Raw genomic sequence first — 56,734 nt, 5'->3', positions numbered from 1 at the left:
ATCCTTTGGAAATCCAAATTTCTTCAAGGCTTCCAGGTTCCGTCCATCATCATGGACAAAATCAAGGCCTATCCCGTGAACAGGGAGGGAGACTACTTCTCTAAAAAATTCCACTGAATCAAAATAAGTCTGAAGAATCAGCTTGATGCCCGGGACTGCTTCGCTTAATAGCCCGTACACATCTTTAAAAAGCTGGTTGTCTTCATGGGTGAGCGTGCTGCATAGAATCGGCTCATCCATCTGCACCCATTCAGCACCGGCTTCCTCAAGTTCTTTGAGTATCTGGGCATACAAAGGCACAAACAGGTGCACCATTTGAGCGAGTTCGGCCTTTTTATAGCCTTTCGCTAATTTGACAAAGGTGATGGGGCCGATGATGACCGGTTTGCCTGTGATGCCGAGCTTTTGCTTCGCTTCTTTAAAGAACTGGAGCGGCCGGTTTTCAGACAGGAAAGGAGTATGCTGGTCCAGCTCGGGAACGATATAATGGTAGTTGGTGTTAAACCATTTTGTCATTTCACACGCAACAGCAGAAGCGCTTCCCCGGGCCATATCAAAATAGGTCTCCAGTGTGACCTTGCCGCCGGTATAGTCGAAACGTTTTGGCACCAGCCCAAACATAACAGCCGTATCCAGCATGTGATCGTACATGCTCCAATCGCCGACAGGAACCAGATCAATGCCCTGGTCCAGCTGTTTTTTCAGATGATTCAGGCGCAGCTCCTCCATGTGCTTTAAAAAATCTTCTTTTTCAGTAGCGCCCTTCCAAAACTGCTCCAGCGCCTTTTTCCATTCTCTCTGTTCTCCAATACGAGGATATCCTAAGCTCGAACTCTTCACTTTACTCAATCTGACAACACTCCCGTCCTTTTTCTCTGTAAAATAAAAAATCTCTCTTTTCATTGAAAAGAGAGATAGTTGTGCATAGTTAAATAGAGTCGGGGCTTCCCCAACTTGCTTATCTCACTCCTCTCTATATACCCGTAGAGTACAAGTGCATACAACAGGCAGGTCTCCTGGCTCTGGTTCACCGCAGCTTAACCCTTCCCATTTCAGATGAAACAGTGGTTTGATATAAGCCGCTCCCCAATACAGTGGCGGGACCGCGCCGGCTTTTAACCGGTCTTCCCTTTTAACTGAACAAGATCGTTCAGCACCTGAAGCATTCGTTATGAAATTGTCTGGTTGTGCGCGGGTTTCGGAAACCCTCGCGAAAATTTAAAAAATTTAAATTTAAAGAAAATACTAGCATGGGATACTGATGCTGTCAAAAGATTTTTAGTACAGAACTCTCCACAAATAAAAAGCAGCGTATGCTTCCCATTTCTCCCAGCGGGCTGAATATTTCAGAATTTCCTCTCTCGCAGGCTTCCTTTCAGAGCCTGAGATCACTTTAATCGCATTATGCAGGCCGACATCATCGATAGGAAAAGCGTTCGGGAAGCGCAGGCACCGCATGAGGACATAATGGGCGGTCCAGGGTCCGATGCCGCGTATTTTCGTTAGCTTTTTTTCGGCAGCTTTTACATCTCCCTCCTTAAGCAGGTCCTCTTTCGATAGCTCGCCATTTGCCATTAAGCGAGCCACATCAATGAGATATTCACACTTTTTCACGGTCATTTTTAAGTCGGCCAGATCCTCCATGGTTAACCCCGCTATTGTTTCAGCAGAAGGAAAAAGCCAGTATCTGCTCCCGTCGTAATTCAGGCACTCCCCAAATTTTTCAACGAGCCGCCGCTTTAGTGTATATGCATATGTAAGGTTAATCTGCTGGCCAAGGATTCCCCAGGCAAGAGCCTCGAATAAATCGGGAATGCCCATCACCCGCAGTCCGAAAAATTGCTCAGCAGGCATTTTCAGCAAGGGGTCTGTTTGTGCCATCTCATAAAATGGGGTCAGGCTGGTCCCCAGGTCGAACCAATCATGAATAAATGCGGCAATTTCTCCTTTCATTTGATGAGGGACAGGCTTATGAATCCTGACAGATAGAAAATGATCTGCAGCGCTGCTTATTTCAAGCAGCAGCTTTTCATCTCTGATGGAAAGGGCGTGTCTAATTGTCTCCCCAGAAATCTCATAAAGGCATTCATTTGCCGATCGTGACAAATATCGCAGGTTTTCGGAAAAGCTGAAGTCAGGCGGGGTGAAAAGGACCAGGCCATTTTCAGCCTCTTTCCAGTTAACAAAATGAGAGTTCATTTGCATTCCTCCTTTTCTTTATTGTAAGTTTTCAGGATTACGTTATCTTGCGTTTATATTAAGGATTTCGCTGTTTTAGCCTCTTTTTTGTGTATACTTTTTAGCAGAGGTGAGTGCATGTGGCTTATGAACAGATTCCGGAAGAATATTGGAACGCAATAAAGGATTGCGACAAATCCTATGATGAGCTCTTTCTTTATGGCGTTAAAACGACAGGAATTTTCTGCAGGCCGTCGTGCCGGTCGAGAGTTCCCAATATTGGAAATGTCACTATTTTTAAAAATGCCGCTCAAGCACTGGCGCAAAATTTCAGGCCATGCAAGCGCTGCAAACCGGATGGCCTCAGCCTGCCTGCAGAAGTATGGATTAAGCAAATAACCGGGTGGATCGATCAGCATTATAAGGATCCGATTACATTACAGCAACTGGGGGACCTCTTTCATGGAAGTCCCTATCATTTGCAGCGGGTGTTCAAACGTGTCACCGGGAAGTCGCCCGCAGAATATATTCAGGATCTCCGGCTCGAAAAAGCCATCCATCTGCTGGAGGCAGGGGAGCAATCGATAGCCGATGTCGGTGCATCAGCAGGATTCCCCAGCACCCCTTATTTTATCTCTTTATTTAAAAAGAAGCTGGGTACAACACCTGCTGCATATAGAAACAAAACAAGGGAGGAGCGGAAGAATGAACATTGAATGGGCGAAGCTTGAGGAAGGAGAATGGAGCCTGTATCTGGCCAGAACAGAAAAGGGCCTCTGCTATATAGGATGTGACTCGGAGTTTAAGGATTTTGAAAGGTCGCTGGGAATATATTTTCCAGCTGCAGTGCTGGTGGAAAATAATAAAGCATTGCAGCCATACATGACCGAAATACAGGAATTTCTTCTGGGAAAAAGACAAGCATTTTCAATGGACCTGGATGTGAAAGGCACTCCGTTTCAAGAGGAAGTCTGGGAGGCACTGGCACATATCCCTTATGGACAAACAGTCACTTATTCTGACATCGCAGAGAAAATAAACAGGCCGCAGGCAGTGAGGGCAGCAGGGAAAGCAATCGGTGCCAATCCACTGTTAATCGCGGTTCCATGCCATCGGGTCATCGGCAAAAATGGTGCGATCACCGGCTATCGCGGGGGCATTAAAATGAAGCAGACTCTGCTTAAATTAGAGAAACAAGGCTGAAGAGATGGTCCTCTTCAGCCTTGTTTTTTCTGCAGCTCATTAAGGGAACTTTTCCCACTCTCATGCGTAGATATAGATAAGAATAAGGAGAAAGGGGAGGAAGGTATGTATGGAGCGGATCCGATGTTTGGGCCAAAGCTTCTCCTTATTGTAACGATTGCAGGAGTATTGATGTATTCATTCGAGCTGGGATTGAGAAAATGGCTCAAGGTTGAGAAGAGAAAGTTTTTTTCTTATAGCCATGTTAATGACAAACATAAAAAAATAGATTGGACGATTCGGATTTCCTTCATCGTGCTCCTCTTTATTGGATTTGGAATTAATATTGAAAGAGACTTCGAGGAATCGCTCTGGTATTGGGAGCCTTGGTTTTTGCTAATGTTATTAATCGTTGTTACGGAGACGGTTCAAGCGATTATGGAGTGGAAATTTGCCGAAAACCGCAGGGCTTTTATTGTAACTCTAGGCTGTTTGTTTTTTTCCATCATTTTGTTCATTACTGCCATTAAGACTGATTTTTTCTGGATGCTATAGAATGTAGCAGCTTGGTTAAAAAAAGCGGATATGCATATGGACTGACCCGCGGTTTTGAGACTTAGAAAAAACACCTATGCTGCCTGTCCTCTATATTCAATAGGGGACAGGTAGTTTAATTTTGCCTGAATGCGTATTTCGTTATAATAACTCATATATTGATTTACGATATTTACTAACTTACAATGAGAAAGAGAAGATCTTTTTTGATCTTTGAATCCTTCCGACTTTAGCGAGGAGTGAAAGGATTCGATGACGGCATTATCATGGCAGTTTCCCTTTCGGGACATGCTTGTGATCATGCCGTTTTCTTTTGCCATATTCTGAAACGCATAGGAGGTATACACAGCCCCCTGATCCGTATGAATCATGATTCCTTCAGCTGGTTTTCTTTTTTCTAGAGCTTCCCGAAGGGTGCTTAAAACCAATTGAGTTTCCTGGCTTGTGCTCACCTTAAACGCTACAATTTCATTGTTGTACAAATCCATAATTGTCGACAGATAGACCATTGATGGACCATAAGGCAGATATGTAATATCTGTGACCCACTTCTCATTCGGCTTATCTGCTCTAAATTGCCGATTTAATAAGTTTTCAACAATAATATTGGTTTCTCCATTTAAGTATTTAGGTCGCTTCACCTTTATCTGGCATTGCACTTTGTATTTTTGCATAATTCTTTGGACTGTCTTCCGATTAACATCAACCCGATGATTTCGTTTGAGAAGAGCTTTAATTTTCCGGTGACCATAACGAAAATGATTTTCCTCGCAAAGATGTACTATAAGCTCTTCTAATGGACTCATTATGGTGTGAATATACTTTTTCTTCCACCGATAATAAGTAGCTTTTGGTACTTCCAAGGTACCTAAAATACTGATTATAGAATACACAGAAGACAGCTCCTCTACGACTTTTAACACGACTTGCGGCTCCAGCTCCTTTCTATCTCTTGGTACTTTTTTAAAATATCCAGCTGCATCTCCAATTGTTTATTCTTCCTTCTTAATTCATCTACTTCACTTAATTCGTCTGGCCCCTTACCATACGTGTATTGTTTGCCTACGGGCTGAGAAAACCGGTGAACCTGACCTTCTCTATGCCATTTCATCCAAGTTTTGATTTGTGAAACATTTCTAATTCCGAGCTGTTCCATAATTGCCTGATTGCTTAATCCCTTTTGCTTTAACTTAATCGCTTCCCACTTTATTTCTTCTGGATAATGAACTCTTGTCCCCATAAGAAAAACACCTCCAAAAATCGTATAGATATTAAATACGATTCAGGGGGTGTTTTTTCCTTGTCTCATTTTACTGGGTCACTCTACATACTGATGGGCTTTTTACTGAGGCGGTTAATCTCCTTTTCGAAAATCATTTGAAATCCGTAATTTTAATGCGAAAGCATAGTACATTATAAATAAGCCCATTGAGTTTATTATTTAATTTATAATGACCAATTTTTGAACCAGTGCACTCAAGGGAAAAGCAAATAATAGGTCCATGATGAGGTTGGTTAAGGCATAAATTGAGAATCTGCAATGTAAAATGAAAGATCCACAAGTTAAAAAATGGCTCGTATATGAAAGCAGGGGCATCAAATATAAGAAATTTAGTGCCGCCTTTAAGAAGAGAAAGTGTAAGTAATTACCTGCGAAGAACAGTGTGACCGGCAAATATCTTTTTAAAGATTCTTTGGAAGAAACTTAATGACGAGGGCTCATAAGATAATCGCATTGACTATTCTAAAGAAATTTGCCATCCGGATGCCACCCCCATTTTATCCCCATCATGTGACATTTGGCTTTTTATTAAGTATAGATTTCATTACCCAATCTTTCATCCCTCTTAGTTTCGGATTATAATAAATTAAAGACTAGGAGGGAGTTTAATGCAAAGCATCACCTGCGAAAAAAGATCCTATCCCAGTGAGTTTCATTCGCATCAGCATGAATTTGGCCAGTTTCTTTTCCCGTTACAGGGATCCTTGGATATCAAGACGAAATGGCAGGAAATCAAGCTTAGCCCGGACTATTGCTTTTTCCTTCCGCAAGGGGTTGATCATAACTATAGGTCGATGGACCGGAATGAGTTTTTGATCCTGGATATCCCGATAGCTTATTTGCCGGAAGATTCCAGCAGCATGTACATTCAGCTGGATCAGCAATGGGCTTCGATCCGTTATTTGCTGCTTGAAGAGGCGGGGAATCAGGGGAGTGCATCCTCCCTGGCAGATTTGACCAGATATGTGGCCAGCAAACTGCAAATCGCCAAGCCCCCGTCGGTTGACTATATTCATAGGCATTTTAAGGAGTCCATCCGGCTTGAGACTTTAGCGAAAATCGAACATTATCATCCGGCCTATTATTCCGCATGGTTTAAGAAGAAAACCGGGAGAAGTCCCAAAGCCTATATATCTGATCTCCGTTTGAAAGAGGCGAAGCATTTATTAATGTCAACCTCCTGGTCCATGTCGGTGATCAGCGGGGAATTAGGCTTCGAAAATTCTTCCTCCTTTACCCGGTGGTTCACCCGCTGTGAAGGAATAGCACCACAAAAATACAGGATCCTTAAGAATGGATAAAAGGGATATTAAACTTGGTAAAGAAAATTCTCAGGAATTTTTCTAAGATAAGTTTAATGATTCCTTTTATCTTTTTTTATTGAGGTGATAACATGAACGGGAAAGCAGCTCCATTTTTTATATTGCTTGCCGGAGTGCTCTGGGGGACTACGGGTACCACACAGGCATTTGCTCCGGAAAGCGCACACCCGATTGCCATCGGGGCTGCCCGTCTGGCGGCAGGTGGTTTATTTTTATTATTCATGGTTCTGATGGCAGGGAAACTGGACCTGAAAAATTGGCCAATTAAGAATACCCTGATGGCATCACTTTGTATGGCCCTGTACCAGCCATTGTTCTTTTCAGCGGTCACCCTTACAGGAGTGGCCATTGGTACCGTAACAGCGATCGGGAGTGCGCCGGTCTTATCGGGATTTCTTGAATGGCTCTATTTAAAAAAACGCCCGTCTGCCATTTGGTGGTGTTCTACCTTCTTGTCCGTTTTGGGATGTGTTTTGCTTTTCGTGAACAAAAATTCCGTTCAAATGGACCCGGCGGGACTATTCATGGCATTGGGGGCTGGTTTAACATTTGCATGCTATACACTTGTCAGCAGGGATCTGGTTGAAAATTATTCATCACTATCAGTCGTTGCCGTTGTATTCACACTAAGTGCCATCTTTCTATCGCCATTCTTAATTATTTTTGACATGTCCTGGCTTGGGAGTGTTCGGGGGTTGACTGTTAGCCTGCACCTGGGGATTCTGGCTACGGGAATTGCCTATTTCCTTTTTTCAAAAGGGCTTGTCTATGTTTCCTCTTCAACAGCTGTTACACTTGCGCTGGCCGAGCCTTTAACTGCAGCATTATTAGGTGTTTTTCTATTAGAGGAATCTTTAAACATGACTTCCTGGTTAGGGATCCTTCTCTTACTGCTTGGAATTGGTGTATTGATTGTGTCTTCAAAAAGTTCAGAAAGAGATCTTGAGCCTGGGGTGGTTCAGAAACATTGATATTCATATGGAAAGCCAAACTTCTCCCGGAGAAATTTGGCTTTCTTTTTTTGTAGCACAAAAAAGATTGCATTGTGAAATAAACTTCTTTATTATTTTTTGTAGAACAAAAAATAATCCGGAGGGTTTATGAAAGAACAAACCTTTACATCATTCGAACAATACGAAGAGTTTCTTAGAAATAAGATGATCCATAAAGCGAAAAAGAAAGGTCTTGAAAGTGAGGATCTTACAGAATATCTGAAAAAGCATGAGAATGATGCAGCGCGCATTTGGAAGGAAAATGATCTTCATAAATGGCTGGAAAAAGACGGGTATGTGACCATAGCCGTTTGGAGGGACGAAAAAGGACAGCGGAAAATTGGAAGGGGCCGGCCCAAGAAGCCTGAAGGCCAAAAACTTAAGCATTCCATCCATGTCAGGCTCGACGAAGAGATGTTCAAAAAGCTGAATCATTTCTGCCAGGAAAAAAAGGTGGATGTTTCAGAAGCCATACGGATTCTTATCAATAATCTTTAAGCTCAAAGTCCAAATTCATAGGAAAAGGCAGGAAAACCAATGAATGATTCTTTAGAAAGTATAAGAAATACCCCGGGTCCTTCAAAATCCAGGCGATTATGGATGGCGCTCGTGCTTGGTACTTTAGCAGCGTTTGCTCCGTTATCCATCGACATGTATTTGCCGGCTCTGCCTGATATCGCGAATGACCTGCATACCAAGCCGTCCCTTGTACAGCTAAGTTTAACCTTTTTTCTGCTCGGTTTATCCCTAGGCCAGCTGCTTGCAGGGCCGCTCAGTGATGTTCGCGGACGCCGAAAGCCGCTTCTTATAGGATTACTCATTTATTTTGGCGTTTCTTTGCTGTGCGCCTTTAGCCAGTCCATCTGGGGCTTGATTGTGCTGAGGTTTATTCAGGGTCTGGCCGGGGCAGCCGGGATTGTCATGTCCCGTGCGATTGTCCGGGATCTATACTCAGGCACGGAACTGACTAAGTTTTTCTCTCTGCTGGCTTTGGTGAATGGTGTGGCCCCCATCCTTGCTCCTATACTTGGCGGCCAGTTATTGCGGATTGCTCCCTGGCAGGGAGTGTTTATCGTTTTGAGTGTAATTGGCCTGGTGATGTTTCTTGTCGTACTATTTGGTTTGCCAGAGACGCTGCCAGACGGTTCCCGTTCACAGGGCGGCATAAAAAACACATTATCGACCTTTCAGCAGCTCTTATTGAATCGAAGTTTCATAGGGTATGCATTGTCGCAAGGCCTGGTGTTTGCCGCCATGTTTGCGTATATATCCGGCTCACCCTTCGTCCTTCAGAACATTTATGGGGCGACCCCGCAGATGTTCAGCCTGATCTTTGCCATCAATGGTCTCGGAATCATCATTTCCAGTCAAATAACGGGAAGACTGGCGGGGAGGATCAGCGAAAGGAAGCTTTTTACGGCTGGCATATGCATCTCTTTCATTGGGGCTATTGCTCTATTAATCATGCTTCTTTTAGATGCAGGCTTGTACGCTATTTTGCTGCCGTTATTCTTTGTTGTATCAAGTATTGGGGTGGTGAGTACTTCAGGCTTCTCGCTTGCCATGCAAAACCAGGGCAAGTCGGCAGGAAGTGCCTCTGCATTACTGGGGGTACTGTCCTTAATCTTTGGAGGTTGTGTGGCTCCCCTTGTCGGCTTAGGAGACAGCCCGGCGATATCGATGGGGATTGTCATAGCATGCGCAAGTGCCGGGGCTGTACTGTCCTATTTGTTCCTGGCAGCCCGGCCCAGCGGGAAATCCATTGATAATGAGAAGGCTGTGATGTAAATAATCTATTAATCCAGTAAAATGAATGATAAATGAAAGGGGAAATGAACAATGGATATACAGAAAATAATCACGACTCGCCGCAACATCAAAAAATTCAAACCGGATGCAGTGGAGCAAAGTGCCATCATCTCCTGGCTGGAGGCTGCGACCATGGCGCCCAACCACAAAATGACGGAGCCTTGGGAAGTTTTATTTGCTGGCCCGGAAACAAGGGCTAAGCTGAATCATAAAACCGATTTCGGGGGAGCGCCCATTGTGCTAGCGATTCTGTCCAAGCATGGAGCAACAGCTCTGGAGCGAACAGAGAATATGGCTGCCGTATCCTGCTTTATCCAGAACTTTATGCTGATGGCGTGGGAATCAGGCGTAGGGACTTTCTGGTCTTCTCTGGGGACTTCTGCCAAAGCCAGACTGACGTTAAATGTCCCTGAAGATTACGATGTCGTCGGTATCTTCGGTGTAGGATATCCTGCAGAAGTGCCGGAAGCGAAGCCGCGTACACAGATCAATAGCAAAATACGGCATTTATCATAAGTATTGTTTATAGGGCGCCTATCCACTGGAGGGCGCTTTTTTTTGTTATTGTTAGAATATGGTATAATTTTGAAGTGGTAGATTAATAGAATGGCGAGAGGAGTTCATATGTTTTTCTTCCAGGCAATATTAATCATATTTATATGGGTGGCTCCCTTTTTCTTCTTTCAAAATGCTTATAAAAAAATGAGCAAAAAGGAACAGCAGGATGTGAAAATAGAGCTGAAGAACCCTTTCTTTTTCCTGACTTTTGGAGGCTGCTGCATAGGTTTTCAAGTCTTTATTACCGGCAGCATTTCAGAAATCAAAATCATTCAGCATATAGGCTCCGGATTAGTGTTCATCGGGCTGGTGACAGCATGCGTGTCTACATTCAGGCAGAGACAGTTTAAAAAGAGTTTTGCCCTAATGATGATTGGGATACTAGGGGCTATTTTTTATTTTTTCTAAGGTACGGTGAAGCTTATGACGAGAGAGTTTTCTTCTATATTGCTATTCCTGGCCATTATATTATCAGCTTGTAATCAAACCCCTGACCTCGAGCCGTATGATGGAAAAGCATTAAGGATTGCGGTCGTTGGAGACCCGCCAAGATTGGATGCAGACCAAGTGAAGTTTAATGAACTATCTATTGATGAACTTAGAGCTGAGGAATTAAGCTCTTATGAAGCAGTTATCATAACTGAAAAGAATCTTGCTAAAGCGGCTGAAGCCAAATATGCAGATACCTATGCAGAGTCATCCATTCCGTTCTTTTTTGTATCGGCAAGCAGTCATATCCCGTTTTTAGGTTAAGACACAGAATATAGTGATTCATGGAAGTGGGAGGCTGGCAAAAGCTATGCTGTGGGAGTTCTGACTTCCGAAGAAAATGATTCCCTTCAAACTTGGGAGTATGCGCTGTATAATGACGAATTGACCGATGAATCCATTCGTGATGTGTATTTGAGAATGTTTAAGACTCTTGATGAGCTCAAGCAATAAGGTGATCATTTCAAATCCGGATTACAGTATGGAATAATAGCAGTATCTTAAAAATTTTAAACGAAGTCATTATTCCAGCAAAGAGGGATATTATGTATAGAATCATGATGATCGAAGACGATGAAAAAATAAGACGGATTGTCGCTGATACGCTTAAAAAGTGGCAATATGATGTGGTAGAGGTAACTCAGTTTGATCAAGTGCTGACGGAATTTGAGCAGACAAGTCCACACCTGATTTTATTGGATATCAATCTTCCTGTTTTTGATGGATATTACTGGTGCCAGCAAATACGCTCGGTTTCAAAGGTGCCGATCATTTTCCTTTCCTCCAGAAATCAGAATATGGATATCATAATGGCTATTAATATGGGCGGGGATGATTTTATCCAGAAGCCCTTTGATTTGGATATCCTTCTTGCCAAAATCAGTGCGCTCATCCGCCGGAAGTATACCTATCAGGAAGAGGAGAATATCCGTCTGATCCATCGCGGCCTGAAATTAAATGTAACCAATTCAACGATTGAATTGGATGGGAAAAGCAATGAGCTAAGCCGGAATGAATTCATCCTTTTGCAGCTGATGATGCGGAATATCGGAAAAATCGTGTCCAGGGATGACTTAATGCAGGCGCTGTGGAATGAGGAGCAGTTTGTTGATGATAATACACTGACCGTGAATGTGAATCGGATGCGCCGGAAAATTGGCGCACTTGGACTAGAGGACTTCATTGTCACTCGGAAAGGGTTAGGGTATATAATCGAATGAATTTCCTTCGCTATCTATCCTATGAAAAGGCTTATATCGTCCTCTACCTGATCAGCTTCCTGATTTCAGCCGCCATCTTTTTTACTGATATCCATGGCAGCCTGGCGTGGGGGACATTCCTCTATGCCTTTACCTTATCTTCGATTGTCTTAATCGGGTTTTTATTATACCGGTATCAGCAAAATCTGCGTGTGATCCGGCAAATAGAAAGATCGGATTATGAAAGCCTGTCTCTGGAAGGAGAGTTTGCTAAGGCCCACATCGATGAGCTGAAGCGGGAACATATCCGGGAGATGAATCGGATTCAGGAAAGACAGAAGGAACATTATGATTTTATCGTAAGCTGGTTTCATGAAATCAAAACTCCGATTGCGGTACTTCGCCTGCTGCAGCAGACTGATATGGATGCAGACAGTTTAAGGGAAGAAATCGCCAAAGTTGAAAATTATGTTGATCAAGCACTCTATTACGCTAAACTGGACAGCTTTAATCAGGATTACGATATCCGGAAATGCGATATAATCAAGATTACGAAGGATATTGTAAAGTCCCACTCCAAGTCGTTTATTTCAAAAAACATCCGCCTGCACATACAGGCAGATAAGCTTGAAGTTCAAAGTGATCCTAAATGGCTCCATTTCATTGTCAATCAGCTTCTGACAAACAGTTTGAAATATACGGAACCTGGCGGAGAAATCACTATTAGCGTTTTTGAAACCCCGCAGGAAAAGCAGCTCGTGATTCGGGATAATGGGATTGGCATCAGCAGAAAAGATCTTCCAAGAGTATTTAATCGCGGTTTTACCGGAGAAACGGGGCGGCTGCATTCGAAGTCAACCGGGATGGGTTTATATTTAGCGCAGCAGCTGTGCAATAAGCTGGGGCATTATATTAGCTGCACGTCGAAAGTGAATGAATACACCCAATTTATCGTTCACTTCCCGCTTGATAGCGATCCCTTTTTACTAATGAAAAAAACACACGATGAGTAAAGCTCATCGTGTGTTTTTTTCGCTGACAATTTTGTAGTAAATAGATACAGATGAAGCGTAAAAGATTAAATATGTTAAAACATATAATCCCATGACGGAAAAAATAATGGTCGTTAAAGAAGGCAAATCTTTGATAACCAGGATGACCGTATAATATAAAAGGAACCAGCTGTGAAGCAATCCCAGCAGGAGCGGAGGCAAAAATACGAACAGCAATTGTTTGCGGATAATCTTTTTCATGTCTTTGTCGTCCACACCGATTTTCCGCAGAATGGCGTAGTGTTCCCGTTCTTCTGTAGCTTCGCGCAGCTGTTTAAAATAAATCACACTCCCTAAAGCAAACAAGGCAATAACAGCAAAAAAGGCAACAGAGAACAAGATTAAAGAAGATGACTCCGTATCTATAGAATACATATCAATATAGGCCGAATAATAGGCTCCTTCTGTTTTCATCACGATGTCATGGATTTCCCGTGATACATCATTGGATGTTTTGGGATCTTCAATTTGATAAATTTCAAATGAAAAAAGGGTGCGTTCTTTTCTTAATTCCTCAAAAGCCTCGTCTGAAACAATAAGCACAGAAGGCTGCGGATTGGTTTTTCCGCCAGGCCTCGTTGGGATGGTTAACAGCGGGTACCGTATTTTTTCCGCTAAACGAAATGTATGGTCTTTCAAAACGGTTATTTCAGGCTGAGAACCTTTATATTTTACCGGTTCATCAATCCCCCTTGTTAATACAATGGCCTCATCCCCGGCGATATCTACTTTTTCTCCCGTTCCTCTCAAATCAACAATGGCATTTAATTGGGACTCCGGGAAAAGGTAAAATTCCTCGGTGTAATATTCGGGATAGCTAAAGAATGCCTTTCTGTTTTGGATCTTTTCTGTTTGAATTCCTGTAAGGGTTTCATGGCCAAGGATGGGGTGAGACTCATTCATCATTTTTTCAATATATCTTTGAGTTTCATCATCCTGGGTCGAAAAGGCAAAATGATTCGGGTACTCTTTTTTTACCACTTCGCTTTTCATGGCATAGTCTACAGCAAGAAATCCGACTGTAAAGATGACAATCGCACTAATCAGTGAATTGAAGGTGAAATTGACTGTATTTCCTCGAATGGAAAAACGGAGAGAAGAGATCCATAACATTTTACTGCCCATAAAATAGTTTTTCTGCTGGCTCAGCTTTTGGAGCATCCAGCCAGAGAACTGCCGGTAAAATAAATAGGTCCCGGCAATCAAAGCCGCCGCTACAGCTGTTAAGGTTTCATTAAAATGATTTTTCCAAATGTCCGTATCTCCTATGGTAATCATATAGTATGACCCGGAAATCAATAGAATGGACAGCAGCGCGAAGGCAAAAGAAAATCTAAATGGCTTTTCCATCTTTTCCTTTGCATGAAACAATTCCACTAACTGGACACGCCGGACAGTTACATAACTTTGAATGGTAATGATGATGATTAATAAGGCAAATAACAGAACAGTTGATCCAATCGCCTCTAATGGAAAAGCAAAAGAAATGTCCTCATTGTAGCGCATTAAGTTCATTAATACCGCACCGAAAAATTTCGATAGCAGTCCACCGATTAAAATCCCGCTGGAAACTGAAATGGCGCTCAAGAATAAGGTTTCAAAGAAGACCATTGCGGCAATTTGTCTCTCCTTCATGCCGTAAAGCAAATACATGCCGAATTCCTTTTTTCGCTGCTTCATGAAAAAAGAGTTCGCATATAAAATAAAGAAGACAATAAACAAAAAGACAATCACCGAAGCCAGGGAAATAACCATTTTGTAGTTTTCCTTATTTTGAATGGCTTCGACTACATCTTTATTAAACATGAGACCCGAGAAAGTAAAGTAAATGACAACGCCGACAAACATCGAGATGAAATAAATGGAATACAAGCGGAAGTTCCGTTTCATATTTCTCCATGATAAATCCACTAAGTTCATCGCCGGTCACTTCCTAAAGCACTTTGAATCGTCAGGATGCGATCAAAGAATTCCTTTTCCGTCTGCTCGCCTTTAAACATTTCATTGACGATTCTTCCATCACGGAGAAAAATAACACGCTGACAGTAGCTGGCTGCATAGGGATCGTGCGTAATCATCAGAACAGTTGTCCTGAAGGTTTCATTGAGTAATTGAATTTGTTCCAGCAGCTGGGTAGCAGACCGGGAGTCGAGTGCACCTGTTGGTTCATCAGCAAACACAATGGCGGGATTTGTAATGATTGCCCTAGCGGCAGCTGTCCGCTGTTTCTGACCGCCTGATATCTCAGAAGGGTATTGATGTAAAATGGATTCAATCGATAAGGCATCAACCAATCTGGCTAACCGCTTTTCCATTTCATCAACAGGTGTTTTTTGGAGAGAAAGCGGGAGGAGGATATTCTCCTTCACCGTTAAAGTATCCAGCAGGTTATAATCCTGAAAAATAAATCCCATTCTTTTTTGGCGGAACGACCGCAGATCCTTCTTTTTCATATCTAATAGGGAATTTCCCTCTATCCATACATTTCCCCCGCTAAAGTCATCAATGGTGGACAGGGTGTTCATTAAGGTGGTTTTTCCGGATCCGGACGGACCCATAATGGCAGTCAATTCCCCTTGTTCAACAGTCAAATCAATATTCTTTAAGACCTGTGTTTTCCCATAAGATTTTGATAGATTTTTGGTTTGTATCATTCTGGTCATGTTTTCGACCTCCTTCACTATCACACTATACCGGCTATACTTCCCGCCAGCCATCGATGTAACAGAATGTAAAGTGACATTTTTGTCATGTTGGGGGAGAACAGTCTAACTTTTCACTATCCATGTTCAATTTGTATATGCTGGGAAACTGGTCCCTAAGTGAGTATCAAGAAAGGATTGAATTTCCCCAAACTGCAAATACTATCCAAAAAAAGTTTCGGAGTGGAAAATGATTTTACAAATTGCTTCAGTAGTTCTGTTTAATTTGATCATATATATAAGACCATTAAAGGGATATCAGTCAATAAAATTGTCCATATCTGGATTTTTACAATAGCCTTCCAATTATTCTTTGATATTTTTGTGGATTTCAAGTACAAAGGATACTGGTACTTTACTCAAGGAATTGATTGGGAAGCACTTCCGTCCTACACCATTTTAATCCCGCCTGTTAATTTGATGTTTATTAATTGGTATCCTTTTTCGGGCTCTTTTATGAAAAAGGTGGGCTACTTTATTATTTGGGAAATCTTCCTGCTGAGCTATGAAGCGGCCACCCTGCTGCCTCATCCATTTGGTTTCTTTCATTATGGATGGTGGAATTTATGGTATTCTGCCTTTGTAAATCCGATTCTATTAATGATCCTGATGGGGTATTACAAATGGATCAGTACATTAGAAAAGAAAGCTTGCCTCTAGAAGGGCTGCTGAGGCAGCTCTTTTTTTCCTGTATATCGTATGGCATAATTTTCTAAGACAAAGGAGTGAGAGGATGAAGAAAATATTCATTATTGAGGATGACCCGAAGATCGCAGAGCACCTGAGGTCACACTTAGTGAAGTATGGCTATGAAGCTGCGGCTGCGGAACAATTCGATCATGTGATGGAAGAGTTTCATAGGCATAAACCGGATCTTGTGCTCCTGGATATAAATCTGCCGAGCTTTGATGGGTATTACTGGTGCAGGCAAATCCGGAAGGAATCGATCTGTCCGGTTATTTTCATTTCGGCTCGGGTAGGGGAGATGGATCAGGTGATGGCGCTCGAGAATGGCGGCGATGATTTCATTACCAAGCCGTTTCATCCGGAAATTGTGATGGCGAAAATCCGCAGCCAGCTGCGACGGGCTTACGGGGAATATGCCTCGCAGGCCCAGGAGCGGGTGCTTGAGACAGAGGGATTAAAGCTGTTTCCGGAAAGGCTGGAATTGTGTTTCAAGGATAAAACCGTACAGCTGTCTAAAAAAGAAGCGGATATTATAGAAAGTCTGCTGGAGCGGTACCCGCGTGTGGCCGGGCGTGAAGATTTGCTGGAAAAGCTGTGGGATGAGCAGGTGTATGTGGATGAAAATACGCTGAATGTCAATATGGCGAGGGTACGAAAAAAATTCGAGGCAATCGGGCTTTCAGGGGCGGTTGAAACCGTAAGAGGCGCAGGCTACCGTCTGATCGTCACCTGGTGAAGGGCTGGAGAAACATGAAATTATTCCTTAAAGAGCATGCACTCCTAATCGGGGTACAGATCATTCAATTTTTTATGATTCTGGCCATTTACTGGCTTGATGGCTATCGGCATCTTTTGCCTGCCCTCTATGGCATCTTCCTAGGCCTATTCTTTCTAACAGCCTATCTGGCATACCACTATGCCAGCCGCCGCAAATTTTATCAAAGGCTGACAGAGGAACTTGCTTCCCTTGACGATTCCTTTCAAACAACAGAAAATTCACCGATTTCTAAGGCCCTTGATCATCTGCTAAAGGTTCAGTACAGGCATTATCAGACGGGAATCAAAGCGCTGGAATCCAGGCAGGAGGAGCATTTGAAGTTTATGGATCAATGGGTTCATCAGATGAAGACGCCGCTTTCCGTCATTGAGCTGATTGCACAAAACTTGGATGAACCGGATTCCTCCAGTATCCGTGAAGAGACGGACCGGATGAAAACGGGCTTGAACACCATCCTCTATATGGCGCGGCTCCGGACAATCGAACAGGATTTTCATATAAAACCTGTACACTTGTCCAAAATCATTCATGAAGTGAATGGTGAGAACAAACGGTTTTATATCCGGAACGGGGTGTATCCAAATCTCATTCAGGACAAGCAGGATATGATCGTGGAGACAGATGAGAAATGGCTGTTTTTTATGCTTTCTCAGCTGATCAATAATGCGGTCAAGTATTCCAGAGGGAAGAGCAATCGGATTGATATCGACATTTTTGAGAAAAACGGGGAAGCTGTCTTAGAAGTGAAGGACTATGGGGTCGGGATTCCGGAAGCGGACAAGCGCCGGGTGTTTGAACCTTTTTACACAGGAGAGAATGGACGGAAATTCAGGGAATCGACAGGTATGGGGCTGTACTTGACGAAGGAGGCGGCTGATCATCTGGGCCATCGCATCGAACTGGAATCCGAGCCCGGAAAAGGGACAATTTTCAGGCTGATTTTTAGCGAAACACAGAACCTTACAGCCCTGTAAGGTAAGTGAAAGAAAAATCGATTTTTTGAAATGGGTCTGAAGGATATACTGATCACAAGTCAACTGAATGTGAAAGGAGAGCTTGTGATGCTAAAAGTGAAGCAAGTAAGCAAGATTTATGAAGGAAAAATCGCCTATCGTGCGTTAACGGATATTAATTTAACCATTAAAGAAGGTGAGTTTGTCGGAATCATGGGACCTTCGGGAAGCGGGAAAACAACGCTGCTGAACATGATTGCCACCATTGATGAACCGACAACAGGAGAAATCCTGATCAATGAAAGAAACCCCCATGTACTAAAAAAAGAGGAGCTGGCTCAATTCCGGCGCCGTGAACTGGGGTTTGTTTTCCAGGACTTCAACCTGCTTCATACCTTGACGGTTGAAGAAAATATGGTTCTACCGCTGACATTGGACGGGAAAAAAGTGAAGGAAATGAAGCGGAAAGCACATGAAATAGCGGAGAAGCTGGGGATTTCCGGCATTATGAATAAACGGACGTATGAAATATCCGGGGGGCAGGCGCAAAGAGCTGCTGTGGCAAGAGCGATGATTCATACACCAAAGCTTCTACTCGCCGATGAACCTACAGGGAATTTGGATTCCAAGTCTTCCAAGGATGTAATGGAAATGCTTGAATCGATTAACCAAACAGAGAAGACTACTATGATGCTTGTCACACATGATGCGCAGGCAGCGAGCTATTGCAACCGGGTCATCTTCATTCGGGACGGAAAGTTCTATTCGGAGATTCACCGCGGAGATAACCGCCAGGCCTTTTTCCAAAAGATCATCGATACACTTTCACTGCTGGGAGGGGATGCACATGACCTTTCGTCAGTTCGCGTTTAATAACGTTATTCGCAATAAACGGCTGTATGCAGCCTATTTTCTCAGCAGTTTATTTACGGTCATGGTGTTCTTTACCTTCTCGATTTTTGCGAATCATCCTGCCTTAAGCGGGGATGGCATGAACTCTGTCGTTACAAAGGGAATGAATGCCTCTGCAGGCATTATCTATGTATTTTCGTTCTTTTTTGTTCTATATTCGATGAGTTCATTCCTGCAGTCCCGGAAAAAAGAGTTTGGGTTATTAATGATACAGGGCATGAGCATAAAACAGATTCGTCTCATGGTATTTTTGGAAAATATGCTGATTGGCTTATTTGCCACTTTGGGGGGGATTCTCCTTGGTCTTGTGTTTGCCAAGGCGATTCTCCTTCTTGCTGAAAATGTCTTGATTATAGAGCAGACTCTGTCTTTTTACTTTCCAATGAAGGCCATCCTGGTCACCTTCATTTCTTTTATTATTTTATTTTTCTTCATTTCCTTATTTGTGACGTATGTTCTGCGCAGCAAAAAGCTGATTGAATTAATAAAGGGTAATAAAATGTCAAAGGGAGAGCCAAAAGCGAATCGTTTTCTAACGATGCTCGCTGTCCTATTAATAGGGGTGGGGTATGCTGCTGCCCTAATCGCAAAAGGGCTGGTTGTTGTAGCGGCAATGGTGCCGGTTATTATTGTTGTCTGCATTGGCACCTACCTGTTATTTACACAATTGAGTGTTTATATTATTAGAAGATTAAAGAAGAATGAAAGTGTATTTTGGTTTAAAACCAATATGCTGCTGTTTTCAGATTTGGCCTTTCGCATGAAGGATAATGCGCGAACCTTCTTCATGGTGGCAATGGTTTCAACCGTTGCATTCAGTGCAATTGGCACTTTATTCGGATTCCAGACGGTGCTGACTTCCAGCATTAAGAATGCAAATGCCACAACGTTTTCTTATAGAACGACTGAAGAACATGAAGTGAAGAATGTAGAGTTTATCAATCAGACGTTAAAGGAAGAAAAGGTTACAGCAGAATCGGCGCATGCGATTTTACGTTACTTTGAAGTTGGCGGGGACAGCATTCTGATTGCGAGTCAATCCGACTATAACCGTTTTGCAGCACTCATTGATGAAGATCCGATTGAGTTAAAAGCCGGGCAAGTCATGACAGTCGAGTTTGAAGGGACCAACTTCGGGCAAACGAAGGAGCTCCTAAATGAAACCATTACACTGACTTCGGGCACCGTTTTGAAGCCGAAGGAGGTCATTCATTCGAAAGCACTGCCGGCAACGGACTCCTATTATATCGTATCAGATGAAGACTATGAAAAGCTCCCTGAACCAGGGTTTCAGGAAAGTTATTACGCCTGGGAGGCAACAGATGGTGAGGAGCACATAATGGCTGCCTCTGAAAAGCTGTACAAGGAATTGCCAAGATATGAAATTATATCAGTTGAATACGAAATATACGAGATTATGAAAGGCTTTGGGCCGATATTATTTGTCGGGCTGTTTATCGGGATCGTCTTTTTCGTATCAGCCGGCAGCTTCCTGTACTTCAGGCTCTACATGGATCTGGATGAGGACAAACAAAAATTCAAGTCGATATCCAAGATGGGGCTGACAGAAAAAGAGCTGCAAAAGGTCTTAAACAGACAGACTATGATCCTGTTTTTCGCACCAATCCTCGTCGCTCTTATCCATGGTGCCGTTGCTCTGACTGCGTTATCCAACCTGTTCTACTTTAATCTGTTTAAAGAATCAGTCGCTGTTCTGAGTGTTTTCCTGGCCATCCAGGTGGTTTACTTCTTTATCGTGCGCTTTTTCTATACGAAGCAGATCAAGGCTGCGATTTAAATTTAATAAGAAATTACGGGGGCCGGATGAATCTGGCCCTTTTTTATATTGAGTCCGAACCTGAAGAGGTACCCCGTCTTTTATCATACTCAAGCCCGCACCTGCATATAGAAAAGGGAAAGTAAACCTATGCAGGAGTGATGGAATGACAATCTTGGTTACTGGAGGAGCCGGTTATATTGGTTCGCATATTGTAGATCTTCTCATACAAAAGGGATACAAAACAGCAGTGGCAGATAATTTGACTACTGGCCATAGAAAGGCGGTCCATCCAAAGGCTGCATTCTATGAGGGTGATATCAGATCGCAGGATTTTCTAAATAGTGTCCTTTCCCGTGAGAGAATAGAGGCGGTCTTTCATTTTGCGGCATCATCCCTGGTAGGGGAATCGATGAAAGATCCGCTAAATTACTATAATAATAATGTGCTTGGTTCCCATAGCCTGTTAAAGGCTTTGGAAGCGCATAAGGTAAAAAAACTGGTGTTTTCGTCCACTGCAGCCGTATATGGTGAGGCAATAAGCCAGCCAATACGGGAGGATGCACCGCTTGCGCCTGCAAGCCCGTATGGTGAGACGAAACTTGCCGTTGAACGGATGATTCAATGGTGGGCGCAGGCATCAGGAGCCAGATTCGTGTCGCTCCGTTATTTTAATGCTGCAGGAGCAAAGGGCTCAGGAGAAATTGGCGAAGACCATCAGAACGAGACCCACCTCATTCCGATTATACTGCAGGCGGCCCTTGGAAAAAGAGAATCTGTCTCCATTTTTGGGGATGATTACCCAACTGAGGATGGTACCTGCATAAGGGATTATATTCACGTAGAAGATTTGGCAGAAGCCCATCTGCTCGCACTCCGCTATCTGGAAGATGGAGGGGAGAGCGATGTCTTTAACCTGGGAGGCAGCAAAGGGGCTTCGGTAAAAGAGGTAATTGAAGCTGCGGCGGAGGTAACAAACAGGTATTTTAAAGTAACGAAAGCTCCCCGCCGGTCTGGTGATCCGGCAGAACTGGTAGCTTCATCTGAAAAAGCAAGAATAATTCTGAACTGGAAGCCCGAAAAAACAAGTATCCGCCAGATTGTCGGGGATGCCTGGCGCTGGCACAGGTCCCATCCTGACGGATATCATAATTCATATGCGGGCTTGCCTTAAGTAGAGTGAAAGCTTTTCCTTCAGCTCTGGTCTTTTTAGTGCATAATCAATCGAGGCTTTAAGAAAGCCGAATTTATCTCCAATATCATAACGGCTTCCCTGGATCAGATAGGAATAAATATTTTCCCGGCGAAGCAAGGCATGGAGAGCATCTGTCAGCTGCAGCTCGCCTTTGCTGTCCGGGGTTCCATTCTCAAGCATGTCAAATATCGCAGGTGTTAAGATATAGCGGCCAATAATGGCATGTGCAGAAGGGGCTTTTTCAGCAGGAGGCTTTTCCACGAGGCTATCCACTTTGTATAATGGGCCCCTTTGTTCTGAATAGCCGACAATTCCATATTTATTGACTTCGGAGAGAGGAACCTCGCTGCATCCGAGGATGCTTGATCCCGTTTGGTTAAATTGCTCCATCATTTGCAGCATGGCAGGAGGATCCCCGTCGATGATATCATCGCCAAGGAGGACGGCAAACGGCTCTTTGCCAATGAACTTTCTCGCGCATAAAATGGCGTGACCCAATCCGAGCGGATCCTTCTGTCTGACATAGTGGATATCCGCCAGATTAGTGATTTCCCGCACTTCCTCAAGCATTTTATACTTTCCGCTTTTCTGCAGCAGCAGCTCCATTTCAACCGATTTATCAAAATGGTCTTCAATCGCCCGTTTGTTTCTCCCCGTTATGATAATAATATCCTCAATTCCTGAAGCAATGGCTTCCTCCACAATATATTGAATGGCAGGCTTATCGACGATGGGGAGCATTTCCTTGGGCTGTGCCTTGGTGGCCGGCAGGAAACGGGTTCCGAGCCCTGCAGCAGGAATGACCGCTTTTTTAATCATTGCAATCCCCCTTTCCCCTCTATTTTTATGTCGGAGGAAGGTTGTATTATCCCTTCCTGAATATTTTGCCACGGTTCGTGAACCCTAAAATTGTAAATAATCATGAACCCAGAGGTGTAGAGATTGCTTCTAAAAAAATGGGCGGCGGAGAAAAATCTCCTTATTCTGGCAGGCATTGCTTTAGCTTTATTTGTTTCCCCTTTATACATATTAGGTGAAAATGCACATATACGCGTTCATGATAATCTCGACAGCAATCTGGCGTGGTATAAAGTCCTTGCTGAAAGCGGGCAGCTTACAGGACCCATAGATGCTGTCATTCCGCAGGTTATGAACGGGAATTTATCCCGCAATGCGTTTGGATCGGAATTTACCTTAATTGTGTGGCTGTATGCTCTTTTTCCGACGATGATTGCGTATGCACTCAGCCAGACAATCACAAGAGTGTTTGCTTTTATCGGGATGTATTTGCTTCTGAAAAAGCATTTTCTTAAAGAAAAAAAGTGGGCACCTATAACGATCGGGACTGCCCTTGCTTTTGCCTTCACCCCTTTCTGGCCATCCGGCATGCTGAGCACGCTGGGGATGCCGCTTGCCCTTTGGGCCATATTAAATATCAGGCAGGGGGAGCGGTCGTGGAAAAATATACTGGTCCTCACCCTTTTGCCTTTATATGCAAGCATCGTCCTGGGCTTTTTCTTTTTCCTGAGCGCCATGGGGGTTTTCTGGCTGGTGGACGCAATCAGGAAAAGGGAATGGAACTGGCCGTTTCTTTTATCGATTGTTTATATGACCGGAATCTTTTTCATCGTTGAATACAGGCTGGTGTATTCCTTCCTTTTTGACGATGAGCCGAACAGCCGGGATGAATATTTCCATGCGAGGCTCACCTTTTGGCATTGCGTCAGACTGACATTCAAGAATTTTGCGATCGGCCACCATCATGCTGCAACCATTCACACGCTGGTTATTTTGCCGGTTATGTTTGTGTCCCTTTTTATGATACTTTGGAAAAAGGATTGGAAAAAAGAGAAGGTGTTTTTGTTCCTGTTTTTCCTGAACTTTGCGTTATCTGCATGGTATGCCTTCTGGTTCTACAAAGGCTGGGTGCCCCTTACAAAGCGTTTTCACGTGCTTGATACATTCAACTTTGCGAGATATCACTTTCTAAGGCCCATGGTTGTTTATGTCTTATTTGCGCTATCGCTGAAAATACTTTGGTCATACGGGGGGATATGGAGGAGGCTGATCCCTGTATTGGTGCTTGCCCAGGTGGTTGCCGTGTCCTTTTTTAACGAGGAAATTCTTTTTCAGAAAAAGCCAACCTTCAAACAGTTTTATGCAGAAGAGCAGTTCTCGGCCATTAAAGAATACATCGGTCTTCCTCAGGAGGATTACAGGGTGGCAAGCATTGGGCTTCATCCGGCGATTGCCCAGTATAATGGGTTCTACACGCTGGATTCCTATAATAATTTCTATCCCTTAACCTATAAATATCAATTTCGGAAAATCATTGAAAAAGAGCTTAAAAAAAATAAAACGATCCGCACCTATTATGATGAATGGGGCGGGAGATGCTATATCTTTACAGACGAGCTTGGCAAGCATTATATGTTCAAAAAGCGCACGAAAAAAAGGCTGAAGAACCTGGAATTGAATACAGACGCCTTTAAGTCCATGGGAGGCTCCTATCTTTTTTCATCCGTTCCCATCGACAATGCCGAAGAGAATCAGCTTGTATTGGAGAAGGTTTTTGAATCAAAAAGCTCGGTATGGAAAATCTATCTTTATAAAGCCATATAAGCAGGGGGAATGAGAATGACCAACCCGGTACTTACTATCGTAGTTCCTTGCTATAACGAAGAGGAGGTACTGCCGGATTCCATTAATCAGCTGAATGGGCTGATTGAAGAACTGATGGATGATGAACTGGTTTCTGAAAAAAGCAAAATCCTTTTTGTAGATGATGGCAGCAGGGACCGGACCTGGCAGATTATTTATAAACATAGCCTGAATAATCCCCATGTGCGCGGACTGAAGCTTGCCAGGAATGCAGGACATCAGAATGCGCTGCTTGCAGGATTGACGGCAGCGGGGAAAGTTTCGGATTGCACAGTGTCCATTGATGCTGATCTTCAAGATGATATTGACGTGATCAGGGAGTTTATCCTGAAGTTCCGTGAAGGTTTTGACATTGTCTATGGTGTGAGAAGAAAGCGGGACAGTGATACATTTTTTAAGAGAAGCACGGCACAGGGATTTTATAAGCTGATGAGGAAAATGGATGTAGATCTTGTCTATAATCATGCGGATTTCCGCCTGATGAGCAAGCGGGCTTTGGAGGAGCTGCAGCGCTATGAGGAGGCCAATCTGTTCCTCCGCGGAATTGTGCCCTTGCTGGGCTTTAAAACAGCCAGTGTTTACTATGACCGCAAAGAACGCCTTGCCGGGGAAACGAAGTATCCGCTGAAAAAAATGCTGGCCTTTTCCTTTGAGGGCATTACCTCTTTTTCCGTGACGCCGATCCGGATGGTATTGGCATTGGGAATCGGATCCTTTCTGCTCAGCTTTTTATTTGGCCTCTACTTTCTGGGCCTGCGCTATTTTGGAGAAACAGAAACTGGCTGGACATCTTTAATTATCTCGATTTGGATGCTGGGGGGGCTTCAGCTGACAGCCATTGGCCTAATTGGAGAATATATTGGAAAAATCTATAAAGAGACAAAACGAAGACCCAGGTTCTCAATTGAAGTAGATGCTTTTAATCTGCCTATTTCGAGGCATATGGTGACTGATGGAGAGACTGATAATGAGTACGCGGACATTCACTTTAGAACATTATCTGAATCGAACTAATACCTTTATTCGCTTTTTGATCGTTGGAACAGTCAATACATTAGTCGGGTTAACCATGATATTCATGCTCCTGGATTTAGCAGGAATGTCTTATTGGACCGCGACATTTTTGGGAAACAGCACAGGTGCAGTTATCAGCTTTTTACTGAACCGAACGTTCACTTTCAGGAGCGGGACCAGCATTCCAGGAAGTGCTGTGCGCTTCATTTTCATTTTATTTCTGTGCTATATATTATCTTATTCCATAAGCGGCATGGCTGCAGAGGCTATAAAGAGCTTTACGCTTTTCGGCTATGAAGTATCGCCTGAAGAGCTTGCAGTTCTTATGGGGGCAGGCATTTATACGATAACCAATTATATGGGGCAGAAATACCTCGTTTTTACTAAATAGTGTAACAGATTTGCGCGAATGTGCTTTGAATTTTGAAGTTTCCTTGCATATAATTCTGAAAAGTGTTATGATGATTAAGAATTATTTTTGTTCGGTGTAAAGGATAGTTTGAGTAAAAACTTTACGTCTTGATGATCACTGAGAGCAAGGATAGTAACACAATGTGTGGTTTACACACAAGGAGGCAACAAAAATGGAAAACGGTAAAGTAAAATGGTTTAACAGTGAAAAAGGTTTCGGATTCATCGAGCGTGAAGGTGGAGAAGACGTATTCGTTCATTTCTCAGCTATCCAAGGCGAAGGCTACAAAACTCTAGAAGAAGGTCAAGAAGTGACTTTCGACGTTGAGCAAGGCCAGCGTGGAGCTCAAGCAGCTAACGTTCGCAAAGCTTAATCTTAAACCAGTCAAACTCAAAGCAGGCTCTTTATGAGCCTGCTTTTTATTTGTCCGGATAATCCCTGTTCAATATTATACCCGGTCAACCTCCATCATAATTTTCGTCACATACTGCTCCTTATCATTATGGACAACCGTATCATAAATGTACTCTTCAAATACATGCTCTCCAAGGGTTAAACCAAGCCGTTCCATTTCAAAAAAAAGCCGCTCATACGCTTCGCCGATCGTTTTTTCGCTTCCCACATGATAGCCGATAAGGAAATCTCCTTTTACGGCCCGAAAATAGGGATGCCCTTCCTTTGGATTCGGCTGTTCGATATACAAATAGCTGTAATTGGCGTATTCCCCCTTGAGCACCTGCTCACGCTTTGTAATGGACCCGATCGGATAACCTGAATCCAGCTGTGCGATCTGCAATTCATTAATAAAATCCGAGATGACTTCTACAAATTCTTCGTCCGATATGTTTTGAATGTTTCTGCTTAAATACAGGGTTGCTTCCGGCAATGGCTGAAATGTAATACGGTTAAAATCAAGATGGGAGGCTTCTTCCATTAAGCTTATTTTAGCTTCAATCAATTTCTCCTTCATTTCGATTTCCTGACGCTTCTTTATAATCTCCTCTTTTTTTCGGTACATGATGGATAAAAAGCTTTCAGGCGATTTATTTTGCATGTATTGCTGGATATCATTAAGCGACATGCCAAGATCCTTCAGCAAATCAATAACAAAAAACAGCTCTAATTGATGAATCGAATAATAGCGGTAGCCTTTTTCATTTTTCATGACCGGGGACAAAATTCCAATCTGGTCGTAATAAAAAATGGTCTGCTTGTTAACCTTGCAAAGCTTTGCAAATTCACCTGTTGTTACATATTTTCTATCTTTTTTACTCATTTTTACCTCACTGCCCTTGACTATATAGTTACTATATAGACTAGGATAAATCGTATAAATAAATCAAGTTTGACTGTTTGGTAAGGAGCATGATATAGATGAAAACACAAAAAATCACATTGGGGCTATTATTGACAAATTTATTTATTGCCTTTTTGGGAATCGGCCTGGTCATTCCTGTTCTGCCTACGCTGATGAATGAATTGCGCATAACAGGAACCACGGTCGGCTATTTGACAGCCGCATTTGCATTTGCCCAGCTAATTGTATCCCCGATTGCAGGGAGAGCAGCCGATAAGTGGGGCAGGAAAATCATGATCGTCATCGGCCTGTTTATTTTTGGCCTATCAGAATTCTTATTCGGGATCGGCCAAGAAATTGAGGTTCTGTTCGTTTCGAGGATTTTAGGCGGGATTAGTGCCGCGTTTATTATGCCGGCCGTAACAGCCTTTATTGCCGATATTACGACAACTGAGACCCGACCGAAGGCACTTGGGTATATGTCAGCGGCTATCAGCACTGGGTTTATCATCGGTCCGGGGATCGGCGGATTTTTAGCAGAGTTTGGAACACGTGTGCCATTTTTCTTTGCAGGGGGACTTGGTGCACTTGCAGCGGTGCTTTCCCTGATTTTATTAAAAGAGCCTGAGCGCAATGAGGAAACTAATAAAGGAGCCGAAGAAGAAGGAAAGAGCGGCTTCAGACGCTTGCTGGAACCAAAGTATCTCTTTGCTTTTATCCTGATTTTTATTGCTTCATTTGGGCTTGCTGCTTTTGAATCCTTCTTTAGTTTATTTGTGGATCACAAGTTTTCGTTTAAACCTTCAGATATAGCTATTGTCATCATGGGCGGAGCCATTTTGGGCGCAGTATCCCAGGTCCTGCTATTTGACCGCCTGACCCGCATATGGGGCGAAATCAGACTGATCCGCTATAGCCTGCTATTATCCGGCCTGCTTGTATTTTTAATGACTGTTGTTCATTCTTACTTTGCGATATTGCTTGTAACCTTCATTGTATTTATAGGGTTCGATTTATTCCGTCCGGCTATCACCACCTATCTTTCCAATATTGCCGGAAATGAACAGGGCTTCGTCGGCGGAATGAATTCAATGTTTACAAGCCTCGCAAACATCAGCGGACCTATTATAGGGGGTATGCTGTTTGATATCGATATTAACTACCCATACTACTTCGCAGCTATCGTTACTGCAGCGGGAACCGGTTTAACTTTTGCATGGAAAAAGCCTGCAGAGAAGCCATCAAAAGTGATGAAGGCCATATAAAAAGAGTGAATTAAGATCAATTCACTCTAACTCACCCTTATTGTTTAGCACCATTTTCAGGGTAGGGCTGACCGTACCCTTCTATATTCCCGGCACGTTCTTTTTCATATGCTGACCCTGAACCTTGGCGGTTTACTGCAGCGGAATTTGTTTTCTGGTTCGCTGGTTTATTGTTTTGACGCGGCAAATCCATCACCTCCCATACACAATTAGAATGCTTAAAATTTGGGAAAGTATTCAGCCTTCCAGTTCCGAGACCGGCTGTATGAGAAAAGAGTCAATCAAACTTAAACGCTCCTGCAAAAGCAGGAGCGTTTTTTCATGCAGAACAAAAAGGAAAAATAATACAAATAGGAGAAGTAATAAGATAGCAAAGGAAGTGGTTGTAATGGCGGATGTGCGAATGTTTGAGTGCGATGCCAAAATCCTGGAAGGGACAGGCAGGCAGGAGTATGGTACAGATGAAAAGGAGGAGTTCTAATGAGCAAGCCGCTGCTGAAAGGGGTGGAAGGAATCTTTATACCGGTAAAAAACCCGGAGCAATCAGCAAGGTGGTACAGAGAAATACTGGGTTTCCAGCTGATTTATATGGAAAAGGAGGCAGCTGTCATGCGGATTGGAGACCATGCTCAAACGGTCGTCTGCCTTGTGAGAACCAGTCCTCATCAGCCGATGAAGTTTCCGGAAAATCATTTTGGCGTGGGGAAATATTATAATTTCATTCCCGAGGATATTGAAGAAACACATAAAATGCTACTTGAGAAAGGGGTCAGTGTAAACCCGATTGGCGGGGAAGGGAGCACGAGATTTTTTACCTTCTTTGACCCTGATGGGAATCCTCTGGGGGTTTGCCAATGACTGCCTAAGTTAGCTGGCTTTTCTGGTGTCTATATGCTATGTTGGTAATATAAAGTAGACCTTTCTTTGCAAACGGGAAAGGTCTGCTTTTTATATATTCAAAAAAGGATGGTGCAGGGAGAATGATCACAGAAATGAAGTTTTGCAGAGTGTTTGATCCAAGCAGGGGGGTTATCTATTATGAACCATAGTCTGGAGGCTCTCACTGAAAAAGAATTCTTTATTAAACAGCTGACCTATATTGATGAAAATCATCAGGAGCTGAATGGCCTTTATCTTTCTTCCACTCCTCTAAAGGAAAGGAGAAAGGATTTTCTCAGTATTTATGTAAGGGAAGTAGAGCAATACATTGAACTTTGCAATCAGGCGCCGGCAGAACAGCCTTTGCGGAAAGTATTGATTGGCACAAAGGTAACTGTATTATTTGACGGGGAGGATGACCGGGAAGTTTATCACATTTGCCTCCCGGAAGAGTCAGACCCTGATAATGGCTGTATCTCGTTTTTATCTCCGGTTGGCAGGCAGCTTCTGCTAAAAAATCTGGGTGAAAAAACATCACTCACGATCCCAAGCGGCAAGCTGGATGTGGTTATTGAAAATATATCCTGGGACCAGGGAACTGGCTGAACAACCAGGAAGAGAAAGCAGAGGGGCAGGTAACTGTCCCTCTGTTCCTTTTGTGAATTCAATAATTGACTTCCTAAACTGTAACTTATACCATTACAGTAGGTTTCATGCCCGTTTAATTTGTGTAAACATTAACCAAACTAGGTGTGAATGAAAAAGGAGTGACGCAGATGAATACAAGTTATAAACCGCTAGTAGAATCTTTGCAGTTAAAAAATAAAATGGAACTAAAAAACAGGGTGGTCCTGGCCCCGATGACTAATTTCTCCTCCCATCCTGATGGGACGGTGTCAGATGCCGAGATCGATTATTACATACGGCGCTCAAAAGGGGTCGGTATGGTCATTACCGCATGCACCAATGTGACCGCGAACGGAAAAGGGTTTCACGGTGAATTTGGCGGGGATCATGATGGAATGATTCCAAGTCTTTCGAGACTGGCTGCAAGTATTAAAGAGCAGGGGGCCAAAGCTGTTCTGCAGATTTTTCACGGAGGCAGGGAGTGTCCGCCGGAGCTGGTGCCAAATGGGGAAACAGTCAGCGCCAGTGCGGTTGCATCTGAAGGAAGCAGCCATACGCCAAGGGAACTGACGGAAAAAGAAGTGGAGGATATCATTGCCGCTTTTGGCGAGACTACCCGCCGGGCCATCGAGGCAGGCTTTGATGGCGTTGAAATCCATGGCGCTAACGGCTACTTAATTCAGCAGTTCTTTTCACCGCATTCCAATCGCCGTGAGGATCGATTTGGAGGCAGTCTGGAAAAGCGCATGGCGTTCCCTCTTGCTGTGGTAGAAGAAGTTCAAAAAACGGTGCAAGAGCATGCGAAAGAGCCATTCATTGTCGGATACCGTTTTTCTCCAGAGGAACCGACCACTCCGGGAATCACTATGGATGATACACTTCATTTGGTCGATGTGCTATCAGATAAAGGGCTTGACTACCTTCATGTCTCCCTGATGGATTTCTGGTCCAAGCCAAGACGCGGAGCCGACGAATCCAAAACAAGGATTGAGCATTTATTAGAAACGATCAATAACCGTGTACCGCTAATCGGAGTTGGATCAATCCATACTCCTGATGAAGCCGCTAAAGCACTGGAAGCAGGAGTAGCCATGGTTGCCCTTGGACGGGAGCTGATTATGGAGCCGGATTGGGTGCAAAAGGTGCAGGAAGGAAAAGAATCCGAAATTGCTGTCACCCTATCTAAAAAGGATCAGGAAAAACTGGTTATCCCGGATCCGCTCTGGCAGGCCATTGTGAACACTCCGGGCTGGTTTCCGGTTGTAGATTAAATACTTTGCGGAAGTATTAAAAGAGGACTGCCCCGTGCATAGGGCAGTCCTTATTGTCATAATACCGGGAGTTTATTGAGGAATTTATTAGCCATGAGAAGAGGGAATCGAGTACGGTCTTGAGATAATAGAATTATTGAAAAGTTAGAATGTTATGATAATATCATAATAGAGATGTAAAGAAAGGGGAATCTATTTTACACATGTGGATTAACTTGAACTGATTCATTAATTGGATAGAGACAGGCGGCGATCCTTGATTTCTAAGGATGCGTTTATTTGTCTATCTGAAATCATTCAAGGGATATATGGTGTGGACAATTAATTTCCCATTGCCAAGCAGACGCCTTTTGCAGATCTGCTTTTATTTTTGGGTAAAAATACATCTTTATTGACACAGCTGCCGAATCCCTGAACTGGGGGAATTTTAATGAAGAATCAAAACGAAGAGCTGCTGGCAGGAGGGAATGTCTCTCGCGTCTATCGATCGGGAGATACTGTCCGGCGTGAATTAAAGCCAGACAGTCCCAGAATCCACCGTGTATTAAAGCATTTGGAAAGCAAAGGATTCAGCAATGCGCCAAAGTTTCTGGGGATAGATGAGAAAGGCAGAGAAATCTTATCGTTTATAGAAGGAGAAGCAGGCAATTACCCTTTAAAAGAATTCATGTGGTCCAATGATGTTTTAATAGAAATAGCGAAGATGCTCCGTCAATATCATGATGCTGTGAGCGACTTTCCGATATCTGGTGAATGGATGCCAATAGACAATACTCCAGATAGCCATGAGGTTGTCTGCCACAACGATTTTGCCATTTACAATATTATTTTTAGACAGGAAAAGTCGGCAGGCATTATCGATTTTGACCTTGCGGCACCAGGACCAAGACTCTGGGACATTGCGTATGCTCTTTACACCTGCGTTCCATTAAGCAGGCATTATCATAATGAAGCAGGAGAAGCCATTCATTATAATCCATCCCTTGATGCCAGCCGCACAAGAAAGCGAGTTAAATTGTTTTTGGACTCCTATGGTATGGAGAATATGGAAGAAGACTATTTGGAGATGGTATTGCTCCGGTTAGAAGGATTATGTCAGTACATGAAAAGAAAAGCCGGCGAAGGTGACCCTGCTTTTCAAAAAATGATTGATGAAGGTCACTATGAACACTATCAAAAAGATATTGATTTCATTCGTCATCGTGGAAAAGAGTGGATTTAAATCTCAAGCCCCTTCCGAACAGTTCGGAAGGGCTGCGAATTTGAAAAAAGGTGCCTTTCCTGAGGGGGAGGCACCTTTTGGGCATTTTTATTTGTACAATCCGCCTGTATACATCCTCGTAAGGTTCACAATCACATCATCCATCTTATACTTTTCCTTGTTCAGAACCAGCTCCCACATGAACATTTCATTCGAATAGAACCAGCCTCTCGCGGTGAGGGCCGGGTCAAGGTCCTCCTTGGTAAGCTTTTGGGACTGGGCGTAGCGGATGTCAAGGGAAATCCGTTCGATGAAGCGTTCACGGATTGCATACCATTTTTCCTCTATCACAGGGGAGATGCCGATTGCCTCTTTTACGGCCTTCATCATGTCCCGCTCCTCCAAAGCGAGCTGCAGGAACAGCCTCACCTGCTTTTTAATATTCTCATAGGCTTCTTCTTTGGACTGTGGCTTAAAGGGCATCTCTGCCACTTCGTAAAACTGGTTCATGTGGTCTTCCATTAATGTAATGAAAAGCTCGTCTTTATTTTTAAAATAGACATACGCCGTACCGTAGCCTGTGTTTGCTTTTTTGATCACTTGGGAGATGGTCGCTTTTTGAAAGCCATTTTCGAGAAAAACCTCTTTTCCGGCTCGGAGAAGTTTCTGGCGTGTTCTCATGGCCTTCTGCTGCCTTGCCGGCATTTGACCTACGGTTTTTTTCATCACTTTCATCCTTTATATGTTATCTGATCTTACTGACATTATATCATTGACATAGTGTCAATCAAACAATATAATTTTCGTAAATAATTAATATTCTGAAAGGTTGGGAGTTTATGGATATAACAAAGGAGTATGCTGTCAAACTGGATGAACAAAATGACCTGTCCTATCGGGAAGAGTTTTATATAAAGGAAGATGGAATTTACATGGATGGCAATTCACTTGGGCTGCTGTCCAAACGGGCAGAGAAATCACTGCTCGACCTGCTGGAATCCTGGAAGCATCATGCCATTGACGGCTGGACAGAAGGGGACAATCCCTGGTTCTACCTATCTGAAAAACTGGGTAAAGAAATGGGGCCAATCGTAGGGGCAAACCCGGAGGAAGTAATTGTAAGCGGTTCCACTACTGTTAATCTTCACCAGCTTGTCTCTACATTTTATAAGCCGGAAGGAAAAAGAACAAAGATACTGGCAGATGAGCTTAATTTTCCAAGTGATATTTATGCGCTGCAAAGCCAGGTGAAGCTGAAGGGCTATGATCCTGGAGAGCATCTTGTCCGGGTGAAAAGCGCGGATGGACATACATTGAAAGAGGAAGATATTGTCGCAGCGATGACGGATGAAATCGCGCTGATTGTCCTGCCGGGTGTGTTGTACCGGAGCGGCCAGGTGCTGGATATGGAGTATCTGACTGCCGAGGCGCATAAGCGCGGGATTGAGATAGGCTTTGACCTATGCCATTCAGTTGGATCTGTCCCTCATGCTTTGAGTGAGTGGGATGTGGATTTTGCGTTCTGGTGCAATTATAAGCATCTGAATGGCGGACCGGGTTCAACGGGAGGGCTGTTTGTGAACAAGCGCCACTTCGGAAAGGTCCCGGGACTTGCCGGCTGGTTCAGTTCCCGCAAGGATAAGCAGTTTGATATGGAGCATGTGCTGACGGCGGCTGAAGATGCGGGTGCCTATCAGATTGGAACGCCAAATATCTTCAGCATGGCGCCGATTATCGGATCGCTCAGCATGTTTAATGAGGCTGGCATGGAAAGAATACGTGAAAAATCGCTGCAACTGACAGGCTATATGATTGAGCTGGTTCAGCAGGAGCTTGATGGACACGGATTTGTCCTGCGCAATCCGCTTGATGAAAAGAAGCGGGGCGGCCATATTTATCTGGAGCATTCGGAAGCAGCTAGGATCTGCAGGGCACTGAAGGCTGAAGGAGTCATCCCGGATTTCCGGGCGCCAAATGGAATCCGCCTGGCACCGGTTGCACTATACAACACGTTTGAAGATGTTTGGAAAACGGTTCAAATTTTAAAAGGAATCATGGAAGAGGAGAAATATAAACAATTTGAAAATAAGAGGGGAGTTGTCGCATGACGAAAAGAAACTGGATTGATATTTCACAGCCTCTTACCGGCGACATTGCCCATTGGCCCGGTGACACCCCGTTCAGCTATGAAACGGCTTATACAAAAGAACAAACCGGTTCTGTCAATATCGGACGGATTACGACCAGCCTGCATACCGGCACCCATGTTGATGCACCGTTCCATTTTAATGATGAAGGTGAAAAAATCCTGGATCTGGACATCGAGCTGTATATCGGGCCGGCGCATGTAATTGATGTATCTGCCTTTGAAACAGTCGATTCGGAAGTTCTGAAAGGATTCGACCTTGAAGGCGTGGAACGTGTCCTGCTCAAAACTTCGGTTCCGAATAATTCGGAAGTGTTTCCGAAGCGTATTCCGGAACTGACCGTGGATATGGCAGACTACCTTGGCGAGAAAGGAGTCCGCCTGCTCGGAGTCGATGTGCCGTCCGTTGATGCGCTCGACAGCAAAGAGATGGCGACGCACCATGCCTTATATCGCAATGGCGTTCATATACTGGAAAACATCATGCTCGATGACGTAGATGAAGGAAATTATGAACTGATTGCTTTGCCTCTTCCAATCAAAGATGGAGACGGCAGCCCGGTGCGGGCGGTCATTCGCCCGCTTTAGGCGGGATATTTATCGGCAAAATGCTGACTTTCTGCCTTGAAGCCATCAGAAATAACCTTTATCGGCCGATTTGAAGGAAATACCGGCCAATATCGTATAAATATCCGGCCAAACTGCGGGATTTACCGGCTAAATGAAATCGGGTCAGTCCCTGACATACAAGACATTACAACAAGGCCGAATCGAGAACGACAAGAAGCAATTCCAAGGAGGAACTCAAATGATCAACGAGAAAAACCAGGACGTAAACGCAACAACCTCTGAAAAGAGCATCCATACAGACTTTACCAATAACATGACTTACGGAGAATATCTTCAGCTTGATAAAATTTTATCCGCGCAAAACAGGCTTTCCGGCCATCATGATGAAATGCTGTTCATCGTCATCCACCAGGTGAGCGAGCTGTGGATGAAGCTGATTCTTCATGAAATGGGCGCAGCCATCGAATCGATCGAAAACAATGATTTATCCACAGCACAGAAGAGATTGTCACGCGTTTCGAAGACGCAATCGCAGATTATTCAGGCATGGGATGTACTTTCCACTCTGACTCCTTCCGAATATATGGAGTTCCGTGATTCACTTGGTCAGGCATCTGGCTTTCAATCCTACCAGTATCGTATGGTAGAATTTGCGTTAGGGTATAAAACTGAGCATGTTCTAAAAATCTATCAAAAAGATCCGGAGCTTCATGCAAGGTTAACAGAAGCCTTTGAAAAACCGGGCCTTTATGATGTGGCCATCCGCGCGCTTCACAAAGCCGGCTTGTCAATTGATGATGACATTTTGAACAGAGATGTAACCAGGACGTACAAGGAAAATGATTCCGTCCGTGCAGCCTGGATGACTGTGTATAAAAATCCTGAAAAGTATTGGGAGTTATACGAGTTAGCTGAAAAATTAGTGGATATCGAAGACTGGCTTCAGCAGTGGCGCTTCCGCCATATGAAAACGGTCGAAAGAATCATTGGCTTCAAAATGGGCACAGGCGGCTCATCAGGTGTCGGCTATCTGAAAAAAGTACTGGATCAGCGCTTCTTCCCTGAACTCTGGGATATCCGTACAGAGCTGTAAGCTATTGGGGGAACTTCGGACTCATCCGGCAAGAAACCGGGAGATAGAGTCCGAGCCCGAGTCAACTTCGGACACAACCAGCGTAAAAACGGAAGTCAGAGTCCGAACCAAGACCAACTTCGGACACAACCAGCGTAAAAACGGAGGTTAGAGTCCGAACCCGAGTCAACTTCGGACACAACCAGCGTAAAAACGGAAGTCAGAGTCCGAACCCGAGTCAACTTCGGACACAACCAGCGTAAAAACGGAGGTTAGAGTCCGAACCAAGACCAACTTCGGACACAACCAGCGTAAAAACGGAAGTCAGAGTCCGAACCAAGACCAACTTCGGAAACAACCAGCGAAAAAACAGGAGTCAGAGTCCGAACCAGGTCCAACTTCGGACTCAAACAACAAGAAACCTGCAGCTAGAGTCTGGACCACCTAAAAATATAACAACAGGGGGGAAACGATGAGTACAAAACGAGAGCAATGGTCATCTAAATTCGGCTTTATTATGTCCTCGGCCGGTGCGGCGATCGGCCTGGGGGCCATATGGAAATTCCCATACGTAGCCGGAAACAGCGGCGGGGGCGCCTTTTTGCTGATGTTTATCGTATTTACGATTCTGGTAGGGCTGCCCATGCTCATTTCCGAATTTATTATCGGGCGTGGTGCACAGAAGGAAGCCGTATCGGCCTATTATAAACTGGCGCCAAACAGCCTGTGGACGTTTACCGGGAAACTAGGGGTAATCGGCTGCTTCCTGCTGCTGAGCTTTTACTCGGTTGTTGGGGGCTGGGTGCTAATTTACACAGTTCTCTCAATCGGCGGCCAAATCATCAAGCCAGGTGCAGCCTATCCGGAACTTTTTGGCATGATCACATCTACACCAAGCTGGACACTCATGGGACTGGCTGCGTTTCTGCTTATTAACATTGTCGTGATTACATTTGGAATCCAAAACGGGATTGAAGCTGCAAGCAAATACATGATGCCGCTATTATTTATCTTTTTTATCGTGCTTGTCATACGTGCTTTAACGCTTGATGGAGCAATGGAAGGGGTCAAGTTTTTCCTGAACCCGGACTTTAGTAAGATCACAGGTGATTCGGCACTTTATGCATTAGGACAATCATTCTTTGCGTTAGCCGTCGGTTTTTCCTGCATGGTCACGTACAGCTCATACCTGGATAAGAAAGTCAGCATTCCATCGTCAGCCGGATCTGTTGTTATCATGAACATCATCATCTCGGTCCTGGCTGGGCTAGCGATTTTCCCGGTAGTCTTTGCATTCGGTTTTGAACCGACGGAAGGCCCGGGGCTGCTGTTCATGGTCCTGCCGGCTGTCTTTTCACAGATCCCCTTGGGTGAACTGTTCCTGGCGATCTTCCTGCTGCTTTTCTTATTTGCCACTCTGACATCATCGTTCAGCATGCTGGAAATCATCGTCTCAGCCTTCATCGAGAACGGTAAGCATTCACGGAAAAAAACCTCCTGGATCTCCGGCATAATCATGTTTGCAGCCGGTATTCCTGCTGCCCTGTCGTTCAGCCTGTTTGGAGACTTCACGGTCTTCGGGAAAAATATTTTTGATGCCACCGACTATCTTGTCAGCAATATCCTGCTTCCGCTGGGCTGCCTGCTGATTGCCCTTTTTATTTCGTTTAGAATGGATAAAGGGCTAATAAAAGAAGAATTTCTGCTCGGAAGCGACATTTCACCAGCTATGTACACAGCGTGGAGCATCCTGATGAAAGTGGTTGTTCCGGTTACAATTGGGGTTGTGTTCCTGAGCACACTAGGAATTATTTAAAGAGGCGTCAATCCGACGCTTTTTTTTTTTTACTTTTTAATAAAAAAATTTAAATTTATGGTTTATGGATAAAACTAAAAGGGTATAAAATTGTAGGATTCTGCCTAAATGAAGATGTAATCTATAATACCAAATTCAAGAGAAGGATTTTCTTCGACTTAAACGAATTGTATAATATATAACACGAGGGGGCGTATGATTGATATGGAAGCAACCTACAAAGAAACAAGCGATATGGCGGGCTTTATTGTTGCGAATCGAGACCACTTTCAGCACAAATTATTGTCAGAGGCTGTAAATGTAGCTTCTAAGATCAATGAAATTCTGCAAAGAGGGAATATTGATCTTTTAAAAAATGCAGAAAGATTGGCTTTATATGTTGCTGAAGATAAAGAGGAAGAGCTGATTGCTTTTGCCAGACAGGAAGGCGTTGCCTGGGCTGAGCACTCCCTGACGCTTTTTTTAAAACTGGAATGGGTGCAGGCGATCAGACGGACAATGTGGCACTTTCTGTACCAATATGACAAAATTAAAAAGCAGGACAAAGTATCGGAAGACTTTTATCATATGGAAAAAGTGGTCAATGATTATGTGGACCAATTTTTAAATAATTTCTTTATCAGCTATTCTGATTATAAAGATGAAATGCTCAAATCCCAGCGCAAACTGGTAGAGCATTTATCCGTGCCAATTATTCCGGTCAGCACGTCTGTCGCTGTACTGCCGCTGATTGGCATGATTGATTCATACCGGATTCAGACGATTGAAGAAAAGGTTCTGATGGATATTGCATCCATTAAAATCCAGACTTTAATCATGGACCTTTCCGGAATTGCCGACATGGAAGTGGATGTCATCGTTCATTTCAAAAAGATTTTAAGCGGTATAAAAATGATGGGCTGCGAGGCAGTCATCACAGGTCTTCGAGCAGAACTGGTCCGAAAAATGGTGCATGCTGGTGTAATGTTCCAGGACCAGGCAGAAACAAAAGGGACTTTGCAGCAGACTTTACGGGAGTATTTAGTTATTGAACCTAAACAATAGTACATATAAAATGCCTGTCGCTGTCTTCATCGGAACGCGGCCGGCATTTTTTTAAGGAGCCTGCTATGAAAGACTTTGATGAATGGCTGAATATCCATACACATGGCGACCAAAAAGGGTTTCCTAAATCCCTTCACTACCACCGCTACGAACCTACTCCTTATGAGGGCCTGGAAAAACTGTTCAGTGAATATACGCTGAAAAGCAGTGATCGCCTCGTGGACTTTGGCTGCGGCAAGGGCCGGCTGCCGTTTTATATTCACCATACCTTTGGTGCATCCGCTGCTGGTGTGGAAATGAGTGATGACTTTTACCATGAGGCAATGAAAAATCACCGGACATACAAAGGGGAAAAAGCAGGTATCAGCTTTCACTGCATGCTGGCTCAGGAGTATGATATCACTCCGCAGGACACCCATTTTTACTTTTTCAATCCGTTTTCTGTGCAGATTTTTATTAAAGTCGTCAACAACATACTCCGCTCTGCCGAAGAAAAACTGCGCAAAATGGATATTATTCTCTACTACCCTTCAGAAGATTATCTGTTTTATCTGGAAAACAGCACTCCCTTTGAGCTGATCAAAGAGGAGAGACTTGAGGGGAATGAAAACGAGCGTTTCCTGGTTTATCGTTTCAATCAAACGTTTGATTGAAAATTCCCCCGCTGCCTAAAAGCTGGGGGAATTTCTTTTATCGTACTGGCCTTGATTCAGGTTCTCTTTCATATTCCCGGTTTGGTTTAAAGAGGAGACCCAAATTGATCAATCCCGCAATTCCCACTAATCCATAGACAATTCTTGATAACACTGCATCCTGTCCCCCGAATAAGCTGGCAACTAAATCAAATTGAAAAAATCCGATCAGACCCCAATTAATAGCTCCAATAATGGTTAAAACAAGTGCAATACGCTGGAAACCGTTCATCTTTTTATCCTCCTTACAATGAGTAATCATACAGCGTGCTCGCTATATATTAGGGAGTTACCCCGGTATTGGAGGGGGCAAACAAATTTCAGAGAGTTGGAGAAATAAAAAGTGAAATTGGGGAAATGAACATTTTATTGCAGGAAAGGATTCAGCTAATTAGGAAACACCCCTCCATTTTGAGGAAAACAATCACTAAAATGAGGAAAAGCTATCCCGCAAAAGGATAGCTTTTTTCTTTCAACAGTTTCTTATTTCGCACTCAAACGTCTAATACGCTCATCTAAGTCAGGATGTGTCGAGAATAAGGAAGCTTTTCTTCTGTTATTAATTTTCAAAGTGGAAATGGCTGTCTGTTCTTCACCCTGAATGCGGCTGGAGTAAGCCTTCAGCATCTGCAGGGCATGTGTCATCTTGTCTTTGCCGGCAAGATCAGCGCCTCCGCGGTCCGCATGAAATTCGCGGTGGCGGGAGTAGGCGAAGACCACAAGGCTTCCAAGAATTGAGAAAGCGATCTGGAACACGATGACAGCTATAAAGTGTACAATTGGTGCCATTTCTTCTTTTACAAAGCGGGATGCCACCCATGCTGCAATTCGAGCAAGGAAGACCACGAATGTGTTGACTACACCCTGAAGAAGGGTCATGGTGACCATGTCTCCGTTTGCAATGTGTGCCACCTCATGGGCGATGACACCTTCAATGGCATCGTCGTCCATTTCCTGGAGCAATCCTGTTGAAACGGCCACAAGCGAGCGTTTTTTCGAAGGACCTGTCGCAAAAGCGTTCACTTCAGGAGAGTGGTAGATTCCAACTTCCGGCATATGTGTTAAGCCTGCCGCTCTTGAAAGGCGGTGAACTTTCTCTACGATTTCGCGTTCAGCACCTGAAAGGGAGCCATTCGGATCCAGCACCTGGACATTCATCATTTTCTTGGCCATCCAGCGGGACATCCACAGAGAAATGAAGGAGCCCGTAAAACCAATCACTGCACTGACAACAAGCAATGCGCCAAAATCAATGCCGCCCTCGGCATTGATGTAATTACCTCCGCCAATCAGCGAGAAAATAATACTGATCGTTAATAGAACAAGCACGTTTGTCAATAAAAAGTAAAAAATACGTTTTCCCATTTTCTCACCCATCCTATCTATTTTCGAGTTCATATGAACTTGTTATCTGACTATATGATATAATTTTTCTATGAAAATGGCAAGCCATAACTAGGCGAAACGGAAATAGACATTGACTGTCATCATTGAAAAGATTAGGATGAAAGCATTGAATAGAGAACGCAGGGGATGATTACCTTGGAATTATTCCAGCTATCAAGGAAAAGTATGGCTGATTTCCTTCTATCGCTGAAGGGGGAAGGGGAGCTTTCGCCCAAACAAATCCTTCAGCAGGCATGGACAGCCGCCCATGCCAAAAAGGGAATATCAACAGAGGCTTTTCTGGATACGAAAATGCCGGCCATATTTGAAAAATTGCTGCGGGCAGATTTGAAGAAACTCGGCTTTTCCATCAACGAAATTGTTGCACTGGGCAACCAGATTGAATTCACTCATTTATCTTCGACTGCAGTTCAGAATTGGGTGAAGCGGGATGTGAAGGACCTGATTGGAAGTCCGCACCTCGGCAAAAAATATTCAGTCGACCAGGCAGCGATGCTGTTCATCGTGGAGGATCTGAAGGCAACGCTTGATTTTGATTCAATCCGGAAAATACTGACTCTCCTTTTTAATGATCTGGAAGACCGCTCTGACGATTTAATTGAGCCGATCCCATTTTATGCTGCATACGCGTCTATTTTTGAAAAAACCCATCATCATAATATATTAGGCGAAAGCATGCATGATGGCATAGAGACATGCATCAAACAAGAAGCATTGCAGGCATTGGCTGGCTTTCAGGATTTTACGGATCAGCAGAAAGACATCGTCTCGAATATTCTTGTCACGGCATCCCTCACCGTTTTATCGGCCTACTACAAGTCACTGACAAAGAAATATGTAACGGCTACCTTATTTTTAAATGGGTAAAAAGCATCGCCACTGGAGGGCGATGTTTTTTTATCCTCATGTTTTATTACGTGGCAGCTGAAGCATCAGCTTGCAGAAGTGAACGGAAGGGGGCCTTAACGTCTGATGTTTTTAATTAGAGGAAGTCGAATTCTGATCAAAAATAAGATATGTTATCCAGAATGATATTGATAAACTAGGTGATGTATATTATTCTTATTGATAATGATAATCATTCACATATGCTATTTGATAGAAAATGAATGGAGATGAAAAACAATGAAAAGTACGAAGGTTATAGTAATTGCCATCACACTGTTGTTCGCTTGTATGTTATCTGCCTGCGGAGAAGGCTCAGCAAAAAAATCAGGCTCAATCGATGACTCCGGCACAAGGACATACCATGGAGAGAACGGGGATGTCGAGGTTCCTGCCAAGCCTAAAAGAGTGGCGGTATTGGCACATATTTATGCGGGGAATGTATTGAAGCTTGGAATCACCCCTGTAGCGGTGAATGAATGGGTAAAAGGAAATAAATTTTTCGGTGATAAACTGGAGAATACAGAGGTTGTTGCGGAAGGATCCATCGAGAAGCTAATAGAATTAGAGCCTGATTTAATCATTGCTTTTTCATCTGATAAGAATTTAAAGAAATACTCAGAAATCGCCCCAACTGTTGCCCTGACAAATACAGAGTACGATTATTTACAGCAGCATGTTGAAATTGGAAAAATTGTCGGAAAAGAAAAAGAAGCAGAAAAATGGGTTGAAGAATGGACTGAAAACGCGAAAGAAGAAAAGGAAAAAGTAAAGGCCGCCTTAGGTGAGGATGTAACTGTAACCGTGCTCGAAACAATGGGAAAAGAAACATATATTTACGGAAAGAATTGGGGACGGGGAACGGAAATTATTTATCAGGCCCTAGGAATGAAGGCACCGGAAAAGGTAGAAAAGGATGTGTTTGGGCCTGGCTATAAATCCATATCGACTGAGCTGATCCCAGAGTATGCCGGTGACATTATGTTTGTTGGAATAGGAGATGAAACAGGGAAGGGTTCCTTCATGGATACAAGCGTATGGAAGGAAATACCTGCTGTTCAAAACAACAGGGTGATCGAATTTGATTCCGAATCTTTCTGGTTTAACGATGCCATTTCCCTTGAAAATCAAATGGAATTTATCGTAGATGAATTAACGAAACTTAAAAAATAAGAGAGCCAAATAGATTAATCCAAATAAGCCTCAGCGGAACATGCCGTATGAGGCTTTTTCTGTCCCTTTTTATCTGGCTTGCATTGTGTTATACATAAAACAAAATAATATATCAAAAAGCATTGACCTTGTGGTGCACCACACAGTTTAAGATAAATGGGAGGAAGCGATGTACAAGATTAGCGAGTTTGCGGAAATGACCGGATTAACGAAGGAAACATTGCGATATTACGCAGAAGTGAAGCTTCTGGAGCCCGCTTTTATTGACCCCCATAATCATTACCGGTATTACGATGACGGCAGCTATTTTTTGGCTATCCTTTTACGAAAGCTGAGAGGATTAGGCTTCACTATTCAGGAAATGATTTCAGTGATGGAGGATGAATCATTTGCGAACCTGGAAGCTTTGCTGCTGCAAAAAAGAAAGCTGATTGAGATGCAAATGGAGGAGCTTGAAGGACAAATGGCGGAAATTGATGCTTTTTTGGAATCAGGAAAGGAGGAGGAAGCGTGATTCAATGGAAAGAAGAAATCATGATTGACAGGAATATAGAAAAGGTGTGGAGCCTGTTTTCCGACCGGCACATAAAGAAAATTATGCCCAAGGTTGAAGAGCACACCCTGATTGAAAAAAAGGAAAATGAAGCAGGTGCTAAGCACAGGCAAACCTACAGAGAAGGCAAGCGCCTTGAGACTTATATTGTCGAAACGCTGGCTTTTGAGGATACAGAGGATAAAAAGCATAAGCGGATCCATTTTGTATTAGGAAAAGCCTTTGCCGTCACCCTCGGCTTTACACTGATCAAAATCGATGAATCCCAAACCAGATTTATTTATGAAGGGGAAAATAGAGGCGTTAACTTCGTCGGAAGGGCCATGCTGAAGCTTGGCGGCGATAAAAACAATCTGAAGGTGGTTGAAGAATTTCTGCAGAAGGTTCGCGAAGAAGCACTCAAACAATAAGAAAAAACATCGCCGGCTTATGCCAGCGATGTTTTTTCTATTAGACTTCCCGTCTCATTGCCTTTAGCACATCCACCTGTGTTGCGCGCTTGGCCGGACGCCAGCCGGAGAAGATGGTGACGGTCAGGCAAATCGCTACACTGATCAGCGTAAGGGACCATGGAATATAGGAAAGCATGAGGCCCTCAGGCGGGGCTTCTTCAAATACTCTTTCCAGCACGAGCGGCAGGGCCAGGTTGACTGCATAGCTGATTCCATAAGCGACAATGGTGCCAAACAGGGCGCCAAGCAGACCGATATAGCTGCTTTCAAGGACAAAAATCCGTTTAATCGTTTTCGGATGGGCACCGATTGCTTTCATAATGCCGATATCGGGGGCGCGCTCCGTAACAGCCATCGTCATCGTATTATAAATACCGATAGAGGCAATGATCAAAGCGATCGTTCCGATGAAGAGCAGGCCAATTTTTAGAATCGTAAACACCATATTGATCTGTTTCATCTCGTTCACGATAGAATAAACCATATAATTGCCGTCTTTCAATGTTTCATTAATGCCTGTAACAGCTTCTACATCTTTAGCATAAAGGCTCACTCTATCGTATATTCTTCCAGTATCAACGGGAGCCTCTTCCATTTGCTCCGGATTGCCGGCAGGTGTGCCGGTGAACGTTTCCACTTCTTTAAAGATATCTTCGGAAATGAAGACTGTTTGGATCTGCAGCCATTCTTTAGAAGGCTTTTTCGTCACCCCGGTTATGGTCAGGGGAATGGACTTTTTGACTTCTTTGCCATCCTCCGTTTTAATAACTTCCATTTCAAGCTTCTTTCCTACTAACTCACCCTTGTAGGCGTATTCTTCTTTTATGGAGCCATCCTCATTAAAGGCGTTTTCTCCTTCTTTCGGTTCCTTTGCCAGATTGTCTGCAAAGGAGGAGCCCACTACCACTTCATTCTCTTTCTCTGGCAGCCTTCCTTCAGACAGCTCAAACCCGGCCTTCACTTCTTCGGGAAAATAAGCCGAAACGGTTTCTGTTTGAACAGTATATTCCCCAGTTTTAAAAGTCGGGGTTTGCTGCAGGGATTGCCTGCGGGTGACTGCTTTTACCCCGGTTATTTCTTTGAAATACTGAATATCTTTATCTTGGATGCCCTGATAATTTCCTTCGCCCTCTTCCTTGCCGTGAACTTGAATTTCCGTCACAAGGCTGTCTTCCATTACATCCTGAATGATTGATTTATGCAGGCCGAAGCCGACGGATGCCAGTACAATGAGGAAGGTACATCCAATGGCTGTAGCTAAAATCGTCATAAACAGCCTGGTTTTATTCTTTTTCATATTTTGTCTTACAAATCGGAATTGATCTTTCAATTTCATGCCAATACACCCTCCATAACCCTTCCATCTGTGATTTCAATTGTCTTATGGCCGATGGCTGCTACTTTTTCGTCATGAGTAATTATCAGAAACGTAATGCCTAGATCACGATTCAGCTCTTGAATAAACTGCAGCAGTTCGCTTTCTGTTTCGCTGTCCAGGCTGCCTGTCGGTTCATCTGCAAGAATGAGAGGAGGATTGACAACGAGCGCCCGGGCGATGCTGACACGCTGCTGCTGTCCGCCGGAAAGCTCACTTGGATAATGATCCTTATATTCGCTTAGTCCTACACGCTTTAACGTCTCTTCGGTTTTCTGCTGTCTATCCTTTTCTGTCATCCCTTTGAGAATGAGAGGGAGCTCAACATTCTGGTAAGCCGTCATGCTCGGAATCAGCTGAAAGCTCTGGAAAATGAATCCGAGATTCTTAAGGCGGAAATCAGAAAATTTACCTTCGCTATAATCACTGACCTTTTCACCCTGTATCCAGACCTCTCCTTGCTTCGGCTTAATAAAGCCGCTGATGATATTCAAAAGCGTCGACTTCCCGGAACCGCTCCTGCCCACAATCGTGACAATCTCGCCTTTCTCCACTGAAAAAGAAACACCCTCCAATACAGGAATAACCGACTTCTTCTCCTTCTTGCCAATCTCAAACGCATGGCTCAAATCTCTAACTTCTATCACACCATAACCTTCCTTCTAAAAAAGTCTCTGCCATCTAGACGTACGAAACACCCCTTTCGGCTTCAAAAAAATAAAAAGAAATTTTTGGTGACAGGCACCACCCGAATTTTGTCGAAACCGCTCCGAAAGATTTGAATATTTTGAATTCATAAAGAGGTAGGCTACTATAATAGTAGTGAAACTGAAAAAGGGGAGGAATTGCTATTGGAGCAGACACTTATTAAAGCCGATGATTATGTCACGCTATGGGGAATTATTGTGGTGTGGGCCTCGGTAAGCATTTTTCTGGAGCAGCGTTACGCTTTAGCAGCAAAAATTTCAGGGGCGATTGTTGCACTGATTGGTGCCATCATTCTTTCTAATACGGGCATTATTCCGACAGCATCGCCGGTTTATGATGCAGTCTGGACATTTATCATTCCGCTTGCGATCCCATTGCTTCTTTTTCATGTGAAGATCAAAAGAATCTGGCAAGAAAGCGGAAGGCTCCTGATTATCTTTCTGATCAGCTCCATTGGAACTGCCGCAGGCGTGATCATCAGCTTTTTCCTGCTGAAAGATCATATACCAGTACTCGATAAATTGGGGGCGATGCTAAGCGCATCCTATATTGGAGGCGGAGTTAACTTCGCTGCCATGGCGGCCAAATTTGAAGCGCCTGGAGAAATGGTTTCTGCAGCAGTGGTCGCCGATAATTTAATGATGGCCATTTACTTCGTCGTTTTGATGCTGATACCGGCGATTGGTTTTTTTCGGCGCCGGTTCAAAACACCACATGCAGATCAGGTGGAAAGCGGAAATTTAAGAGAAGAGGGGAAGACACTGGCGGAAAGCTTCTGGAAGAGAAAGGACATTTCCTTAAAGGATATCGCGTTATCCGTGGGAACAGCCTTTTTGCTGGTGATTGTTTCTTTTAAAATAGCTGAGTTCCTGGACACAGCTATTCCAACGGGAGAAGGTGTTTCTTTTTTTACCAATCTCGTAAATGGTCTGTTTGGAGATAAGTATTTGATGCTGACGACCATGACGTTTCTTGCTCTGGCCATGTTCCCAAAATACTTCGAGTCTATTAACGGAAGTCAGGAAATCGGCACATTCCTGATATACCTGTTCTTTGTCGTGATCGGCATCCCGGCATCAATCCCGCTGATTATTGAAAATGCCCCGCTGCTGCTGGTGTTTGTGTTCATCATTGTCGTTGTAAATCTGTGCGTATCTCTGGCTGCAGGCAAACTATTAAAATATGACCTCGAAGAAATCCTGTTGGCCAGCAATGCGAATGTTGGCGGTCCAACCACCGCAGCGGCCATGGCCATTGCGAAGGGCTGGAAGGACCTGATCGGACCGATACTCGTTGTAGGAACGCTGGGCTATATCATTGGCAACTATGTTGGAACCGCGCTTGGACTGTGGTTTTCCGGGTTTATGTAAAAAATGAAGCTTGCCCGCAATATTTATTGCGGGTTTTTACAATGAAATATCGGGAATGGGGAGGAAGGGATATTGAAGCAAGATTTGAAAAGAGGGAGGGTAATTGATTACTTCTGAATAAAACTGCCATAATCAATAACTGTAAGGGTCTGCTTTTTGGATAATGCCAAATTTGCCTTCTTAAAGTCATTCGGTATAATTCCGTGGCTTATGAATTTATTTTGCAGCTGCAGTATTTGATTATCAAACTGTTTATTAGCAGGTATTTTAGCAGAGATTTTTTTCATAATAATCCAGCCATGTCCATATTGCAGGACAGGGCAAAGGTGTTTTTTTATGTCAGGCGGACTATTGGTGAAAATTTCAAATTCAGTTTTATTACTCTTAAGGCCAAGATCGGAAATAGCCACTTTTAACACATAATTGTTCCCCATATCAAAGACAATTCTGGTATATCCATGTCCCAGAAATCGATATCGTAACCGCAATGTTCTTCTTGCCATATTGACCTTAGCAGAATTCGTTCTATTTTCCCATTTTTTCATGATGGATATCCAGGAATTAATAGAATGAAGTTCGCTGGGAGTCAGTACATTTGGATTAGCGTCATTCTTTTTCCTTGGATACATACATTTTCACATCCATTCCCACACAATTTTTACAGGATATTATATTTAAACAGGGATTAGTTTGTCCGTACTAATAACTATCTTTTGTTAAAAAGAATGCCGGCCTGCAGCCTATTTACCTAGCACTTTTTTTGATGGATCGGTGGCTCCTGCTCCTCTTTTATAAGTTTCGTCCCGTCTTCAAGAAAAATCCAAAGAAATTTTTCACGATTTGTACTATAATAATAGCTGGTTTATTTTTAGAGCAACGAAATAATAGAGAGCGGTGTTGATACCTTGGATAAACGGTTTGGTACCGTAACAATATTTTCTTCTGTTCAATGGCTATTTTTTATTTTTGCAAATACTGTGATGATCCCAATTTCAGTGGGAACCGTCTTCGGGCTTCCTGGTGAAACGATTGCGCTGATGCTGAGAGCCTCGCTTATCTTCACGGGATTAGCGACCATTTTTCAAGGATGGAAAGGGCATCGCTACCCGCTCATGGAAGGCCATTCCGGCCTGCTGTGGGGAGTCATCCTTAACCTTGGACTGTCGGCATCGTCCCTTGGCATGAGCTATTCAGAAATCGGGGGCGGAATAGCAACAGGTGTGCTGCTCGCTTCGGCTGTCACGCTGATTCTCGCAGCATTCAACGGCATTTCACTGCTGAAATCAATTTTCAGCCCAATGGTGATGTCCGTTTATTTGTTTCTATTAACCTTCCAGCTGATTTTCATATTTTTTAAGGGAATGATGAAGGTCAGCGAGCAGGGCACCATTGATGTGCCGATCACGCTATATTCCTTTGCCCTCGTTATTTTTGTGAGTTTACTAAAATTAAAAGGGAACGCCCTCATCGGCAATTTTTCCATCTTAATAGGGTTGCTGGCAGGCTGGATCGGCTATAATTTCCTTTTTCCCGACGAAGCGGTACAGGAGATGGCATCCGGAGGTATGAGCTTTACACTCTTTCCGCTGGGACAGCCTAACCTGGAAATCGGAATTGTGGCAGTAGCCTTCTTTGCCTGTTTGATGAATCTGAGCAACACCGTCGCATCGATCAGTTCTGGTGACCGGTTATTTAAAAAAGAATCCGGCAAGCGTGAGTACCGCAGCTCGATTTTTATCACCTCAGTTTTCACGGTGATCGGAAGCGGGTTTGGCCTTGTACCGTATACGCCATTCACCTCATCGATTGGCTTCCTCCAAAGCACGCGAATATTAATGAAAACACCCTTTTTCATAGGCGGGGCGCTGCTGTCAGTCATTGGTCTGGTTCCGCATCTGGGATCATGGCTGGCGGGCATGCCGGTAACAGTCGGAAACGCCGTCCTGTTTGTCGCGTATCTTCAGCTATTCGGGACTGCATTCAACAGCTTAAGCGGAAAAGTGTTCAACTCAGACACCATCTTCCGTTTAGCCGCACCCGTCCTGATTGGCATCAGCCTGATGAATACACCGACTGAGGTATTTTCGGGATTGCCTGTATTAATTCAGCCATTTGTCTCAAACGGGCTCCTCATGGGTGTCCTACTCTCCATTCTTTTGGAAAAAATGGTGAACTGGTCTGCGCTCGAACAGCTGGAATTGAAGAATAACTAGAAAAATCCCCTGTTATTAGGGGATTTTTTTAATAGATAGATCGGGCGTTTGAAGGCAGGCTGCGGACATGGCTTAAGAATGCAGTCACACGCTTATCATCTTCAAATGGGTATTCAATTCCAAGTCTCTCCGCGACCTCGACAGCTGTATTTCTGAAAAGGGAGCACATGGTAAATAGAGCATCCCAGATATTATCAATATTCGCGTCTGAATAGGTGGACTGAAATTGCTCCCAATCCCCGGCAGGAAGGAGAACGGACAAATACTTGCCAGCTTTGCCTGCACTTATTTTAAAATCTGCTGCAATGCCGGACTTCCATTCCAGCATGGTAATCAGTACATTGCGGTTGATCTGCTCATGCATAAACATCGCGTACGTCAGCTCCTGGCGCCAAAGACCTTTGCTGATATTCATCGTAATCCACCAAAACTCATTGCACAGATCTGCAAACTCTCTGGCATCAGGCTTCCTGATATGATAATCCCGGTCACTTGCTGGCGGCATGGCCCCAATCAGGCCATCCTTATCAAGAAGCAGTATACTCAGACTGTCAGGCTCCAGAAGTTCATCCATCCTTTCAGCCGGGATTAAAGTCAGGTCAATCCGATTTCCGTCCATAAACTGCATCAAATAAGGAAAGCGGCCGAGCCCATCGGCCGGAGGCAGCACCTTCTCCTCCGGCATCTGCATCATTACACGCTCGCCAAACACATCCACCCAGCTATGATTACAGGTAAAGGATTCGATTTCCCTGACGATGTACACAATATCATAATCCTGAAAAATATCTTTTTTTACATTGGAATTCGCGCGCGAACCATTCAGAACAACCGCCAGAACCCGTTCATCTTCCTTGGCAGTTCCTAAAATTAGATTCATCATCTCAGTTTCAGTTCTAGATTTCATTTGCCCTCCTGATTGTTTTGGTCATACTGTTATGATACTTTTTTTATGTGGGGGATTCCTGCTGGTGACTCTGGTAATGATTGTTTTTTGAGGAAACTTTATTTAGTTGTCGTTGCCGCTAAGAAGGGAAAATAAAGCCGAAAAAGGGAGCCGATCCAGAAAAACGGTCGTCATGGAACCATCATGAAGCCGAAAAAGGACCCGGCGCCAGAAAAACGGTCGTCATGGAACCATCATGAAGCCGAAAAAGGACCGGCGCCAGAAAAGCGGTCGCCAAGAAGCCTTCATGAAGCCGAAAAAGGCACCCGAACAATAAAAGCGGTCCCCATAAAGCCTGCATGAATCAGCACCACCACCCATACAAAAAAATCAGGCACCATCCAGGCACCTGATCCCCAAACTATTTTAAGCATGCACCCATTTTACCTGCTGCTTTAAAATCTTCCCGCTCGCATTCCGCGGAAGTTCATCCACAAAGGAATAAATACGCGGACACTTGAATTCAGCCAGGTGTTCAGCCGCAAATGAACGCAATTCTTCTTCAGACACCTGACCTTTCAGCACCACGACTGCTTTCACCGTTTCGCCCCATTCTTCATGAGGCACACCGACAACACAGGATTCCATAACCGCATCATGCGTTGCGAGAACTTCTTCGATTTCCCGAGGATAAATGTTGACTCCGCCCGAAATGATAACATCCTTTTTACGGTCTACGATGTAAAAGTAGCCATCTTCATCCCTGTAGGCAATATCGCCGGTATAGAGCCATCCGTCTTTCAGCACGGCGCTTGTTTCATCCGGATTATTGTCATATCCGAGCATGAGGCTGTCACCTGTCAGAAGAATCTCACCGTATTCATTTGGTGCCGTATCAGTGCCATCCGGCCTGACGACCCGGATTTCCATATTAACTGTCGGATTTTTGCCAATGCTTCCGGCTTTGTCCAGATGCTCTTCCGGATATAATAAAATGCCATTCGGTCCTGCTTCCGTCAGCCCGTAAACCTGAAAAAAGTTTTCGTTCTGGAATGCCTTTTTTACATGATGATAGGAGGCCAGTGCCAGCGGCCCGCCGCCATAGGCAAAAACACGCATGCTGGATAAATCATAAGCAGCCAAATCCGGATCCTTGGAAGCAAGCAAATAGGCGACCGGTGCCGCAAAGGAGAAGGTGGTCTTTTCCTCTTGAATCCAGTTTAGGAAGCCTTTTGGTGTAAAGTCCCCAAGCACATGGGATGCGCCACAGTAAAACCCGCTCATGAAAAATGTATTCAAAGGAGCAGAGTGGGAAAGCGGCATCAGTGTAAGAATGGAATCGCTATGCGACAAGCTGAAATTAACCGAAACCGCGGCAGCAATCGCAAGAATGCGTTCATGGTTAAACACGACTCCTTTTGGTGTTCCGGTTGTTCCGGATGTAAAAAGAATCTCGCAGACATCACGTGAATCAATCGGCACATCAAGATTGCCGTCAGAAAACAGAACAGAAGCCTCAACAGCATCCTGAATGGAAAAATAGAAATTCAAATTGTCTTTTAAAGCCGTTACCGTTTCAGCAAGCTCATTCTCATAAATAATCCCTGCAGCATTTGCATTTTGAAAAATAGCCCCCAGTTCTTTCGATGTCAAACGGATGTTTACCGGCATCGGAATAGCACCGATTTTCATGCAGGCAAAAAAGGCAAAAAAGAAATACTCATTATTGCGCGACATTAACGCAACCCGATCGCCGCGCCGGACTCCCTGGTCCTGAAGATACCGTGCCAGTCTGTTGCATGTACGGTTCATGTCAGCGTATGTAAGGCGGCTCGACACCGTAATAAAGGCGTCTTTTCCAGAATACTTCCTTGCGTTTCTCTCCAGTACTCCGTGAATCGTTGTTCCCACTTCAGTCAGCCCCCTATAAAATATTGATTTTACGTTTTCACCCGGCTGTTTTCATACTTTTCTTTGTAGGTTAAAATGTCTTCGCGCAGCATTTGCAGCTGCATAATCTGCTCCTCAATTTCCTTTAGCTTGCTGTCAGCGAATGCAATAATTCGGCTTTTTTCCGCTTCGCCTTCCGGATTTGATTCATAGAGATCAATCATCTCCTTGATTTCCTGCAGGCTGAAGCCGAGCTTTTTTCCCCGCAGAATCATCTTCAGGCGCCTGCGCTCCCGGTTTGTATAGCTGCGCTGCTTGGTCAGGCTGTCCCGGTTTTCGGAAGTCAGCATGCCAATTTCCTCGTAATAGCGAATTGTCCTGGAGCTAATGTCAAACATTGACGCCAGTTCGCTGATGGTAAAAACTTTTTCTTGGGCCATTATGTATCCTCCTAGTTGACGTTAACGTTAGCTTAGTTTTATAATAATTCTGAAAATTACATTTTGTCAATCAAAAAAGGAGTGAATTTTCCATGAATGTAACTTCCCGGGACGTACAGACAAGAGGAGAGAACACGTATTCATTTGATAATTTTTTAGAGAAGCGCAGCAATCTGGATTGGTATAAGGATGACCCTTTTCTGCAAAAAGCCTTAAAAAAATATACCGGTACACAATTTGAAGAGATACATTATGAGCTGCAGCATTTTTCTCCTGCTGTTTCGTCCAAATGGAACTCGCTTGCAGAACGTGCGGCAAGACCGGAAGTCCGTCCATATATGCTTCATTTTGATGCCTTCAATCACCGGATTGACCGTGTCGTCCGTCCAATGGAAACGCATCAGCTTGAAAAGGAAGTGTTCGGAGCAGGCCTTTTTTCAAGCAAAATGCTATCCTGGGAAAGCTTTGCCAAGCGGATGCTGATCCATCAGCTGGGAGAAGCAGGTGTTGCCTGTCCGCTTACATGCACGATTGGATTAATTGCACTCCTTGAACAATATCCAAATGAAGATATTCCGGAGCTTGAGCAAATTTTGCAGCATACAAAAGAGGGACTAGAAGGAGACTTTGCGATCGGGGCACAGTTCATGACGGAGATCCAGGGCGGTTCCGATTTGCCTGCCAATGTGCTTGAGGCAGTTCCAGATGGAAAAAACTATCGCCTGTACGGCAATAAATTTTTCTGTTCGGTTGCCCATGCGGACTATTCTGTAGTTACCGCGAAAATTTCCGGAACAGATAAAATTTCTACATTCATCGTTCCTTCCTGGCTTCCGGGTGATAAGAAAAAAGAAAAACGCAACAGCTATGAAATCAACCGCATCAAGTGGAAAATGGGAACGGCCGAGCTGCCGACAGGGGAGTTCCAGTATAATGGGGCACTAGCTTATCCGGTTGGCCCTGCAGGAAAAGGAGTGGCCGTTGCAGTCGGTATTGTCCTGACATTATCCCGTCTTGAAATTGGCATTGCCTGTGCAGGCTTCATGCTTCGCGCAGCCCGAGAAGCCAGTCTCTATGGCGGCGATATCAGGACGGTTTTCGGCAAGAAGGTAAAGGATTACCCGCTATCTGCCAGAACGCTGAAGAAAATAGAGAATGCTGCACACCGCACAGCTGCTGGTGCTTTTAAAATTTATGATCAGTTCCTGCACCTTGATCAGCCGCTGAATGCGGGTATTCCGGTTGACCAGCCGCTGGAACGGAGAAAGCAGCTGTTTAACTTGAGAGAGCTTGTGCTGCTGCAGAAAATCTGCGTGACGAATGAAGGAGCAGAGGTCCTGCGCGAGAGCATCTCCGTGTTTGCCGGCCATGGCGTCATGGAGGAATTTTCATCACTGCCGCGCATATTCCGGGATGTGGTTGTCAATGAGCAGTGGGAGGGTCCGCGCAATCTGCTGCTGACGCAGATTTACCGTGATATTCAAAGAGTGGCCGACTGGTATCCGCCGTCCGATTTTGTGGCAGGAGTGCTGGAGGGGGCTTCTCAGGAAACGATTAATCGGTTTGCTGAACAGCTGACCGACCTGCTGTACCGGCCGGTGTGCGGTGAAGTCAGTGAAGCTTCCATGGAAGCGGCTGAAGAGTGGGATGTATTTTGCGATTCCTTCTTTAAAGCATATCAGACGATTGCGCTGGAGGAAATCAATTAAAAAAGATGCCTGGCGAAAGCTCGCCAGGCTTTATTCAATGTTTAATCCGATAGATAACCGATGCCAGCCAATTAGCCAGAAAAAAGATGGGATTTCCCTGAATATTCTCATGCAGAACTAGTTCATCCACTCTCATGCTGTCATACATTTCTCCCTGTGTTTTCCCCTTTGCTTTGTTTTCGTCTTCATTCTTTTTTAGAGCCGTCAACAAGCGGTATTGCATAGGCAGAATCAGAAGCGAAAACAAAATATACAAACCAAGAATTCCCCAAAAAAGCTTAAAAAACATATTGTCTCCTCCTAGTTAATTCCATTTTACATCATCTCTAAGAGGATGTATCGGGAACGTATGTTCCTTAGTTGTGCATAAATTCGCCGCTTACTAAATAAGATGAAGTATCATCCAAGAAAAGAGGCGATCCAACCATGATTACAAAAGAGATGCTGGCCCGTTATGATGAGCTGAACCGCAGGAAAAAGGACCTGGAAGCAGAGCTGGATAAATTGAAGGACCTGTTCCACCAGTATTTTGATACAGCCGTAGGACAGAATGAAAAAGGGGAAGTCAAGATCGATAGCTACAAATTGCAGAGGCAGATCAGAAGAACAGAGAAGTTCGACCCGGTTCCAACTGTCAGCAAACTGGAGGAGCTGAATCTTATCGATCTGATTGAAAAGCGTCCGGATGAAGGGAAAATAAAATCCGCCATGGACCTTGGATTGATTAAGGATACGGACCTAGAGGGATTCAGAATCTCGAGGACTACTGCCGCTCTCCTGATTAAAAAGCTGGATTAATTTCTTTAAAAATGTATTTGACCTTCACGCTGCGTAAAGGTGTATCGTTATTAACAGAAAGTGCTTTCTATATTTTTCAATGTCTAGCTGCGGCGTCTAGCCCCTTGGGATCATAAGCCAACTCAATCCGAATCAGGATTTCCTGTGTGAGTCACTTATGCCTGTTGGGCTTGCAGGATGTTTTGACTTCAATTTTCGTCACAGGATGTGGGGGATTGAAGTTCATCTGGAGGCGCTCCCGCTTTTCTTGTAAGGGGGACCATCGCATGGAATACACAGTGCAGAAGCTCGCGAAGCTGGCCGGGGTCAGCTCGAGGACCCTCCGGTATTATGACGAAATAGGGATTCTTAAGCCGGCAAGAACCAATTCGTCGGGATACCGGATCTATGGTCAAAAGGAAGTTGACAGACTGCAGCAGATTTTATTTTACAGAGAACTGGGCATTAGTCTTGATCAGATAAAGGAAATTATCACAGCACCTGCTTTCAATGCGGCTGATGCACTAAAGGAGCACCGCGAGAAACTCCTTGAGAAAAGAAAGCAGCTTGATCTGCTTATTACGAATGTAGATAAAACGATCGCGTCAGTGGAAGGGAGAACGAAAATGTCTGATAAAGAGAAGTTTGAAGGGTTCAAAAAGAAAATGATTGAAGATAACGAGAAGCAATACGGCAAGGAAATACGGGAGAAATATGGTGATGAGACAGTAGATAAGTCCAATGCCAAACTCATGAATATGACCCAGGAGGAGCATGAGGCTGTAACCAAACTGGCCGAAGAGGTGAGCAGCACTTTAGCTCAGGCCATGAAAACGGGCAATCCGGATGGTGAGCTGGCCCAAAAAGCAGCCGGCCTGCATAAGCAATGGATCACTTTCTACTGGAATGAATACAGCAGGGAAGCCCACGCCGGCCTGGCGGAAATGTATGTAGCAGATGAAAGGTTTAAAGCTTATTATGATAAAATTGGTCCAGGTGCAGCCGAATTTCTGAGAGATGCCATTCTCATTTATACAGGACAGCAGTGAGGAGGAAAGCGGGTGGGGCTGCCGGCTGCTTTTTGCGGATTTTATGGCCATTCCGGTGTCAGTGATGCTGTTTTTCCAGTATTTCAGCACTAAAGCTGTGTGGCTGCAGCAGCTGGCCTGGAATCCTGCTTGAATTTATATCTGATGCAGTCCTTAAAATATGAGGCTGAAAAATAATGAAAGCGGTCAGCAAAGCTGGCCGCTGTTTTTCTGGATTAATAGTGAAAGCTATGGAAACACTTTTTACAGCAGCTGTCA

The 56,734-nt window shown here is 44.0% G+C and carries 61 protein-coding genes, 1 pseudogene and 1 riboswitch (2 of these 63 cut by a window edge); of the genes and pseudogenes, 42 read left to right on the top strand and 20 right to left on the bottom strand.

Features of this window, described 5'->3' with window-relative positions:
• Together metE and NSQ49_RS08800 are read right to left on the bottom strand one after the other, a co-directional pair.
• Positions 1-849 (bottom strand): annotated as a pseudogene (metE, locus tag NSQ49_RS08805) (5-methyltetrahydropteroyltriglutamate--homocysteine S-methyltransferase) (its annotated part extends 1,428 nt beyond the left edge of the window); the annotation flags it as partial.
• Positions 850-989: 140 nt separating this feature from the next.
• Positions 990-1,176, bottom strand: a riboswitch (cobalamin riboswitch).
• A 102-nt stretch (positions 1,177-1,278) separates the two neighbouring features.
• Positions 1,279-2,199 (bottom strand): DNA-3-methyladenine glycosylase family protein, encoded by a 921-nt coding sequence (locus NSQ49_RS08800; protein ID WP_251283454.1) that lies wholly within the window; start codon positions 2,197-2,199, stop codon positions 1,279-1,281.
• A gap of 119 nt (positions 2,200-2,318) precedes the next feature.
• Between NSQ49_RS08800 and NSQ49_RS08795 the strand changes: the two genes are divergently transcribed.
• From NSQ49_RS08795 to NSQ49_RS08785, 3 genes are all read left to right on the top strand, one after another.
• Positions 2,319-2,894, top strand: coding sequence for a bifunctional transcriptional activator/DNA repair enzyme AdaA (locus NSQ49_RS08795; protein ID WP_159862204.1), 576 nt, complete (start codon positions 2,319-2,321; stop codon positions 2,892-2,894).
• A complete protein-coding gene (locus tag NSQ49_RS08790) occupies positions 2,884-3,381 on the top strand; it encodes a methylated-DNA--[protein]-cysteine S-methyltransferase (RefSeq protein WP_251283453.1) in 498 nt (165 codons plus the stop codon). The genes NSQ49_RS08795 and NSQ49_RS08790 overlap by 11 nt, the downstream gene beginning before the upstream one ends.
• A gap of 105 nt (positions 3,382-3,486) precedes the next feature.
• Positions 3,487-3,915: a DUF4181 domain-containing protein gene (locus tag NSQ49_RS08785; protein ID WP_251283452.1), complete on the top strand. Its 429-nt coding sequence runs from the start codon at positions 3,487-3,489 to the stop codon at positions 3,913-3,915.
• A gap of 74 nt (positions 3,916-3,989) precedes the next feature.
• On the opposite strand, the gene NSQ49_RS08780 is transcribed toward NSQ49_RS08785, so the two are convergent.
• Positions 3,990-5,155, bottom strand: a protein-coding gene (locus tag NSQ49_RS08780; protein ID WP_341070436.1) for an IS3 family transposase whose coding sequence is annotated in 2 segments (ribosomal slippage) — positions 3,990-4,879 and positions 4,879-5,155 — 1,167 coding nt in all. Because the reading frame shifts where the segments join, the coding sequence is not laid out codon by codon here.
• A 650-nt stretch (positions 5,156-5,805) separates the two neighbouring features.
• On the opposite strand from NSQ49_RS08780, the gene NSQ49_RS08775 reads away from it, so the two are divergent.
• The 9 genes from NSQ49_RS08775 (at position 5,806) to NSQ49_RS08735 (ending at position 12,579) form a co-directional block, all read left to right on the top strand.
• Positions 5,806-6,498 carry a helix-turn-helix transcriptional regulator gene (locus tag NSQ49_RS08775; RefSeq protein WP_159862201.1) on the top strand — a complete coding sequence of 231 codons (693 nt, stop codon included), beginning with the start codon at positions 5,806-5,808 and terminating at the stop codon, positions 6,496-6,498.
• Between the two features lie 92 nt (positions 6,499-6,590).
• Positions 6,591-7,490: an EamA family transporter gene (locus tag NSQ49_RS08770; protein WP_251284534.1), complete on the top strand. Its 900-nt coding sequence runs from the start codon at positions 6,591-6,593 to the stop codon at positions 7,488-7,490.
• A gap of 129 nt (positions 7,491-7,619) precedes the next feature.
• Entirely contained in the window at positions 7,620-8,009 is a 390-nt protein-coding gene (locus NSQ49_RS08765) for a hypothetical protein (protein ID WP_251284535.1), read from the top strand.
• Between the two features lie 39 nt (positions 8,010-8,048).
• Positions 8,049-9,299 carry a multidrug effflux MFS transporter gene (locus tag NSQ49_RS08760; RefSeq protein ID WP_251284536.1) on the top strand — a complete coding sequence of 417 codons (1,251 nt, stop codon included), beginning with the start codon at positions 8,049-8,051 and terminating at the stop codon, positions 9,297-9,299.
• A 51-nt stretch (positions 9,300-9,350) separates the two neighbouring features.
• The gene (locus tag NSQ49_RS08755; protein ID WP_159862197.1) at positions 9,351-9,836 is read left to right on the top strand and encodes a nitroreductase family protein; all 486 of its coding nucleotides are present in this window, start codon (positions 9,351-9,353) and stop codon (positions 9,834-9,836) included.
• Between the two features lie 108 nt (positions 9,837-9,944).
• On the top strand, positions 9,945-10,286 hold the full coding sequence (locus NSQ49_RS08750) for a hypothetical protein (protein ID WP_159862196.1): 342 nt from the start codon (positions 9,945-9,947) through the stop codon (positions 10,284-10,286).
• A gap of 15 nt (positions 10,287-10,301) precedes the next feature.
• On the top strand, positions 10,302-10,631 hold the full coding sequence (locus NSQ49_RS08745; RefSeq protein ID WP_341070673.1) for a hypothetical protein: 330 nt from the start codon (positions 10,302-10,304) through the stop codon (positions 10,629-10,631).
• A gap of 281 nt (positions 10,632-10,912) precedes the next feature.
• On the top strand, positions 10,913-11,587 hold the full coding sequence (locus tag NSQ49_RS08740) for a response regulator transcription factor (protein ID WP_159862194.1): 675 nt from the start codon (positions 10,913-10,915) through the stop codon (positions 11,585-11,587).
• On the top strand, positions 11,584-12,579 hold the full coding sequence (locus tag NSQ49_RS08735; protein WP_251284540.1) for a sensor histidine kinase: 996 nt from the start codon (positions 11,584-11,586) through the stop codon (positions 12,577-12,579). The genes NSQ49_RS08740 and NSQ49_RS08735 overlap by 4 nt, the downstream gene beginning before the upstream one ends.
• A 3-nt stretch (positions 12,580-12,582) precedes the next feature.
• On the opposite strand, the gene NSQ49_RS08730 is transcribed toward NSQ49_RS08735, so the two are convergent.
• A complete protein-coding gene (locus tag NSQ49_RS08730) occupies positions 12,583-14,538 on the bottom strand; it encodes an ABC transporter permease (protein WP_251284541.1) in 1,956 nt (651 codons plus the stop codon).
• Positions 14,535-15,281 carry an ABC transporter ATP-binding protein gene (locus tag NSQ49_RS08725; protein WP_159862191.1) on the bottom strand — a complete coding sequence of 249 codons (747 nt, stop codon included), beginning with the start codon at positions 15,279-15,281 and terminating at the stop codon, positions 14,535-14,537. Before NSQ49_RS08725 ends, NSQ49_RS08730 begins: the two co-directional genes overlap by 4 nt.
• Before the next feature lie 363 nt (positions 15,282-15,644).
• Here NSQ49_RS08725 and NSQ49_RS08720 point away from each other — a divergent pair, with 363 nt between their 5' ends.
• From NSQ49_RS08720 to galE, 6 genes are all read left to right on the top strand, one after another.
• A complete protein-coding gene (locus NSQ49_RS08720; protein WP_311315953.1) occupies positions 15,645-15,980 on the top strand; it encodes a hypothetical protein in 336 nt (111 codons plus the stop codon).
• A gap of 73 nt (positions 15,981-16,053) precedes the next feature.
• Positions 16,054-16,743 carry a response regulator transcription factor gene (locus NSQ49_RS08715; RefSeq protein WP_159862190.1) on the top strand — a complete coding sequence of 230 codons (690 nt, stop codon included), beginning with the start codon at positions 16,054-16,056 and terminating at the stop codon, positions 16,741-16,743.
• A gap of 14 nt (positions 16,744-16,757) precedes the next feature.
• On the top strand, positions 16,758-17,759 hold the full coding sequence (locus tag NSQ49_RS08710; RefSeq protein ID WP_159862189.1) for a sensor histidine kinase: 1,002 nt from the start codon (positions 16,758-16,760) through the stop codon (positions 17,757-17,759).
• An 87-nt stretch (positions 17,760-17,846) separates the two neighbouring features.
• Positions 17,847-18,611, top strand: coding sequence for an ABC transporter ATP-binding protein (locus tag NSQ49_RS08705; RefSeq protein ID WP_159862188.1), 765 nt, complete (start codon positions 17,847-17,849; stop codon positions 18,609-18,611).
• Complete coding sequence (locus tag NSQ49_RS08700; RefSeq protein WP_159862187.1) at positions 18,586-20,448, top strand: FtsX-like permease family protein; 1,863 nt, start codon at positions 18,586-18,588, stop codon at positions 20,446-20,448. The genes NSQ49_RS08705 and NSQ49_RS08700 overlap by 26 nt, the downstream gene beginning before the upstream one ends.
• A 145-nt stretch (positions 20,449-20,593) precedes the next feature.
• Positions 20,594-21,601, top strand: coding sequence for a UDP-glucose 4-epimerase GalE (gene galE, locus NSQ49_RS08695; RefSeq protein WP_159862186.1), 1,008 nt, complete (start codon positions 20,594-20,596; stop codon positions 21,599-21,601).
• On the opposite strand, the gene galU is transcribed toward galE, so the two are convergent.
• The gene (gene galU / locus NSQ49_RS08690; protein ID WP_159862185.1) at positions 21,581-22,441 is read right to left on the bottom strand and encodes a UTP--glucose-1-phosphate uridylyltransferase GalU; all 861 of its coding nucleotides are present in this window, start codon (positions 22,439-22,441) and stop codon (positions 21,581-21,583) included. The two genes, galE and galU, sit on opposite strands and share 21 nt — an antisense overlap.
• 123 nt (positions 22,442-22,564) lie before the next feature.
• On the opposite strand from galU, the gene NSQ49_RS08685 reads away from it, so the two are divergent.
• From NSQ49_RS08685 to NSQ49_RS08670, 4 genes are all read left to right on the top strand, one after another.
• Entirely contained in the window at positions 22,565-24,244 is a 1,680-nt protein-coding gene (locus tag NSQ49_RS08685; protein ID WP_251284542.1) for a DUF6044 family protein, read from the top strand.
• 15 nt (positions 24,245-24,259) lie between these two features.
• Positions 24,260-25,297, top strand: coding sequence for a glycosyltransferase family 2 protein (locus tag NSQ49_RS08680; protein ID WP_251284543.1), 1,038 nt, complete (start codon positions 24,260-24,262; stop codon positions 25,295-25,297).
• Positions 25,251-25,688, top strand: a complete 438-nt coding sequence (locus tag NSQ49_RS08675; RefSeq protein ID WP_251284544.1) for a GtrA family protein — start codon at positions 25,251-25,253, stop codon at positions 25,686-25,688. The genes NSQ49_RS08680 and NSQ49_RS08675 overlap by 47 nt, the downstream gene beginning before the upstream one ends.
• A gap of 193 nt (positions 25,689-25,881) precedes the next feature.
• Complete coding sequence (locus tag NSQ49_RS08670; RefSeq protein WP_159862181.1) at positions 25,882-26,082, top strand: cold-shock protein; 201 nt, start codon at positions 25,882-25,884, stop codon at positions 26,080-26,082.
• Positions 26,083-26,157: 75 nt separating this feature from the next.
• On the opposite strand, the gene NSQ49_RS08665 is transcribed toward NSQ49_RS08670, so the two are convergent.
• The gene (locus NSQ49_RS08665; protein WP_251284545.1) at positions 26,158-26,985 is read right to left on the bottom strand and encodes a MerR family transcriptional regulator; all 828 of its coding nucleotides are present in this window, start codon (positions 26,983-26,985) and stop codon (positions 26,158-26,160) included.
• A gap of 98 nt (positions 26,986-27,083) precedes the next feature.
• Between NSQ49_RS08665 and norA the strand changes: the two genes are divergently transcribed.
• Entirely contained in the window at positions 27,084-28,271 is a 1,188-nt protein-coding gene (norA, locus tag NSQ49_RS08660) for a multidrug efflux MFS transporter NorA (protein WP_251284546.1), read from the top strand.
• A 37-nt stretch (positions 28,272-28,308) separates the two neighbouring features.
• On the opposite strand, the gene NSQ49_RS08655 is transcribed toward norA, so the two are convergent.
• Positions 28,309-28,458 carry a hypothetical protein gene (locus tag NSQ49_RS08655; RefSeq protein ID WP_159862179.1) on the bottom strand — a complete coding sequence of 50 codons (150 nt, stop codon included), beginning with the start codon at positions 28,456-28,458 and terminating at the stop codon, positions 28,309-28,311.
• Positions 28,459-28,751: 293 nt separating this feature from the next.
• Here NSQ49_RS08655 and NSQ49_RS08650 point away from each other — a divergent pair, with 293 nt between their 5' ends.
• The 4 genes from NSQ49_RS08650 to NSQ49_RS08635 all read left to right on the top strand — a co-directional run bounded on the left by NSQ49_RS08650 (position 28,752) and on the right by NSQ49_RS08635 (position 32,270).
• A complete protein-coding gene (locus NSQ49_RS08650; RefSeq protein ID WP_159862178.1) occupies positions 28,752-29,129 on the top strand; it encodes a VOC family protein in 378 nt (125 codons plus the stop codon).
• Between the two features lie 180 nt (positions 29,130-29,309).
• The gene (locus NSQ49_RS08645) at positions 29,310-29,756 is read left to right on the top strand and encodes a GreA/GreB family elongation factor (RefSeq protein WP_159862177.1); all 447 of its coding nucleotides are present in this window, start codon (positions 29,310-29,312) and stop codon (positions 29,754-29,756) included.
• Between the two features lie 170 nt (positions 29,757-29,926).
• Positions 29,927-31,048, top strand: coding sequence for an NADH-dependent flavin oxidoreductase (locus NSQ49_RS08640; RefSeq protein ID WP_251284547.1), 1,122 nt, complete (start codon positions 29,927-29,929; stop codon positions 31,046-31,048).
• A gap of 430 nt (positions 31,049-31,478) precedes the next feature.
• Positions 31,479-32,270 (top strand): aminoglycoside phosphotransferase family protein, encoded by a 792-nt coding sequence (locus NSQ49_RS08635; RefSeq protein WP_159862175.1) that lies wholly within the window; start codon positions 31,479-31,481, stop codon positions 32,268-32,270.
• Between the two features lie 87 nt (positions 32,271-32,357).
• Here NSQ49_RS08635 and NSQ49_RS08630 read toward each other — a convergent pair whose 3' ends face one another.
• A complete protein-coding gene (locus NSQ49_RS08630; RefSeq protein WP_159862174.1) occupies positions 32,358-32,975 on the bottom strand; it encodes a TetR/AcrR family transcriptional regulator in 618 nt (205 codons plus the stop codon).
• 113 nt (positions 32,976-33,088) lie between these two features.
• On the opposite strand from NSQ49_RS08630, the gene kynU reads away from it, so the two are divergent.
• The 6 genes from kynU to NSQ49_RS08600 all read left to right on the top strand — a co-directional run bounded on the left by kynU (position 33,089) and on the right by NSQ49_RS08600 (position 39,550).
• The gene (kynU, locus tag NSQ49_RS08625; protein WP_251284548.1) at positions 33,089-34,357 is read left to right on the top strand and encodes a kynureninase; all 1,269 of its coding nucleotides are present in this window, start codon (positions 33,089-33,091) and stop codon (positions 34,355-34,357) included.
• Positions 34,354-34,983, top strand: coding sequence for an arylformamidase (gene kynB / locus NSQ49_RS08620; protein ID WP_159862172.1), 630 nt, complete (start codon positions 34,354-34,356; stop codon positions 34,981-34,983). Before kynU ends, kynB begins: the two co-directional genes overlap by 4 nt.
• Positions 34,984-35,203: 220 nt before the next feature.
• Positions 35,204-36,058, top strand: coding sequence for a tryptophan 2,3-dioxygenase (kynA, locus tag NSQ49_RS08615; protein WP_251284549.1), 855 nt, complete (start codon positions 35,204-35,206; stop codon positions 36,056-36,058).
• 451 nt (positions 36,059-36,509) lie between these two features.
• Positions 36,510-37,853: a sodium-dependent transporter gene (locus NSQ49_RS08610; RefSeq protein ID WP_159862171.1), complete on the top strand. Its 1,344-nt coding sequence runs from the start codon at positions 36,510-36,512 to the stop codon at positions 37,851-37,853.
• Positions 37,854-38,057: 204 nt separating this feature from the next.
• A complete protein-coding gene (locus NSQ49_RS08605) occupies positions 38,058-38,897 on the top strand; it encodes an STAS domain-containing protein (RefSeq protein ID WP_159862436.1) in 840 nt (279 codons plus the stop codon).
• 65 nt (positions 38,898-38,962) lie between these two features.
• The gene (locus NSQ49_RS08600; RefSeq protein WP_251284550.1) at positions 38,963-39,550 is read left to right on the top strand and encodes a class I SAM-dependent methyltransferase; all 588 of its coding nucleotides are present in this window, start codon (positions 38,963-38,965) and stop codon (positions 39,548-39,550) included.
• A gap of 37 nt (positions 39,551-39,587) precedes the next feature.
• On the opposite strand, the gene NSQ49_RS08595 is transcribed toward NSQ49_RS08600, so the two are convergent.
• Together NSQ49_RS08595 and htpX are read right to left on the bottom strand one after the other, a co-directional pair.
• Complete coding sequence (locus tag NSQ49_RS08595; RefSeq protein ID WP_159862169.1) at positions 39,588-39,821, bottom strand: DUF378 domain-containing protein; 234 nt, start codon at positions 39,819-39,821, stop codon at positions 39,588-39,590.
• Between the two features lie 251 nt (positions 39,822-40,072).
• Positions 40,073-40,954 carry a protease HtpX gene (gene htpX / locus NSQ49_RS08590; RefSeq protein ID WP_159862168.1) on the bottom strand — a complete coding sequence of 294 codons (882 nt, stop codon included), beginning with the start codon at positions 40,952-40,954 and terminating at the stop codon, positions 40,073-40,075.
• 177 nt (positions 40,955-41,131) lie between these two features.
• Between htpX and NSQ49_RS08585 the strand changes: the two genes are divergently transcribed.
• From NSQ49_RS08585 to NSQ49_RS08570, 4 genes are all read left to right on the top strand, one after another.
• Complete coding sequence (locus NSQ49_RS08585; protein ID WP_251284551.1) at positions 41,132-41,863, top strand: DUF1836 domain-containing protein; 732 nt, start codon at positions 41,132-41,134, stop codon at positions 41,861-41,863.
• Between the two features lie 258 nt (positions 41,864-42,121).
• On the top strand, positions 42,122-43,054 hold the full coding sequence (locus NSQ49_RS08580; RefSeq protein ID WP_159862166.1) for an iron-hydroxamate ABC transporter substrate-binding protein: 933 nt from the start codon (positions 42,122-42,124) through the stop codon (positions 43,052-43,054).
• A 169-nt stretch (positions 43,055-43,223) separates the two neighbouring features.
• On the top strand, positions 43,224-43,568 hold the full coding sequence (locus tag NSQ49_RS08575; protein ID WP_159862165.1) for a MerR family transcriptional regulator: 345 nt from the start codon (positions 43,224-43,226) through the stop codon (positions 43,566-43,568).
• Positions 43,565-44,017 (top strand): SRPBCC family protein, encoded by a 453-nt coding sequence (locus NSQ49_RS08570; RefSeq protein ID WP_251284552.1) that lies wholly within the window; start codon positions 43,565-43,567, stop codon positions 44,015-44,017. Before NSQ49_RS08575 ends, NSQ49_RS08570 begins: the two co-directional genes overlap by 4 nt.
• A gap of 40 nt (positions 44,018-44,057) precedes the next feature.
• Here NSQ49_RS08570 and NSQ49_RS08565 read toward each other — a convergent pair whose 3' ends face one another.
• Together NSQ49_RS08565 and NSQ49_RS08560 are read right to left on the bottom strand one after the other, a co-directional pair.
• Positions 44,058-45,395, bottom strand: coding sequence for an ABC transporter permease (locus tag NSQ49_RS08565; protein WP_251284553.1), 1,338 nt, complete (start codon positions 45,393-45,395; stop codon positions 44,058-44,060).
• The gene (locus NSQ49_RS08560; RefSeq protein ID WP_159862162.1) at positions 45,392-46,081 is read right to left on the bottom strand and encodes an ABC transporter ATP-binding protein; all 690 of its coding nucleotides are present in this window, start codon (positions 46,079-46,081) and stop codon (positions 45,392-45,394) included. The genes NSQ49_RS08565 and NSQ49_RS08560 overlap by 4 nt, the downstream gene beginning before the upstream one ends.
• A 204-nt stretch (positions 46,082-46,285) precedes the next feature.
• Between NSQ49_RS08560 and NSQ49_RS08555 the strand changes: the two genes are divergently transcribed.
• Entirely contained in the window at positions 46,286-47,512 is a 1,227-nt protein-coding gene (locus NSQ49_RS08555) for a DUF819 family protein (protein ID WP_159862161.1), read from the top strand.
• 107 nt (positions 47,513-47,619) lie between these two features.
• On the opposite strand, the gene NSQ49_RS08550 is transcribed toward NSQ49_RS08555, so the two are convergent.
• Positions 47,620-48,141, bottom strand: coding sequence for a hypothetical protein (locus NSQ49_RS08550; RefSeq protein ID WP_251284554.1), 522 nt, complete (start codon positions 48,139-48,141; stop codon positions 47,620-47,622).
• A 276-nt stretch (positions 48,142-48,417) separates the two neighbouring features.
• Between NSQ49_RS08550 and NSQ49_RS08545 the strand changes: the two genes are divergently transcribed.
• The gene (locus NSQ49_RS08545) at positions 48,418-49,725 is read left to right on the top strand and encodes a uracil/xanthine transporter (protein WP_159862159.1); all 1,308 of its coding nucleotides are present in this window, start codon (positions 48,418-48,420) and stop codon (positions 49,723-49,725) included.
• Positions 49,726-49,753: 28 nt separating this feature from the next.
• Here the strand turns inward: NSQ49_RS08545 and NSQ49_RS08540 are convergent, their stop codons facing one another.
• From NSQ49_RS08540 to NSQ49_RS08525, 4 genes are all read right to left on the bottom strand, one after another.
• A complete protein-coding gene (locus NSQ49_RS08540) occupies positions 49,754-50,632 on the bottom strand; it encodes an aminoglycoside 6-adenylyltransferase (RefSeq protein WP_251284556.1) in 879 nt (292 codons plus the stop codon).
• Positions 50,633-50,916: 284 nt separating this feature from the next.
• Positions 50,917-51,045 (bottom strand): hypothetical protein, encoded by a 129-nt coding sequence (locus tag NSQ49_RS08535; protein ID WP_285870768.1) that lies wholly within the window; start codon positions 51,043-51,045, stop codon positions 50,917-50,919.
• Entirely contained in the window at positions 51,038-52,522 is a 1,485-nt protein-coding gene (locus NSQ49_RS08530) for a class I adenylate-forming enzyme family protein (protein WP_251284557.1), read from the bottom strand. The genes NSQ49_RS08535 and NSQ49_RS08530 overlap by 8 nt, the downstream gene beginning before the upstream one ends.
• Before the next feature lie 29 nt (positions 52,523-52,551).
• Entirely contained in the window at positions 52,552-52,941 is a 390-nt protein-coding gene (locus tag NSQ49_RS08525) for a MerR family DNA-binding protein (RefSeq protein ID WP_159862155.1), read from the bottom strand.
• A 92-nt stretch (positions 52,942-53,033) separates the two neighbouring features.
• Here NSQ49_RS08525 and NSQ49_RS08520 point away from each other — a divergent pair, with 92 nt between their 5' ends.
• A complete protein-coding gene (locus NSQ49_RS08520) occupies positions 53,034-54,650 on the top strand; it encodes an acyl-CoA dehydrogenase family protein (RefSeq protein WP_251284558.1) in 1,617 nt (538 codons plus the stop codon).
• A gap of 34 nt (positions 54,651-54,684) precedes the next feature.
• Here NSQ49_RS08520 and NSQ49_RS08515 read toward each other — a convergent pair whose 3' ends face one another.
• Complete coding sequence (locus NSQ49_RS08515; RefSeq protein ID WP_159862153.1) at positions 54,685-54,939, bottom strand: DUF3949 domain-containing protein; 255 nt, start codon at positions 54,937-54,939, stop codon at positions 54,685-54,687.
• A 137-nt stretch (positions 54,940-55,076) separates the two neighbouring features.
• On the opposite strand from NSQ49_RS08515, the gene NSQ49_RS08510 reads away from it, so the two are divergent.
• On the top strand, positions 55,077-55,448 hold the full coding sequence (locus NSQ49_RS08510) for a hypothetical protein (RefSeq protein ID WP_251284559.1): 372 nt from the start codon (positions 55,077-55,079) through the stop codon (positions 55,446-55,448).
• A gap of 266 nt (positions 55,449-55,714) precedes the next feature.
• Entirely contained in the window at positions 55,715-56,476 is a 762-nt protein-coding gene (locus tag NSQ49_RS08505; protein WP_159862151.1) for a MerR family transcriptional regulator, read from the top strand.
• A 58-nt stretch (positions 56,477-56,534) separates the two neighbouring features.
• On the opposite strand, the gene NSQ49_RS08500 is transcribed toward NSQ49_RS08505, so the two are convergent.
• Positions 56,535-56,734: the 3' portion of a hypothetical protein gene (locus NSQ49_RS08500; RefSeq protein ID WP_159862150.1), read on the bottom strand. The gene runs 205 nt beyond the window's last position; only the last 200 of its 405 coding nucleotides appear in the window; the start codon falls outside the window, past its right edge — the gene reads right to left on this strand; its stop codon occupies positions 56,535-56,537.

This window comes from Cytobacillus sp. FSL R5-0377 (genome assembly GCF_038004385.1).
Classification (GTDB): Bacteria; Bacillota; Bacilli; order Bacillales; family Cytobacillaceae; genus Cytobacillus.
The sequence above is the reverse complement of the archived record's forward strand: the minus strand, read 5'-3'. Positions and strand labels throughout refer to the sequence as shown.

Coding starts and splice junctions, on each gene's coding strand:
- NSQ49_RS08730 (WP_251284541.1), bottom strand. CDS start 14,538: ATGAACTTAGTGGATTTATCATGGAGAAATATGAAACGGAACTTCCGC.
- NSQ49_RS08760 (WP_251284536.1), top strand. CDS start 8,049: ATGAATGATTCTTTAGAAAGTATAAGAAATACCCCGGGTCCTTCAAAA.
- NSQ49_RS08640 (WP_251284547.1), top strand. CDS start 29,927: ATGAATACAAGTTATAAACCGCTAGTAGAATCTTTGCAGTTAAAAAAT.
- NSQ49_RS08580 (WP_159862166.1), top strand. CDS start 42,122: ATGAAAAGTACGAAGGTTATAGTAATTGCCATCACACTGTTGTTCGCT.
- NSQ49_RS08575 (WP_159862165.1), top strand. CDS start 43,224: ATGTACAAGATTAGCGAGTTTGCGGAAATGACCGGATTAACGAAGGAA.
- galU (WP_159862185.1), bottom strand. CDS start 22,441: ATGATTAAAAAAGCGGTCATTCCTGCTGCAGGGCTCGGAACCCGTTTC.
- NSQ49_RS08680 (WP_251284543.1), top strand. CDS start 24,260: ATGACCAACCCGGTACTTACTATCGTAGTTCCTTGCTATAACGAAGAG.
- NSQ49_RS08520 (WP_251284558.1), top strand. CDS start 53,034: ATGAATGTAACTTCCCGGGACGTACAGACAAGAGGAGAGAACACGTAT.
- kynB (WP_159862172.1), top strand. CDS start 34,354: ATGACGAAAAGAAACTGGATTGATATTTCACAGCCTCTTACCGGCGAC.
- NSQ49_RS08600 (WP_251284550.1), top strand. CDS start 38,963: ATGAAAGACTTTGATGAATGGCTGAATATCCATACACATGGCGACCAA.
- NSQ49_RS08650 (WP_159862178.1), top strand. CDS start 28,752: ATGAGCAAGCCGCTGCTGAAAGGGGTGGAAGGAATCTTTATACCGGTA.
- kynU (WP_251284548.1), top strand. CDS start 33,089: ATGGATATAACAAAGGAGTATGCTGTCAAACTGGATGAACAAAATGAC.
- NSQ49_RS08725 (WP_159862191.1), bottom strand. CDS start 15,281: ATGACCAGAATGATACAAACCAAAAATCTATCAAAATCTTATGGGAAA.
- NSQ49_RS08510 (WP_251284559.1), top strand. CDS start 55,077: ATGATTACAAAAGAGATGCTGGCCCGTTATGATGAGCTGAACCGCAGG.
- NSQ49_RS08515 (WP_159862153.1), bottom strand. CDS start 54,939: ATGTTTTTTAAGCTTTTTTGGGGAATTCTTGGTTTGTATATTTTGTTT.
- NSQ49_RS08735 (WP_251284540.1), top strand. CDS start 11,584: ATGAATTTCCTTCGCTATCTATCCTATGAAAAGGCTTATATCGTCCTC.
- NSQ49_RS08525 (WP_159862155.1), bottom strand. CDS start 52,941: ATGGCCCAAGAAAAAGTTTTTACCATCAGCGAACTGGCGTCAATGTTT.
- NSQ49_RS08540 (WP_251284556.1), bottom strand. CDS start 50,632: ATGAAATCTAGAACTGAAACTGAGATGATGAATCTAATTTTAGGAACT.
- NSQ49_RS08665 (WP_251284545.1), bottom strand. CDS start 26,985: ATGAGTAAAAAAGATAGAAAATATGTAACAACAGGTGAATTTGCAAAG.
- NSQ49_RS08605 (WP_159862436.1), top strand. CDS start 38,058: ATGGAAGCAACCTACAAAGAAACAAGCGATATGGCGGGCTTTATTGTT.
- NSQ49_RS08750 (WP_159862196.1), top strand. CDS start 9,945: ATGTTTTTCTTCCAGGCAATATTAATCATATTTATATGGGTGGCTCCC.
- NSQ49_RS08770 (WP_251284534.1), top strand. CDS start 6,591: ATGAACGGGAAAGCAGCTCCATTTTTTATATTGCTTGCCGGAGTGCTC.
- NSQ49_RS08705 (WP_159862188.1), top strand. CDS start 17,847: ATGCTAAAAGTGAAGCAAGTAAGCAAGATTTATGAAGGAAAAATCGCC.
- NSQ49_RS08565 (WP_251284553.1), bottom strand. CDS start 45,395: ATGAAATTGAAAGATCAATTCCGATTTGTAAGACAAAATATGAAAAAG.
- NSQ49_RS08800 (WP_251283454.1), bottom strand. CDS start 2,199: ATGAACTCTCATTTTGTTAACTGGAAAGAGGCTGAAAATGGCCTGGTC.
- NSQ49_RS08670 (WP_159862181.1), top strand. CDS start 25,882: ATGGAAAACGGTAAAGTAAAATGGTTTAACAGTGAAAAAGGTTTCGGA.
- NSQ49_RS08675 (WP_251284544.1), top strand. CDS start 25,251: ATGAGTACGCGGACATTCACTTTAGAACATTATCTGAATCGAACTAAT.
- htpX (WP_159862168.1), bottom strand. CDS start 40,954: ATGGGAAAACGTATTTTTTACTTTTTATTGACAAACGTGCTTGTTCTA.
- norA (WP_251284546.1), top strand. CDS start 27,084: ATGAAAACACAAAAAATCACATTGGGGCTATTATTGACAAATTTATTT.
- NSQ49_RS08630 (WP_159862174.1), bottom strand. CDS start 32,975: ATGAAAAAAACCGTAGGTCAAATGCCGGCAAGGCAGCAGAAGGCCATG.
- NSQ49_RS08700 (WP_159862187.1), top strand. CDS start 18,586: ATGACCTTTCGTCAGTTCGCGTTTAATAACGTTATTCGCAATAAACGG.
- NSQ49_RS08550 (WP_251284554.1), bottom strand. CDS start 48,141: ATGTATCCAAGGAAAAAGAATGACGCTAATCCAAATGTACTGACTCCC.
- NSQ49_RS08610 (WP_159862171.1), top strand. CDS start 36,510: ATGAGTACAAAACGAGAGCAATGGTCATCTAAATTCGGCTTTATTATG.
- NSQ49_RS08710 (WP_159862189.1), top strand. CDS start 16,758: ATGAAATTATTCCTTAAAGAGCATGCACTCCTAATCGGGGTACAGATC.
- NSQ49_RS08505 (WP_159862151.1), top strand. CDS start 55,715: ATGGAATACACAGTGCAGAAGCTCGCGAAGCTGGCCGGGGTCAGCTCG.
- NSQ49_RS08755 (WP_159862197.1), top strand. CDS start 9,351: ATGGATATACAGAAAATAATCACGACTCGCCGCAACATCAAAAAATTC.
- NSQ49_RS08790 (WP_251283453.1), top strand. CDS start 2,884: ATGAACATTGAATGGGCGAAGCTTGAGGAAGGAGAATGGAGCCTGTAT.
- galE (WP_159862186.1), top strand. CDS start 20,594: ATGACAATCTTGGTTACTGGAGGAGCCGGTTATATTGGTTCGCATATT.
- NSQ49_RS08740 (WP_159862194.1), top strand. CDS start 10,913: ATGTATAGAATCATGATGATCGAAGACGATGAAAAAATAAGACGGATT.
- NSQ49_RS08535 (WP_285870768.1), bottom strand. CDS start 51,045: ATGCTTAAAATAGTTTGGGGATCAGGTGCCTGGATGGTGCCTGATTTT.
- NSQ49_RS08745 (WP_341070673.1), top strand. CDS start 10,302: ATGACGAGAGAGTTTTCTTCTATATTGCTATTCCTGGCCATTATATTA.
- NSQ49_RS08785 (WP_251283452.1), top strand. CDS start 3,487: ATGTATGGAGCGGATCCGATGTTTGGGCCAAAGCTTCTCCTTATTGTA.
- NSQ49_RS08775 (WP_159862201.1), top strand. CDS start 5,806: ATGCAAAGCATCACCTGCGAAAAAAGATCCTATCCCAGTGAGTTTCAT.
- NSQ49_RS08635 (WP_159862175.1), top strand. CDS start 31,479: ATGAAGAATCAAAACGAAGAGCTGCTGGCAGGAGGGAATGTCTCTCGC.
- NSQ49_RS08765 (WP_251284535.1), top strand. CDS start 7,620: ATGAAAGAACAAACCTTTACATCATTCGAACAATACGAAGAGTTTCTT.
- NSQ49_RS08715 (WP_159862190.1), top strand. CDS start 16,054: ATGAAGAAAATATTCATTATTGAGGATGACCCGAAGATCGCAGAGCAC.
- NSQ49_RS08645 (WP_159862177.1), top strand. CDS start 29,310: ATGAACCATAGTCTGGAGGCTCTCACTGAAAAAGAATTCTTTATTAAA.
- kynA (WP_251284549.1), top strand. CDS start 35,204: ATGATCAACGAGAAAAACCAGGACGTAAACGCAACAACCTCTGAAAAG.
- NSQ49_RS08595 (WP_159862169.1), bottom strand. CDS start 39,821: ATGAACGGTTTCCAGCGTATTGCACTTGTTTTAACCATTATTGGAGCT.